We start from the raw sequence: 53,020 nt of genomic DNA, 5'->3' as shown, positions 1-53,020 counted from the left end.
TGGCTGATGCTTTGATCGAGGTGTTCCCTTGTCCACCAGACTTGTTCGGGGTCGATCTCTATCCCGCGGTTTCCGGTCAGTGCTTGCATCGCGTCAGGGGCATTACCCCCTTGGCCGATGCCCTGATCGAGGGCGTGGCCGAGGTTGTCGTTGGGGTGGTTCATCTTGGCGTAGGCGTCCTCGAGCACGCTGGGCCACACAGGGGCGCGCGGTGCGCCGTTGTCGAGCCAGCTCGCGCCGTGGTGGTCGATGTTGGTCTGAATGTCTTGTTGCGTCACTGAAATCTTTTGCCATTCATGGCCATTCCAGAGGGTGACGTCGAAGTTGGTGGTCTGTTCGTTGTAGTGGATGCGGTCTTTGATCCACTGCGGGTTGGCGTGTGCGACAGCGCCCATCGTCGCGGCGAGGTAGCAGTCTCCGAGGCCGTCCTGGTGGATGTCCGCGGCGGAGGGGTCGTGCGGGTAGAGCTCTTTGTCGGTCCAGCGCGGAATTTCCTTGATTTCGTCGAACGGCCGCAATGGGACTGGTGCATGGTTCTTGTCGAAATCGGCCGCTTGAATGTGGCCGTCGGGGTCCTTTGGGGCATCACCGTCACCGAAGTTCAGCGCGTCGTATGCGCCGGCGCCATCAGCGTCGGTGGTGGTGTACACATCGGCGTGTTCGGTGAACCGTTGCGCGTAGGTGGTGAAATCGTCGATCTTTCCCTGCAGTGGCCCCTCAGCTTTCGCCAAGCCCGCGACTACGCCGACAGCGACCGGATAGCCCATCACGCCATGTGTTCCGGCGATCTGCTGCACCTCCGAGACGGCCTGCGGCGAGATGAGCGCCGCGCTGGCGGCCAACTGTGTGTAGGCGTCAGCGACCCCCAACAGGTCGACCGGATTGACGTTCAGTTCCGCCACGCTTGCCTCCCACCAGTTGCGCAAGCCTGATTGTCACCCACAACGACGACACCACGAGCAATGTCTTTGTGGTGGTCGCCGTGGTCGAGCTCAAGCAACTGCTCACGCCGGCAACCCGGCATCGCCCAACGCATGATGACCCATCGTGTCCGACCCAACGGGCATGATCGGACCCAGAGCACACCCCCGAGCCCACGAAGGGACGCGATCGATGGCCGGAGCGTACTGCCGCTACTGCGAGCACCGCTGCTTCGTGTACCGCGAAGTGATCGTCGCCGGCGAGCTCATCTGGTCCGGGCACATGGCAACCTGCGCCAAGGGTGCCGCCCACGACAAACGCAGCCTCGGCGTCGACTTCCGCCAAGCCCACAACCCACATGCCCCGGAGACCGCCTCATGACCACCGCCACCGTTCGCCGGCACCCCACCAACGCCCAACTCAAGGCGCTGGCGATCGCCGCCGCCGGCCGCGCCCAATACGGCAGCGAATACCCAGCCAGGGACCGTCACGCCGCCGCCCGCGGCCGCCACACCGCACTCAAGACCTTCCTCGTCGACGGCCACGACATCTACGGCGCCGAACACGCCACCTGGCAATCCCTGGAGGAGCGCGGCTGGATCACCGTCCGCCACGACCTACTTCCCACCACCACGGTGCCCGCCAAAACCGTTGAGCGCACAAGCATCACCGGCGAGAAAACCACCTACATCCTCCCCGAGCACCTCGAACCCACCGACCCCGGTTGGCGCGCCGTCGTCGAGATCACCCCCGCCGGCGCCGAACTTCTCGCCCGCCACACCCCACCCGCGACCCGATGAACCAGCCCGACCTGCCCCACACCTGGGACCCCGCCCCGCTGGCCGCCGCCCTCAATCTCCTCGCCGGCGACACCAGGTCCGCCGGCGACATCGTCTTCGACTTCGGGCCTGCCGGAACCGTCAACGTCACCCTGGACCTGGACGCCACCGCACTCCCCCGCGACGTCCTCGACGGACTGCTAGCCCAACTCGCAGAACTGTCGCTGCTGGCCGCCCGCACCCGGACCGCACCATCCCGCACCTGACCGCCACACCCGCCAACCAGCAACTGGCACAAGGAGAACCCCGGGCGATGACGCTCCATGAAGCCACAGCGGCCGACGCGCTGGCGCGGCTCCGAGCCGAAATCGAAAGCCTCGCCGGCGCCGCCGCCGCTGCCACCATCTGCACCACACCCCTGCGGGTCGAGATTTCAGGTCGAGCACCCAACGAATACAGCACCGAAATCTGGTACGAGGACGCAACATTCAGGGTGATCACGTGCGATGGATGTGTCGGCCTGTCCGGCGGAGCAGGCCGGACGCTGGACTGGTGGCCAGACTTCACGCTGATCGACACCGAACAGATTCGGGCGATCGTCTCGGCGCTGCTGTCTGCACACGGATGGGTTATCCGACACAAACCCGCCTGACCACAAGTCGGTCGATCACAGCGATACGTGGGGCAACGTCGGCAGCGCGCGGCGGCTGCCCTTCGACTGCGGCGCACAGCGCCTGCACTCACTCCGGCGGCAGCATCTCAGGCTTTGGTGACCCACCAGCTGTAGAGCTGCTCCAACGTCTTGCCGTGCACGATGGCCAGCAGGTGCTTGTCGGTGTCGGTCCACGCCAGCACCGGCCCGCCGGCTGGGGTAGCGCACACCAGGGTGCCGCGCACCGGTTGAGTGAGACCGCCGCGGCGCCATGGCCCCGGCGACTGTATCCGGCCCGGGCACAGCACCACTCCGCCGCCGGCGGTCACCGTCCCGATCGACGCTCCCAGGGCCCGCTGGTCGGGGATCAGCGCGAACGATGCCGTCACGTCGTCAACTCGGTCGCACGCCACGGTCGCGGTCGCCCAGGCCACCGGCCCGGGCGCCGGGTGGCAGTTCTGGTCGCTGTACCCGCGTGGCAGCACCTGCCGCAGGGCCGCGGCCGCGGCTGCATCCACAGTCGGACCCGCTGCCTCCGGCGCCCGGTCACGTGACGGCGAACCGGACCGCAGCACCACGAACCCCACCACGCCGGCGATCACCAGGGCGACCGCGGCGACCGCCCCCACCAACCTCACCGACGGCCGGGGCCAGGCACGCCGGCGCCGCTGCACCAAGCGAGGAGTCACCAGCGGAGGTGGCGGCACACTCCACCCGTCGTCCTCGTCGTCAGGCATCTGCACGGCGCTCACGGTAGGCGACCCACACGAGCACGCCACGCAACCGGCAGTGTGTTATTCGTCAAGTACCACAACAGGAATCACCGATCACCCGTCAATGTCGCCTCAACCCCCGGAACGTGTTTCGGCTACCAATCCCACGGCGCCGGCACAGGCCCCACGGTGGGATCGTTTGCCTCCAGTCGCTCACCGGCCACCCGCATCAAGTCGCGCTGATGAGGAAAGACACCGGGCCTGCGCCACGTGTGTTCGAGCGTTCCTAACGGCACGCGCCGCCGACCTTTCAAGTCGGGATGGCCAGGCGGAAACATCACGTACGTCCGGGCGTCCTCGTCGAAAACAAGCTGGGTCCCATCAGCTTGTTGATAGAGAAACTGGAACGGAAACCAGCGGCCCAGCCAACGGAAATCCTCGTCAACATAGCCGCGCTCCCGAGCCTTGGGTGGCGTCCGCAAATACCCGTCCCGCCCGTACTGCGGACTGCTGTCGGTCCACAGATAATCGCACGCCAATGTCTCGATGACCTGGCGCGCACACGGCAATTCAGCATCGCCGAGCACCTTCACCGACGCGACCTTCACCGGCCCGTGGAATCGCACACCGAGCGTCGGAAAATCCGTATCGGCCTCGACCTGCAATGCACCGGGCTTGACCTCGCACACTGCCCGCCCACCACTGAGCACACTGAACGCCGCAGCCACCTCCCACGACGGGCTCGCATACACGTATTCGCGGCACTCCGGCGGCACCCCGGGCCTGATCGGCAAGCCAAGCATCTCCGCAGTTTCGATCTCCTGCACCGCCAGCGGGTCTGGGCATCGACCCAGCCCGTGCCAGTACTGCATCCACCGCCGCGGACTCTTCTTCGCCTTTTTCTTCACCACAGGCCACCTCCTCCCACACGCCGTTCACACGCCGCCGCGAAGGCCTCCGGGTCGAGCACCGGCGCCGGCGCCAGCTCGCCGGTGGGCCGATTGTGTCGATGCTCGGCGGTGCGCGCGTGCCGCCAGAACCGGTACCGACCGACGAGCTCGCTGACCCAACTAGGCCACCCACGGCGCCCCTGGTGCAGGGTCGCGTCGCAGAACGTGCACCGCATCGCCCGGTACGGCCGGGAAAACTCAATCCGGATTCTCACGGCGTCACCGCCGGGGCTTCGGTGAGGTCGCCAGGCAACGGCCGGCCATGCGAGGCCACCGCATCAAGGTAGGCATCGTGGTACAGCTGCATCGACATCCGCTCGGTGGTGAACTTCTCGAGGATGCTGGTCACCACCGGCCGGCCGGCCATCGCCGACGCCACCCGATCGTGCATCCAGTGCCCGAAACTCATCATGTCCACCCCCAGCGCCTGGCGCGGGTTTTCCCGGGCCTCGGTGATGTCGTTGCGGACCGCTTCGAGTTCGGTCTCCAACCGACGCAGCGACGAGCTCATATTGCGCAGATGCCGATCGCGTTGCTCCTCAAGCACTCTCACGCACTCGGTCCATGTCGGAACATCCGCTGCCGGGAAGTAGATGTGCCCGGCCCGGCCGCGGACTGCCTGCGGCAGCAGCCCGTCGCCGGCCATCAGTTTCAGGATGTCCGCCGGGATGCCACAGGCCTGCGCGGCGTCCGACAGCTTCACCATGTCCGGGTCGGCCACAGAATCCCCCTCCTGGTCTCTACTGCAGGGTCCCACGCCCCAGCGACACGAGCCAGCATTCACAGCCACCGCACCACCCGACAGCACCCGAGAACTCGACGACGCCAGTGGCTTCTCTTGGTCAGCTGCGCCGGTACCCAGCGGTGATGGTGGCGACCTCACTGTGTAATCGGTCCATTTCCTGAGCCAACGCGATCACCGCAGCCGGATCATCCACCGCCGCATACCCGACGACCAGCCGGTCCACCTTGCCTCCGATAGCACTCAGCAGGACACGATCGACCTCAGCAAGATCTACCCGAGAGAGCAACCCGCGCACCGATTCCCGGAACGGCGCAACAACCCTTTCCGCGTTCATGACCCAGATCGTCGCAGCCGCCGTCATGGTTTCGCTGCACCCCAAAACAGAAACTGTCCCGAGAACGGCTCACCGTCCGTAGCGCACATAGACGAGTGTGCTTGCGGGCGTGGCGATGTCGCGATTCGGTTCGGCAGCGGACGCGGACTTGACCGTGAATCTGGGAGGTCACCGTCCACGTGGCGTCGTCAGTTCTGCCAGGGCGGCCGTCCGTGAGCGATGTTGTTAAATGCGTTCCCCGCTGTGTTGACGACGTTCTGAACGACCTGTTCGGCGCCGTTGACAGCGGTGTCGGCGAGGTTCTGAAGGGTGTCGGAGCCGTCGTTGATCCCCTGCACCGCAGGTTGTACGAGGCCGTCAATCAAAGGTTGGGGAAGGCCGACCATGTGGCCGATCGTGTTGCCGGCGACGTCGAAGACCGCGCTGACGGCTCCCCCGAAGGCGCTGATCGGATGCTGGATGACGTAGAAGAAGACCACTGATGGGTCGGACGGGGCTGTTTTGGCGGCTTGTTGTATGGCCTGCGCCCATACGTCGATCAGGACTCCGAAGGCCGAGACGACCGGGATATGGCTGCTTTCAAGGCCTCCTGCGATCAGTTCTGATGTATCGAACAGTGCGCCGCGGTAGTCGCCTCGGTAGAGGTCGTCGTAGATGTTGGCCAGGTGCAGTGCTGGGCCGATCACCCCGAGATGCAGGTCGTCCGCGATGGTGCCGAGCGAATCGATCCAGGCGTGGGCAATATCGTTGCCGGAGGACGTTCCACCCGTTCCCGAACCCGTGCCGGTTCCCGTTCCCGAACCCGTGCCGGTTCCCGTTCCCGAACCCGTGCCGGTTCCCGTTCCCGAACCCGTGCCGGTGCCTGTTCCGGTGTAACCGGTGCTGATCACCGACACCGTGCCGTTGCCGCCGCTGCCGCGGTTCACGACGTAGGCGGTGGTGCCGTTGGGGCTGAACGCCACATTCTGTGGGCCTTGGCCGACCGCGATGGTGGTGGTCACGGTGTTGGTGGCGGTATTGATCACCGACACCGTGTTGCTGCCGTAGTTGGTCACGTAGGCGGTGGCGCCATCGGGGCTGACGGCGACCTCATTCCACGGGCCTTGGCCGACCGCGATGGTGGTGGTCACCGTGTTGGTGGCGGTGCTGATCACCGACACCGTGCCGCCGTTCACGTTGGTGACATACGCCGTGGTGCCGCTGGGGCTGACCGCCACCCCGTATGCCCCGGCGGCGGGGATGGTGGTGGTGACGGCGTTGGTGGCAGTGCTGATCACCGACACCGTGTCGCTGTTTGTGTTAGTCACGTAGGCGGTGCTGCCATCGGGGCTGAACGCCACGCCGAAGGGGGCTTGGCCCACGGGGATGGTGGTGGTGACGGCGTTGGTGGAGGTATTGATCACCGAGACCGTGCCGTCGTAGGTGTTGGCCACGTAGGCGGTCGCGCCGTTGGGGCTGAACGCCACATTCTGCGGGCCGTTGCCGACGGGGATGGTGGTGGTCACGGTGTTGGTGGCGGTGCTGATCACCGACACCGTGCCGCTGTGTGTGTTAGTCACATAGGCGGTGCTGCCGCTGGGGCTGACCGCCACCGCGTACGCGCCGTAGCCGACCGGGATGGTAGCCGTGACGTCGTTGGTGGAGGTATCGATCACCGACACCGTCCCGCCGCCGACGTTGGTGACGTAGGCAGTGCTGCCGTTGGGGCTGACCGCCACCCCATACGCGCCTTGACCGACGGGAATGGTGGTGGTGACAGTCGGGGCAGCTGCCGCGGTCGTCGCCGATACGGGTGCCGCACCAGTCCCGCTTGCCGTTTGACCGCTGGTGGTTACGGCCAATGCCGTTGTGGCGGTGGGTGTTTGGCGCGTAGCGCCAGCAGTCACAGTGGCCAGTAGTGCCACAGCCTCGGTAGGCGCCGGCGGAACGCCTGTGCCCGGTTGAACTGATACCGCGGACACGACGGCCGGCGCGGACGATGCCGATGGGGTAGAGACATTGGCTGTAACAGCTTTGCCGGCCGCCGGTGGGGATGACTGTGGCGTCACAACAGCAGCCGTGGCTATCGGGACAGTCTTGACGCTTTGCGCCGGCGGTCTCACATCAGCGCGTGGTGGTGAAACTGGGGCCGCCGCAGTGTGAACGCTCGACGGGGAATTCGTAACCGTCGACGCCTCAGGCAACTTGGGAGCCTGGATGGCGGTCGCAGATGCGTTTTTGTGAATGCTCGCCGTCGACTTAGGTTTCGGGGTACGCACTGACACCACGTCCGGCACAGCGGTCGTCGTTGAGGGTGTCGTCGACCTGGTCGATGAGTTGGTGGCGGCCCGAGCGGTTGTCGAACTCGGGCCGGTTGTCGAAGGGCTGCTCGGAGATGGTGAACCGGTCGAGGTCGAACTGGTGTGAGGTGCGGCCGTCGCCGACGCCCCGTCAGCATGGGCGACGGCTGCGCCTGATGCCATCGCCGCACCCATACCTACGGTGATCGCGCCAACCCCGAGCCATCCATACGGCTGGCGTCGTGGGCGCCTGGAGCGGTGACGACCCACCCCGCGTCCGGAACCTTGAGAAGTGCGATGACTAGCCATGATTGCCCCCGCCCGCCTACTCTCGCCGAAGGATGCCAACACCGCCTGGCCGTCCCGCTACGGCGCTAAGACTAGCGATCCGACCCTGGTCGCGGCGCAAAAAGCTGTCGGCCGAACGGAGTATTTCCCAGCCGGCGTACAAGGCGTTGTCTCGTGCTGTTCCCGGGTGAATACCTCGACGCGCACGAAACCATATCGACAATCGGACGCCCAGCCAGCTCGGAGCTTCTAGTGTTTGGTGGCCTTGCCCATCACCACATCAGAAAGCGCTGCCGCCGCGCTGGACGGGTTCGGCGAGCACATCCTCGCCGTCACCGACACGTTGTCCTCAACGTGGTAGTCCTGCACGCATTTCCACGGCGTGCCGCCGTTGTCCTCGGCCGCGAGGGTGGTCGTGAACCCGATCCGGTGATCACCACGGCGAATGTCGCTGGTCGTCCACTTGGTGTCCGGGTTCGGCGCCACACCCAGCAGCGTGAATGCCCCGCACCCCGCAACCGCGGCGGCCAGCCGGTCCAGCGACGCCTGCGCCGCCTCGCTCGTAGGCCAGAACGCCAGCCCGGCCCACGCCATGGTGCTGCTGCCGTGTGGGTCCGTGAACTGCTGCCCGGCAAGCTGACTCGCGCCGCCCCACATCGTCTGCGTCGTCGACGACGCCGCCAGCGAGCACGCCGGCGGGTTCGTGGGATGGTCGGGCCCCGACGTCGTCCGCGGGGTGCCGTTCGGGGTGAGCTCCATCAGCGTGGCCGTCTTGACCTCATCGGCGGTCGGCAGCGCATCGGCCGGGTCAGCGAGCATGTAGAACGGCCTGGCCGGCGCCGCGTTGGAGGGAAGCGAGCTCGGGACGGCGGTCTTGAACTCCGAGGTCCGGATACTCGACACAGTGGCCGACTGGCGGGTGACCACCACGATGGCGACCACGATCGCGACGATCACGACCGCCACGGCCCCGGCGATCAGCAGCCCTCGGCTGCCCCGCCGCCGCGCCGGCGGCGGCGCCCCTGGCCCCCACGGGCCACCACCAGGTGGCGCCCACTGAGGCGGCCCCGGCATTCCGGCCGGCGGCTGGCCCCCGCCGGTGGGATACGGGCCGAAGCTGTCGTTTCCGGTCACGAATACTCCACTCGCTATTGATGTTTGGTGGCGTTGGCGGCGATCTGGTCCGTCAGTTTCGTCGGGCCGTCACCGGGATTAGACGTACACACAGTGCTGAAAGCCACCGCGTTGGCCAGCAGCCGGTACGACTTCGAGCACTTCCACTGGTCACGCACACCCGTCTGGGTGTCGGTCCATGTGATCCGGTCATCCTGGGACGCGATGTCACCCACCGCCCATGTCAGCGTGCCGCCACGAGGGTTCACGGTGAAGCCGGTGCAGCCATGAACCGAGTCACTGACCTTGGCCAGGCTGTCGGCCGCGGCCGCCGGGGTATCGAAGATGGCCACCGACGCTGCGCCGAAGTTGATCGACTTGTCGTAGTTCGGTCCGTCACCGAACTGCTGAAAAGCGACAGAAATCGCTGCCGCCCAAGCGGATTGGGTAGTCGCGTCGTTCGCCAGGGCACACTGGGCGGGCGTCGTCGGCGCATCGGCAACCACCTTGGTGCTCACGGCACCGGTGTACTTCACGTCGATCAACGTGGCTTGGCGCACCTGATCGACGGTGGGCAGCAACGTGGCCGGAACGACCTGCACGAGCGTCGGCGTTGACGACGTCGACGATGTGGAGCTCGCGGCCGGCCCGGTCGCTGACGACCCGCCCGAATTTCGGGTGGCGACCAGCACACCGGCCACGATGAGCGCCGTGGCGATGATGGCCACGGCGATGATCACCGGCCCCCGCACCGAGCGCCGCGGCCCCGGCGGCCCGTATCCATGCCCCGGTGGCCACGGCGGCGGATACGTCGAATTGTGTTGATACCCAGGCCCAGTCATCAAAAACTCACCCCTTGGTGGCCTTGGCGAGCACGAATTCCGTCATCGCGACCGGGCTGCCCGGGCGCGCCTTGTCGCTGCACACCACCGCACTGGCGGCCACATTGGCCACGACCCGATAGGAACGCCGGCACACCCACCCATTGCCGACCGTCGTGCTCCACGTGATGCGGTCATCACCCCGCTCAACATCGCCGACCGTCCACGTCGACGGCGCATTCTTCGGGTTCCAATCCGGCACCGTGAACGTCGTACACCCGCGCACCGAGTCCGCCACCACCGACAGCGACGACGCCGCATCGGCCGCCCCAGTGAACACCGCCAGCCCGACTCCGGCCGACGAGTTGTAGCTGTCGACCGTGCCCTCGACGAACCGCATCCCGGCCATGGCGCGCGCCGATTTCCAGGTGGTTTGTGAGGTCGAGTCGGAGGCGAACGCGCACGACGCCGGGGTGGTGTGGGCGTCGGGGCCCGGCGACACGACGGGGTCGCCGAGGTTGGAGAAAGTGATGCCGGTCAGGCGCGACACGTCGCCGGCCGACGGCAGGGTGCTCTGCGGCACCACCTGGTACACCGGCCCCGCCGCCGCCGCGCTGGTCGTGACTTGCGCCGACGTCGACGAGGACGCCGAGCTGCCGCCGGCGGCCGCCGGCGCAGTGGATGCACCACCGGGGTCCCTGGTCGCCACCAACGCCGTCGCCACGATCGCCGCGGCCACGATCAGCGCACCGCCGATGATCAGCGGCCCCCGATACCGCCCCGGCCCCAGCCCCGGCTGCCACGGCGGACCACCCGGATACTGCGCCGGATACTGGCCCGTGGGCGGCTGCTGCGGCGGGACCCATTGATTCCCAGACATATTCACTTCGCGTTGACGTTGGTGATCACCGCGTCGATGAGCTTGGACGGCCCCGCCGACGGATTCTGACTGCACAACACCGCCGTCACCAACAGGTTGGCCGCCGCCCGCACGGCGCGACCGCACTTCCATGGCGTTGTGTGCGTCGCATCGGGCTGCTGCGTGTTGAGCCAGGTGACCTGCTTGTCCTGCGTTTTCACCTCCGAGATGGTCCACGGCCTGGGCGGAGGATCGCCCGGCTTCGAGGCATCGGGGAACGTGTACGCCGTGGTGCACGCTTTCAGCGCATCGGCCACTTTCGACCACCCCGCGGCCGCCCCCGCGTCGGTGTCGAACACTGCCGCCGACACATAGGCCGAGTACCGGTAATCATCGCCCGGCTGGTCGGCGTACACCAGGCCCGCCATCGACACCGCCTGGCCCACCACCGACACATTGTCCGGGGACCCCGCAATCGAGCAGCTCGCCGGATCGACCTTGCTATCCGGATACACCCGGGTGTCGATGTCCCCGTGCTTGCTCAGCCCCAGCAGGGTCGCCTGCTGCACCTGCTGATCGGTGGGCAGCACCGACCCCGGCACCAGCCGCACCGTCGACGGCGACAACGCGGTCGTGGGCACCGGGGCCTCAGCCGGCCCTGACGGACCGGTGGCGTTGGAGTTCGAGGGCCAGGCGACATACGCGACAACCCCGCCGGCCACTGCCAGCACCGCCACACCCGCGATCGCGCCGATCACCAGCTTGCGACGAGACCGCCGCGGCCGCGGCGGCGTGAACGGACCCCACTGCGCACCCTGCAGTGACTGCTGCGGCGCTCCCGGAAAATGGCCGTAACCCGGCGCCGGCGGCGCCTGCGGCCCCGCCCCATACCCGGGCAGCGCAGGAACACCCGGCTGCCCTCCACCAGGAGCCGGGGTGTTCCCCGGGTTGTTGCCCCACCCCTGCTGCGGGTCCCAGCCCGCGTCCGGCCCACTCATGCGCTACCAACTCCCCCATAACTGCAGCGCTCCCCGCGCCGAATATCAGCAGGCTACAAGCAACCTTGGAAACCACCGAGCATCACTGTTGCTGCAGAAAACGCTACGAATCGATCCGCTCGATGTCAGGTCCGAGGCCGCGCCGATGCCAATGGCTCAGTCCAGCGAGCACACCCCGGATGGCCAGGTACCCGACACTGATGACGACAGCGGTCCGCATCGGGCCGGGACTGCCGGCAGTGAATACCCCTGCCGCAGTGGAGGCTTCCGACAACGCGAGCAGCACAACCACGCACGCCGCGACAATCAGCGCCAACTGACGGGGCCGTGCCGGCAGCCGGAATGTGGTGAACGCCTGCTCCGCCGCAGGATGCTCCGGATTTCCGTTCATGCCAGCATCATCCCCCACCACGGCGACACCATGGCCAATCGCTCCGGCAGCCAGGAATCTAGTCGCGGACCAGCCGCAGCCCCACCGGCTCCGGAACATCCGACATGACGGTGTGCCGAGGCTCCGCCGGCCGCTCCACGCCGATCAGCGAACCCGGCACTGGAAACATGACCGCCTCAAGGGCGCGCAGCGCATCCCGGGCCCGCGACAAATGAGCGTACGCCGTTGCCGCACCAAGAAACTCGGGCCGATCCTTGATCGGGGCGAACGCGAACTGCTGCCAATACTGGGACAACGCCCGCGCCGCGGCGAGCTCGGCAGCCTTGCTGGGCTGCGGTCCTGCCGGCGCCGGGTGCAGCAGGACCAGCGTGTCGAGAGGGCTGGCCATCCGCTCGACCAACTCGGCCACGATCCACGGCCCCAATCCGTTTCCGCGCAGCGGTTCGGCTACCTCCACCATCGTGACGATCAAGACCCGGTTGAAGGGCACATCGTCGAACTGCTCCTGCACCGCCAGGGCGACGTCCTCGCCCTCGAACAGGCTCGCGAAATGCGCGGTGTCCTGCGATAACGAGTCCAGCAGATCAGCGATCGGGTGCTGCGCGACGTTGATGATCAGGAACTCGGCATAGCCGCCGACCACATCAGCGGTGTCGCCCTCGTTGCCGTCCTCGTCGAGATAGCTCAGCTCCAGATCAGCGCGCCACGTCATCATCGCGTCGAACTGGGATTCGCCGGTGCTGGAGTACCGCAGTCTCGGTCCGATCAGCATCACGACGTCAGTCGGGGTGGCGGCGGTCATCCCAAACACTCTTCCCGATCGCTCACGCCGGCGCGAACAGCCACGCCGCCATCAACAACCGATGCGCCTCCGATCGCCGACAGCCCGATCGCCCCGCCATCAGCAGAAGTGACGTCGGGCGATGAACCAGCTCGCCGCCGGCGATACCTCCGCCGACCACGGCCGTATCCGGTTGCACTGCGCAACGAGAGTTCGCGCGGCCGCGCTGATTGTTTCTCCACCGCCCGGGGAGTCTATGTCGCATGTTGTTGATACAACGTGCGGTACAGCGGTTTTCAGCGGCTTGTGTTGGGAAAAGGTGCGGCATGGACTGGCTACAGCACGGCATTCAATCCGGACCCCAGCTGTTGTCGGTGACGCTCACCGTGAAGGTGCCGTTGCGCGGTGGATTGTCGGGATCGATCCCGAACACCTCGCACAGACAGTCATCGCCGCCCCACATCGAGCACAGTTCGGCTCTGCATTCGCCGACCACCAGGGCCCCTACGCCGATCGGCGCAACGCACTTTCTAGTGTCGACTGCCACCCGTCCGACCCGGCCCGCGCGACCGGCTCATCGACCGTGAAGCCGGTTGCTGCGATCGCCCGGTCGATGGTCACCCAATCGCTGTCGCTCGGATACCCACCACGGCCGTGCACCACTTGACGCTCCCGCAGCAGATTTTTGAGCGCATGAAGGATCATCCCGGCCTGCTCAAGATTGGTCATCCCCGTCGAGTCCGTCATGCCCACTGAGTCTAAGCAGCTTTGAATCTAAGGCAACACGCGCGCGTTAACAGCAAGTACCACAAAGAGTTTCGACCGCCCGCCCTGTTGCGCAGCCCGCGGGGCTGGACGGGCGGGAGCGTGCCGGCGGCCTACCGCGGGTAGTTCAGATTCGGTGGGTAGCTCTGGTTGGGATATCCGGGCGGTGGGTAGCTCTGGTGACTCTGCGGCGGATAGCCGGGGTAACTCTGCGGCGGATAGCCGGGGTAACTCTGCGGCGGATAGCCGGGGTACCCCTGCTGCGGCAGCATGGGGTATGTCGGCCCCTGCCCGCCGCCGTTCGGCCTGCTGTGGCGGCGCCACAGCGCCACCCCCATGATGACGACGCAGACCACCAACGCCGGAACCAGGACGATGTACTGCCAGGACCAGCCTTTCGGTGCGCTCACCCACATCTGATTCGCTCCTGGGCACCGCACAGTCACCGGACCGCGGTCGAGCGGCAACTCGCCGACAGCCCGGTACTCCTTTCCGCCCGATCGCCAGATGCGTTTGCGCGGGCCGAATCTCCTCTCGGGGTGCGAGCCAGTGAACGGCGTCAGCGACTGAGTCTGGCCGTCGGACGTCGTTGCGGTGCAACGAATGTTCGACTGTCCCTTTTCGAGGTAGACGACGTATCGGCCGTCGGCCGGAGTCACGACCTCACCGGACCGGATCAATACGCTCGGATCGTTCACCGAGCCGAACATCACCGACGCCAGTAGCGCCAACATTGCCAACCCGAACACCAGCCCCAGCACTCTGCCGACCGGGCTACGTCCCCCGACACTCCCCATCCCCCGATTCTCACATGGCGGCCGGCGGTTGTTCGGCACTAGTTCAGCCCACCAGCGGCTCGATCGAGTCAGTTGCGCGGCGAGATCGACGCCAACGACGTCGGCATCACCGACACCCAGCGACCTCGGATACCACCCTCTGTCGTGAATATGGCGCTACGATGACGACATGACTACGACAGAAGTGGGCTTGGCGCCACTACTGGCCCAGGTCAACGCCGCAACCCAGCTCCTCGCGGCCTCCCCGGAGGTGCCAGCCGAGGTCGCAGAACTCATCGACAGCCTCGATAACCGACTCACACCACAGCCGATCGACGCCGATGCTTACCTGACCAACACCCTCTGGCTGGCAGCCTTCCGCGCCGAAAAAGCCCTGCGCCACGACAACCCCGACGACGCCCGCCGGGACGTCCGCATCGCGCTCGAGCAAGTCCGTCAAGCTCTGCGCGACATCGTCGACCGCCGCCCGTACAGCGACGACGTCCCCATCCACGAAGTACTCGACGCCACGATGGCCATTCTCGATGCACCGCAGACCGCCGCCGCCGAGTTGTTCGGCGTATCGGTCCGCCAGCTGCAGCGCTGGCTCGCCCCCGGCGGCACACAGCCCGCCGGCCTGGACGCTGCCCGCGTCCGGATCGTCGCGCAGATCACCAACCAGCTGCGCCACACCTTCACCGGCCCCGGAGTCCTGGCGTGGTTCACCCGCGAACATCCCATGCTCGGCCGCGCCCCGATCGACATGCTCGGCGACCCGACCACCTACCCCGATGTCCTCGCCGCGGCCACCGCAGCGCGCGCCATGACGACGTGAAGCTGCAGGTCTTCCGGCACGCCGCCTACGACACCCCCTGGTGGGCGTTTCCCAGCTCCCGTCCTGGGCGCTTCCACCGCGCCCACCAGGACACCGTCCAGTACCTGTGCCTGCACCCGCTGGGCCCGGCCGCTGAGATGCTGCGCCACCAGATCGGCCCCGACGGCGACCCCGACCACCTGCTGCTCAACCTGTGGACCGCGATCGTCGACGTCCCCAACGTCGTGTCGATCGACTTCGCCAACTGCACCGACCACGGCATCACCCCCGACGAGCTCGTCGGCGAGGACTACGCCCCCACCCAACAACTGGCCACCAGCGTCCAACAGTCCGGCGCCCCGGCGATGATCGTGCCCTCGGCCGCACTCCCCGGAACCCACAACCTGATCGTGTTCGGCGCCCGCGTGGCCCACCCGTACCTGCAGCCAGCCCGCATGACCGAAGAGGTGCCGACCGGGCACCTGACCGATGGCGCCAGACCCGCAGCCGAAGTCGTTCCGTATGTACGGTGGCGCGGCGAACCACACAGCGCCGCAGAACAATTCAAATCGAACGGCAACTATCAGAGGTTCACCGATCCCCTTCCAACGCGATGGTGAACCGAACAGCGAGCGGATCATGACCGAAAACCACGACGCCCCCGACCCCGCCGGCGCGATCGACACGTCGGCCCGGCCGGCATGGCACCGCACCGGGCACAAGCACTTCCCGTACGCAGCCCATCAGTCCGGTGTCTGGTGGGTTCTCCGCCGCAATTTCGAGTTCCCCGAGATCGACATGTTCACCCTGTTCGTCGACGGCCTGGCCGCCGCCGACGTCACCGCCGGCCCCAACGATCCGGTGCCGCTGGTGGCGAGCATCGGCGCCCTCGACGCCGCCCGGCCCGAAGAGGCTATTCCGATGCTCGACGAGGACACCGCCGCCACCGTCGTGAGCACGGTGGCCGGCTACGCCGAATACGGAAGCGAACACGACAACCACGGCCAGTCCGATGATTGACAGTCTTGAGGTCGTCATCGCCGCGAGCGACGTGAAGTACTTGGCGTCAGTGCTACGCGGCGAGATCGACGCCGACGATGTCGACCTGACCGACATCCACGGCATCGAGATCGGGCTACAGCCAGCCCTGTTCAAACCCACAATCGACGACGGTGAAGTGCTCATCGAGGCACGCACACCGCACCACCAACTGATGGGCGGATGCTACGGCGCACTGGCTCGCCAGATCGCCGACTCTCTCGACGGCACAAGCGCCGTACAAGTGCCAGTGATGCTGTCCTACTGCACATCTGGCGAACCCGGAGCGGAAATGTTCGAGGTGGCGGTGTTCTTCGTCGCCGAACGCCGACCGCACCACCGACAACGAGAGCCCTGAAACCGCTATCCGCCCGAAAGGACACCGCCCCGCCATGACCGACAACACCAACGGCGCCCCGGACATCACCGACCCCAACGACCTTGCCTTCCTGGAGATGATGCGCACCGCTACGTTCGGCGGAAACGTCACCCTGCCCTCCGGGCTGACACTGACACCCGAGCAGATCCGCGAACTTACCGCGGACAGCTGAACGCCGACAGTGACCAGATTCTAGAATCTAGTCATCGAGCGGCGGCAGGAGAATTCCGCCAATTGACCGCTGCCGCAAACCTTTCCACGTTCCGTTCCGAAATCCCCGCCCCGTGTCCTCGCGATGGGCGACCTCACCCGCCTGATGGGCGGATGCGACCGGACACTGGCCGCCGCCGAATCGTCGGCCGGCACGAGCGGCGTGCAGGCGTCAGTAACGCTGGCCCCGAGGCGTTCGATGGTCCTACTTCTGTTTCGATTTCTTCGGCGCCGGCTGGCACTGGCCTGAATACCGGTTCAGGCCCTGTCCGTGGCTGTGTTGTTTGCTTTGTCCGACGGGCCCGCCTTTGGGAGCGCGGACCCAGTTGCCGGCCGCGTCCAGGCCGGGCATGTGCTCGCTCGAGGCCGCGCTGTAGCGGGTGGTTCCGTCGACGGTCAGAATCCCGTCTTGGACGTCGATGTGAGCGACTGTGGCCCAGTAGGAGTTCTTGTTGTTGCCGACGTAGACGAGGATTTCGTCGGCGTCGTGGCCGGGCAGTCCATCTGCGCCGGCACGCCCATAGCGGATCGCGCACCGTGGTCGGCCGAATTCGTTGATCGCACCGGAGCCATTGTCGACGCTCTGGTAGATGTTGACCAGCAGGTCGCCGTTTTCCTGGGGTAGCACGCGAACTTGCTCGACGGCCGGCCGATTGCCGGCGCCTGGTCCCATACTGTCGCCGTAGTGATGGACGAACGGCCACTGGTTGAGGTTTCCGTGGTGTCCCTGGTCGCCGCTGACCACGACGTATTCATTGGTGACCTCATTGCGGCAGAAGAAGTACACATCGAGATCGCCTTCTCCATAACGCATTACGCGGCCATGGGAGTCGTACTGCGCGTTACGCCCGTCCCATTCCAGACCGACGGTGAGCACCCAATTTGGGTCGCCATGGCTTTTTCGCAGGTCGATCTTCGCGGTCTTGTTCGCCGAGTCCTTGGTGAGCACCACCGCTACTTTGTTCATGTTTATCGGCGCTTGTGCCGGGGCAGGAGGCGCGGGCACGATCGGCGTGGCCGGTGCCGTCGGCGCTGGGCCCGCCGCTGACTCAGGTTCATCCACCGAGATACCAAAAGCCCGAGCGAATTCCGCCAGCCCGCCGTCGTAACCCTGTCCAATGGCGTCCAGCCGCCATCGCCCATTGCGTCGGTACATTGCGACCAGTTGCAGGACGGTCTCGGTGCTCAGCCCTGCCGGCAGAAACTGCATCGTCTCCTGCGGGCCGGTGATCTCGGCCGCGATCGCGCCGATATCACCGAACCGCAGGCCTTGGGCTTCAGTACTCGCCGCGATCACCACACGGTGCACATTGTCGGGGATGGCGTTGAGAGCCACCTGGATTGTCTGTGCACCGGTCAACGTGATTCCGGGGCGACGGGGATTGTTGAAGAACACGAAGTCGTCGTCGGAGGGGACCCGATGGTCGGCATCAACGGCGATCGCCATCAGATCGACCGACGCTGCAGAGGGCCCGGTCACTGCAACGGTGTAGGTGCTCCCCGCCAGATCGGTCTTGGAACCTTTCGCGATGTTCGCCATAACACACTCCCCCGATTCTTGATTGTCCATGCCTGCCAGCATCATTGGTGGTCGGCGGACCGACCGACCCACGAATGAAGCGCACCCACGATTCGTGGCGCCGGAACCATCGCCCGCGCGACGAGCGCATCTGCACAGGGCGGGTACGGCCTCGATGCGACGAAGTTCAGCGGTGTTGTTGGCTAGCCAATTGAGAGTTGATGACTCCGTTGAGGTGTTGCAGTCCGGTCATCGTCAATCCATGGAGCTGATTTTCGATGGTGCGGACCACCGCCGAGTCGCTGAGAACTTTCTCGCTCGATTGCACGAGAATGGTTCCGGCGCCGGTGAAGTCGAACTGTCGTTCCTCACCGGTATTGACACCGAATCGTGCCGCGCCCGCTGCAATCATGTTGGTCACCCAACCGTGGTCGTAGTGGTGGCTCGGTGCCGGGCAGTCGGCCCAGCCGACCAGGGCTTCGGGATCTACGCGCGCCGGTGGTTCGACGAACATCACCGGCCCGTTCGAGGACGCCAGGAACTTGCCGGTGCCCAGCAGGGTCACAAACCCCGGCACGATCGACTGGTTCATCGACAGCCCAGGCTCGAAGGCCAAGAGGTTGGCGGCGCGGATCGTGAGGTTGCCGTCGTCGAGATCGTAGGAGTTGATGTCGTACCCGCGATCGCCGATGATCAGCTTGCCCTGCCCCTCAGCGACTGTGTAGTCGCCGAAATACATTGGTGCCGAGAACTGTTGGGCCACCATGTGCAGTAGGCCACCGTGCAGTCCGTGGGTGAGTGCCCGGAAGTCGATCTGGCCGTAGTACGCGATCATCGCACCCTTGCGGATGAACCACGGCGACGTCAGGTTGATACAGAACGCGTAGTGATTGTCCGGCACGTTGTCGTCGTTCGGCAACGTCACCGGGTTGAGCACCTGGCTCACAGCTTCTCCTCCGAGGCCTGCACGAATACGATTCCCTGTCCGACACAATGCAATTGCATGGCCTCACCAGCCCCGCGGCCGACGGCATCACGCCAACTCAGCGCGGACTTGAGCTCGGTCTGCACGTTGCCGTACGCGGCGACGAACGCCTGCGGATCGACCACCACCGGCGACGGGCCGCCGACCTGCATCTCGATCACCCCGCCGTGGGCGAGCAGGACAGCGCTGCCCTGCCCCGACAGCTGCGTGGTGAACATGCCCTGCCCGGTCAGCGCCCCGGATGCAGCGCCGCGCAGCATCCCCATCACGCCCCCGCCGCCGGACCCACCGCTGCTGGCCACCGACACCACCGAACTTTGCAGCCCCGCTGTGTTGGCCAGCAGCCGCGAAGCCTCCACCCGCAGAACGGCCCCGGCTGCGATGTCTACGGTGTGGACGTCAAGGCCGGCATAGCCGTAGTGCACTTCGCCGTTGCCTTGGGCGAGCATGGTGCGTTCGTGCTCGCCCTGCATCATGCGCCCGGCGAGCCGAACGATGCCGCCCATGCCGCCGAACTGGCCCGCGCCGGGAATCTGGTGCGGCGCGAACGCCACCTGGCCGGTGTAGAACAGCATCGCCCCGGCCCGGGCGACGACGCCACCGACCTGACCGACGTTGACCTTCACGACCTTTGAGTTGACTTTCGTGAACATCGTCGTGACTCCTATCGCTCGGCCGGCTGAATCGACACCAGGCCCGAACCCTCCCAGCGCAGCGAGAACGCTTCCCCGCTTCCTTGGCCGACCGCCGTACGCCACGACACGTCGGTCACGAACGACTGCTGCAGATTGCCTTTCGCGCAGACGAAAGCGTCCGGGTCCACGACAAGCGGATACTGGGGTGACACCTCCAGATGGATCAGCGGTCCGCCGGCCGAGAGCAAGGCGACCTGGCCCTGTCCGGACACCACGGTGGTGAACAGGCCCTGACCGGAAGTTGCCCCCCGTAGACCCGCGAACGTCACGTTGGTCTGCAGATTGCCGGCCATCGCCAGCAGTTGACGCGATTCCACCTTGAGCTGCTCGTTGTTGATGTCGATGATGGTGACGTGCTGAGCGTTAACAGCCAGCAGGACCCGCCCAACGCCTTGACATTCCATCAGCGACAGCGCTTCGCCGGTGGCACGCTGCTTGAGCCCGGCCATCAGGCCGGAGCCGCCGCCAAAGCCCGCCGACTTGAACGAGATGTTGCCCTCATAGGCGATCATCGAGCCGCTCAGCGCGCGAATCGACGTGTTGTTCACGTGCGCTTCAATGACTTTGCTCGACGTTTGATAGAGCTGCGCCATCAGTACCTTTCCCGGGGTGCTTGAACGTTGAGGGGGCTGCCGACCACATGCGCGACGTAAAGGGCGCTGCAAGCGACGCCGTGTCGTGCAGGCCCGAGCGTTCCGCTGCGGGTGTCCCGCTACTTGCGGCCCGCCTGCCATCGCATTCCCCAGCTGTAGGCGCGGTCGAGTTCGCTCTGGGATCCGTTGATGTAGTTGACTTCCCGCTGCACATGCAGGCCGCCATTGGCGTAGTACACCTGGGCGACAGCGCATATGCGGGCGCCGTTGACCGGTGAGTCAAGCCGCACCTCAATCGGCGGCCCCGACGTCGGGTACAGGGTGACCACCCCATCGACGGCTGCCCAATTCGCAGCCCCCTCGTAGATCATCGCGAAGATGAGAATCCGCCGGAACTGTTGGGGCTGAGCGAGATTGATGTGCATGTTCTCACCCCCGGCGGCCGCGCCGCTGCGGTCGTCTCCGTCGAGGGCGATATAGGGCGGCCGGTCCCGGGCGCCGAAGCTGTTGCCCAACGCCTGGATCACGCCCTTGCTGCCGTCGGCGAGCTCGTAGAGGCAACCCAGGTCCAAATCGACGGCCGATTTGCGGCCGAAAAAGCCGCTCTTGCCGCCCGACCAGTTCAGGTTGACCCGCATGACTCCTTGGGACTCACCGGGTTTGGTGAGGTTCACCTGGGGCGCAGCCTTGGTCAGGCTGATCTTCGACAGGTTCACCCCCGGGGACGCCGCCGATCCCGCCGGCGCTGGTGCGGGATTGGCTGCGGGCCGCTTGTTGTAGTCGATTCCCATGGTTGTCTCAATTCGTCAGGACGGTGGGGGTGCTATCGGAACCGGACGCGGTGGCGCGCCGGTTACGAATGATGCTGGAGATGAACGCGGCCGCGATCAGAACGACCCCAATGAGGCCGGTGAGGATTTCGTTGACGTGTACTCCCAACGAGATCAACAGGATCACCGCCAGCGCGCCGATCGCCCAATGGGCGCCATGCTCGAGGTACACGTAATCCGACAGCGTGCCCTTACGGACCAGAAAGATCGTGATCGACCGGACAAACATCGCGCCGATGAAGCCAAGACCCAGCGCGATGATGATCGGATCGCTGGTAATGGCGAAGGCCCCGATGACGCCGTCGAACGAGAACGACGCGTCGAGCACCTCCAGGTACAGGAACAAAAAGAAAGCCGCTTTGCCGGAAGTCTTAGCCAGTTCCGACGGGCCTCCCGGCGCGGCCTCGTCGCCGTCTTCATCGACATCGAACATCGCGCCGAGCCCGTCGATGAGGATGTAACTGCCGAGCCCGAGCACGCCGGCGAACAGCACCGTCGGCACGTGCGCCTCGTCGACCAAGAACTCCGCGGAGGCCACCAATGCAGCCAGCGCCACCACCACGGCGAGCTGATCAAGTTTGCCGGCACGGCCTAGTGGGCGCTCAAGCCAACTGAGCCAAGTGATTTCGCGTTCGCTGAAAATGAAATTGAGGAACAGCATCATCAGAAACATGCCGCCGAACGCGGCGATCTGCGGGTGTGCAGCCGTTAGCGCCGTCTCATAGCTCGGCGAGCCATCCGGGAAGTATGCGGCGCCGTCGTTCGGCGGGTTCAGGGCGATGTGGATGGCGCGCACCGGATCGAGGCCGGCGGTGATCCACACGACGGCCAGCGGAAAGACCAGCCGCATCCCGAAGACCGCAATCAGGATGCCGACGGTCAGGAACATCTTCTGCCAGAACGCGTTCATCCGTTGCAGCACCGTGGCGTTGATGACGGCGTTGTCGAATGACAGGGACACCTCGAAGATGCCCAGTACCGCCGCCAGGATCAACGCCTGCGGCCCCCCGTAGATGAACGCGACGACCAACGCCACCGCGCTGACCAGAAATGAGATGCCGAAGACGCGTCCCACCATATGACTACTCCCCCCATTCAATTCGACGACAGCGACGTCCGCCGGCAGCACCGGCGGACGTCGATCGCGCCATCGCTAGACGTTGACGCCGTAATCGCGCGCAATGCCGGCCAGCCCGGACGCGTAGCCCTGGCCGATGGCGCGGAACTTCCACTCAGCGCCGTTGCGGTACAGCTCACCGAACACCATCGCGGTCTCAGTGGAGGCGTCCTCGGACAGGTCGTAGCGCGCAAGCTCCTTGCCGTTGGAGCGGTCGACGACACGGATGAACGCGTTCTGCACCTGGCCGAAACTCTGCGAGCGCCCATCGGCGTCGTAAATCGACACCGGGAAGAAGATGTTGGTGATGCTCGGCGGGGTGGCCGCGAGATCAACGTTGATGACCTCGTCATCCCCCTCACCCTCGCCGGTCAGGTTGTCACCGGTGTGCTCGATCGAGCCTTCCGGGGACTTCAAGTTGTTGAAGAAAACGAAATGCTTGTCGCTGAGCACCTTCTTATCCGGCCCCGTGGCAATGGCACTGGCATCCAGATCGAAATCCGCCCCGGTGGTGGTACGGATGTCCCAGCCCAGACCCACCGCCACCGCAGTGAGGTTCGGAGCCTCCTTGGTCAGCGAAACATTTCCGCCCTTGGTCAGACTGACGCCCATGCGATTACCTTCCTGAAACTGTGAGTTTGAGATTCGGCTAACAAGCCGCTACTTGCCGGAACAGCTCGCCGGCGGAAGATGCGCGCGCGTCATCCCCATGTCGCAACATTGGGGCCCCCGAGAGACGTTTCAGCAAATATTGACATCACGTTAACTGTAGAAACCCTGGGTGTCTAGCTGTAATCTCGCTGTGTGTCCAACCGCTGGGGGAGGCGGTCACGCAGCATGCGAGACGACACCCGCCCCAACCTTCCCGCTGAACTAACCAGCACATTCCTCGACATGGAGGGACGACTGGACGTCGCTCAGCACGCGGTCGAAATCGCCATCGCAGGGCACGCCCACAGTTCGCTCACAGCCGAATGGGTCACCGCACGAGACCGCGCCTACGCCGCAACCACACAATATTTGGCCATCGCTTCACCCGAATCCGCCACCGGCCCCACCCCCTCGTTAGCCGATGTCCAGCGCGCCATCGACAACGCCCGCGCGGGCCTCGACACCTTCTATGACCGACACCGGCGCGTCCTGGACTCGGCTGTCGGTGCCGCGGCCGCAGCGACCGCCGAAGCCGAAGCGTCCGTGGCACTGGCGAACGCGACGCTGCAGCGATGGGCTGCCCTGGACCCGCAGCTCGCCGCATACCGCTCGGTGCAGTCAGCCCACGAACTCGTCGAATCGTGCCGTGATGAGACTCAGTCGGCCCTCGTCCGCGGCGACATCACCGCCACCCGCAGCGCCGCCGAACGATTGCGTGCCGCGGTCACCGGCCTGGACGCCGCTGTGGACACCGCCCCGCAGATCGACGAAAAGGCCCACCGCACATTCGCTTCCGTGCAGACCCGCCTTGCAGCCACCCGCCACCGCGCAGACACCGCCCCGGCCACCTTCTCGTCGTTGCTCAAAGAATTTCACGCTGACTCATCGGCGGACTTGTGCGACAACGAGCGACAGGGCCGAACCCACATCGCCGCCGCCGAAGCGCTCCTCGACCAGGCAGCAACGGCTCTCACCGAACACCGACCTGAAGACGCCGCCGCCTTGGCCGGACAAGCGCGAGACCAGTTAGCCGCTGCCGCCGCGCTCATTGATGCGATAACCGACCGCCTCGCTACCCTGCGCGCCCTGCGCGCCGACCCCACCAAACCAGAACGCGCCGCCCGCTTTCAAGTCCGCGACGCCCAGCGCCTCGCCGTCGACCGCGGCGCGGTCGCCGAATGGGGCACCGTCCTCGACGCGCAGGTGCCCCGCATCGACCGTATCGTCGCGGCCCTCACCGGCCGCCACCCCGACTATTGGAAATATCATCTTGCCCTGGAAGAGGTTACGCAGTACGTGAGCACCATCGTCGCCCGCATTCGACATCAGGCGTCAGCGCAATGACCGCCGCTGGGGCTATCGGTCAACAAGCCGCCGTACACCACTTCCACCACCTCAACGAAGCCGACCGCCACCGACTGTTCTTCCGCAACCCGGAAGAACTCTTCACCGACGCGGACCGCGACGTGCTGGCCACCGCACTCGGAGCCACCCTCTACATTCCCGCCGACCGCGCCGATCTGGCCACCACGGTGACCCGGCGGGCGGCAGAGGGCATCTGCTCAATGGTCCTCGACCTCGAAGACGCCATCGACGAACACGCCACCACCACCGCCCGAGCCAACGTCATAGCCACCCTCGACACCCTGGCCACCGCACCACAGGCGCTGCGGGCCATGATCTTCGTCCGCGTACGCACCCGCGACTGCATCGAACAGATCACCACCAACCTCGGCGCCGGCGCCGAGGTCCTGCGCGGATTCGTCATACCGAAATTCGAGGCCGCAACAGGAGAACACTTCCTCACCCAAACCGCCACCGCAGCAACCACACTGGGCCGGCCGCTCTACTGCATGCCGGTACTGGAATCCCCACGAATCGTCTACCACGAATCCCGCGTCGACGAATTACGCGGCATTTCCGAAGTCCTTGCCCGCCACAGCGACTCGGTTCTCGCCGTCCGGATCGGGGCCACCGACCTGTGCGGCACGTTCGGCATCCGCCGCAACCGCGACCACACGATCTACGACGTCCACGTCATCGCCGCCGTCATCGCCGATATCGTCAACCAACTCGGCCGCGCCGACGGCACCGGCTTCATCGTCACCGCCCCCGTATGGGAGTACTTCGCCGACCACGAACGCCTCTTCCGCACCCTGCTACGCACCACTCCCTTCCGAGAGCACGACGCCGCGGGCTTCCGCGACGGCCTGGTCCGCCGAGACCTCGACGGCCTCCTGCGCGAGATAAGCCTCGACCGGACCAACGGCCTGATCGGCAAAACCATCATTCACCCCACACACGCACCCGCCGTGCACGCGCTGTCGGTGGTCAGCCACGAGGAATACCGCGACGCCCTCGACGTCCTTGCCGCCGAATCCGGCGGGGTGCGCCGATCCGAATACCGCAACAAGATGAACGAAGCAGGGCCGCACCGCATCTGGGCCCAACAGGTGCTGCGCCGAGCCCGGGTATTTGGTGTCGCCAACCGCGGCGTCACCTTCGTCGATTTCCTGACCGGGCTGGCCAACACGTGACCACCTCTCCCCACGCCTGGGCCACCGCGCAATTCGGGCTCCGGCTGCACGACGGTACCGGCACACGCGGCAATCACCGGCTGAGCGGACTGGTCCAGCCGGGGCTGCGACGCAATCCCCGCCGCGCCCACCTCCTGGTATCCACGGTGTTGGGCAAGCACATCGCCGTGCCCCCGACCATCGTTCGCGACGCCGGCCGCCGACTCGGTGCCGCCGTCGAAGCCCTGCAGCCCGGCGACGTCGACGTTCTCGGGATGGCCGAGACCGCCACCGGCCTAGGCCACTGCGTCGCCGACCACCTCGACGCGAACGTCTATCTCCACAGCACCCGCCGGCCCGCTCCAACCGCACACATCTACGCAGAATTTCAAGAGGGCCACTCGCACGCCACCGACCATCTCCTGCAACCCGCCGGGCCCGCCATCTTCGGCCACCTACGCCCACTGGTGATCGTCGACGACGAAATCTCCACCGGCAATACCGCTTTGGCGACCATCGAGGCCCTGCACCACCGACAACCCCGCCCCCGATACATCGTGGCGTCACTGGTCGATGTCCGCACCGACACCCACCGCCAGCACGTCAACGACACCGCCCGGGCACTGCAGACGGCCATCGACTTCGTCAGCCTCGCCGACGGCCAGGTGAGCATCCCCAGCACCCTCACCCAGCAGGTGTGCGCGCTACCCGCTCCCCGGCTCAACCCCGTTCACCCCGGCGGCCCAGGCGCCGCACGCACGGTGGACCTGCCCTGGCCGGCGGACGTTCCCGACGGCGGCCGACACGGATTCCTGCGGTCGAACAGGCCGGTGTTCGACACTGCCGTCGCCGCCGCCACAGCCCGCCTCGCAGGCCTCCTGGACCCTGACCGCCCAGTGCTGGTCATCGGCCACGAGGAGCTGATGTACCTGCCGCTGCGGATCGCCGACCACCTCACCGCCTACGGATTCACAACCCGGTTCCAATCCAGCACGCGATCCCCGGCCTACGTCGTCGACGATCCGGGCTACCCGCTCCGCACCGGATTCGAGTTCCCTGCAGGCGAATCCGGTGAAACCGGCTCCCGCTACTTGTACAACGGCTGGCCTACTGGCCCCACCGCAGAACGCACCCAGGCCGTCGTCGTGATGGACACCGCAGCAGCCGCCGGAGCAACGGGCCTGACCGAAGTCCTGACCGCGGCCGGCTACGACGTTCTCGTCGCCGTCGTCGACGGACCCGGATACGACGCCTTGGCAGCATCACGGGGACACTCGTGAACACGCCCCTGACCGGCCCCGACTTCGGTAGCTACGCCGCCGACGAAGTCAGCTGGCTGCTGACCGACCTGTCGGCGGCCACCTTGGAAGCCGACGCCGCCACACGCGAACGCGAAATCCAGTCCGGCCGCGCCCATTACGCCGAATCATTGCCCATCGAATACCAACCAGACCCGGCCTACCGGACCCTATTCCACGAGGTACTCACCGACACCGCAGCCAGGCTGGCCACCGCCGTGGGCACGGTCACCGAACTCGTCCTCGCCGAACGCGGCACAGACATCACCCTGGTGTCCCTCGCCCGCGCCGGCACTCCGATCGGCATCCTGATGCGCCGCTGGGCCGCCCACCACCACAGGCTACGGCTGCCCCACTACGCCGTATCGATCGTGCGAGACCGCGGAATCGACACCGCAGCACTCGATTACCTCCATGCCCACCACGACCCGACGAACGTGGTGTTCGTCGACGGCTGGACCGGCAAAGGCGCCATCACCCGCGAGCTCACCGCCGCGCTGGAAAACTACGCCGCCGACACCGGCATCCACTTCAACCCCGACCTCGCCGTGCTGGCCGATCCCGGCCACTGCGTGCGCACCTACGGCACCCGCGACGATTTCCTCATCGCCTCCGCGTGCCTGAACTCCACTGTCTCCGGGCTCATATCACGCACCGTACTCAACCGCCGCCTACTTGAACCCGATGACTTCCACGGCGCCAAGTTCTACCGCGACCTCATCACCGACGACCACTCCGGAATCTTCCTCGACACCGTCAGCGCCCGCTTCGACGACATCGCCGACACAGCACGGGCTCGGGCGACGGCGATAGCGGCCGCCGACCGCACCCCCACCTGGGCCGGCATGGCAACCGTAGAACGCATCCGCCACGACTACGACATCGCCACAACCAATTTCGTCAAACCCGGCATCGGGGAAACCACCCGGGTTCTGCTGCGCCGCCTACCCTGGCGCGTCATCGTGCGAGACCCGCACGCCCCCGAGCACCGGCACATCCGCCTGCTCGCCGCCGACCGCGGCGTCCCGGTTACCCACGACCCCGACCTGGCCTACGCCTGCGTCGGGCTGATCAAAGATGTGACCCCATGACCGCGCTCATCGCCAGCGACCTCGATCGCACCCTGATCTACTCGCGCCGGTTCTTCGACACCCCGCCGCCGACAAACCAGTGCGTCGAGATCTACCGCAACGAACCGATTTCCTACATGACCCCCACAGCAGCAGACCTATTGCGGCAGTTGAGCTCCCACCATCTCATTGTCCCCACCACCACCCGCACCACCGCGCAATACACGCGCCTCACCCTGCCCGGCGCGCCCTACCGCTACGCCATCACCAGCAACGGCGGCACCCTCCTAATCGACGGCGCACCCGATCCGCAGTGGACCCGCACCGTCGCCGCCCAAATCCGCGCCGGCGGCCCACCGCTGCCACATATCCTCGCCGAATTGCGGACCCGCATCGATGACACCTGGGTGCACAACCTGCGCACCGCAGAGAACCTGTTCTGCTATCTCGTCGTCGACGAGGCCACTCTTCCCCCCGACTTCCTCACCCAGTGGCAACAATGGTGCACACCGCGCGGATGGACCGTGTCCCAGCAGGGCCGCAAGATATACACCGTCCCACAGTCCTTATGCAAAGCCAAAGCCGTTGCCGCCCTGCATCACCGACTCATCGACGCAGGCGACCTGCCACCCCAATCCCCGATTCTCGCTGCCGGTGACGGCGCCCTCGATGCCGCGATGCTCGAGCTCGCCGCGGCGGCGATCCGCCCGGCCCACGGGGAATTGCACTCCCTCGACTGGCAGCGCCCCCACCTCACGGTCAGCGACGTCACCGGCGCGCGCGCCGCCGAGGACATTCTCACCTGGTTCGCCGCCCAGATACCCACAGCCACACCCCAGCCCGTTCAGCACAGTATCGCCCACCCGGGTGAGAGAAAGGACTACCGTTGACAACGCACCTGAGCAAAGGCCAGAACGGACCGCTCAATGCCAGCGACCTGGTCATTTCTGTTGAGCTGTACGCCCCGGCCGACCTGTCAGCCCTGCTGGTCACCGCCGACGGCAAAGTCCGGACCGACGCAGACTTCGTCTTCTTCAACCAGCCCACCGGCCCCGGGGTCCGGCTGCAGCCCGGCGCACCCGGTCAGCCCGCCAGCCTGGCCGTCACCCTGGCGGCGGTGCCCGCCGACATCGCCAGGGTCCGCGCGGTGATCACCCTCGACAACCCGAACACGACCTTCGGACAGTCAGCCCCGCCGATCGCCCGCATCAGCGACACCGCCGGGAACCTGCTGTACGAGTACCGAATCGACGGCCTGTCCACCGAATCCATCGTCATCGCGGCCGAAATCTACCGCCGAGACAGCGCCTGGAAAGTCCGCGCCGTCGGCCAGGGCTATGCCGGCGGATTCGCCGCCCTTGTCACCGACCACGGGGTCAGCGTCGATGACGCCCCGCCCCCCGTCGTGCCCCCGGTGACACCCCCACCCCCGCCGCCGGCCCCGCCCCGGCCGGCCACACCGCCACCACCCCCACCGCCGGCACCACACCCCGTAGCACCCCCACCGGCACCACACCCCGTAACACCCCCACCGGCACCCAACTCCGGAGAAGTCAGCCTGGTCAAAGGCCGGACCGTGAACCTCACAAAGGGACAACGGGTTTCGCTACGCAAAGACGGCGGTGTCGCACTCACCCAAATCCGGATGGGCCTGGGCTGGGACCCCATCAAGAAAGGCCTGTTCGGCAACCGAACGCCCGACGTCGACCTGGACGCCTCCGCGGTGCTATTCGCCGAACACCAGCCCGTCGACACCTGCTACTTCGGCCAACTCGCCTCCAAAGACGGGTCCATCCGGCACCAGGGCGACAACCTCACCGGTGAAGGCGACGGCGACGACGAGGTCATCAACGTCGATCTCACCCGCATCCCGGCCTACGTCACCACGGTGATCTTCATCGTCACCTCCTACCGCGGACACACCTTCGACCAGCTGTCGAACGCATTCTGCCGACTCGTCGACTCCACCACCGGCGCCGAACTGGCCCGCTACACACTCCAAGGCGCCGGCCTACGCTGCACCGGCATGGTGATGGCCAAGTTCATGCGCGTCGGACAAGAATGGAAGATGCAGGCCATCGGCGAGCCCATGACCGCCAAGCACGCCGGCGAAGCTCTCCCGCAGCTCCCCCGGTTCCTCTGACCAATGTCCGAACAGCGGCTCACCGCCGGACAGAACGCCGAACTCAACTCGGCTGCACTGGTATTCACGGTGCAGCCGACTCAGGCGGAAGTGGCGGCGCTGGCCCTCGACGACCAGCGCCGCGCCCTGGACCTGCCCGGCGCCGGCTACGTCGACGCGCGCCGCCCATCGCATTGCCCGGGGATCAGCGCCGACCCCGGCCGATTGTCCGTGCGGCTCGACGCGCTCCCGGCGGCGGTGGCGCGGGTGCTGTGCCTGGCCCTGACCCCACAGCCCCACAGCGGGGCACTGACCTGCACCCTCGCCGACGCCGACGGCCACACCACCGTGTTCGTGGTCCCCGCCGTGGACGTCCACCCGGCGGTCATCTGTATCGAGCTCTACCGCCGCGGACCCCGCTGGAAGATGCGCGCCGTCGGTCAGGGCTACGCCAGTGGCCTGGCGGAAATGGCACGCGCACACCGCATCCCAGAACCGCACCGTCCACCGGTCGCGCCCGTCCCCGCCGCGGATGTCTTGCCAAACGCGGCGCAGATCATCCCACTCGGCGACCAGGACCCGCTGGAGCGGATCACCATGATCTACGAGGACGCGGCCCGCAGCACCGCTGCCTTGAACACGGCGTACGGCTTCGCCGAGAACCGCCGCGACACCGAGATGACGGCCGCGATCGCCGACCCGGCCAACCGCAACACCGTCGCCGGCCAGCAGGCTCTGACCGAAGCGCAGCGCCGCTACGACGAGGTGATCGCCACCGCCACAGCCGACTATCAGCGCGACGCCGCACACCTCATCGCCGAGCTAGCCGCCCTCGACCATGAACTACCGGCCGCCCTCGCACCCTTCACCGCAACTACCTGGCAGCAGCGGCCGCGGCCCTGCCATGGTATTCGGCTGGGCACCCTCAGCGTTCCCGCCGCCGGTCCGCTGTCGATCCCGCTGTGCCTACCCCTGCCGCTCCGCCGCCCCCTGTGGATCGACACCCAGAACGCCGCGGCCGCCACACCGGTCGCCTCCGCCCTGCTGGCGCGCCTGCTGGCCGCCGCCCCGCAGACCAGTGTGGATGTCATCGACCTGGCGGCCACGCTGGCACCACTGACCAAACAGCTGTCGCCCTGCATGCCCCGGCCCGCCGTGACCTCTCACACCGACGTGGCCGAACGCCTACACGCTTTGGTCTGCCAGTCCGATCTCACTGCCCTGCAAAAGGATTCAGCACCGCCCGCCCGTGTCACTGGCATCACGGTGATCACCGACCCCGGCTACGGATTCCCGCCAGAAGCCTGCTCGGCCATAGTGCAGCTACTCAACAGCGGAACCGGCCACGCCCTCGTCCTCATCGGAGACCACCGCGACAGCGCATCATCCCCACAACCGCTGCTACGCGAGATCGCCGACTACAGCCACCGCATCCCGCTGGACGCCGACGATGCGGCAGTCGCCGACCCATGGACCGGAACCCCCTGGCGGTTCGTCCCCGACACGATGGCAACCGGCCGACGGCTCGCCGACATCATCACGCTCGCGTCCGGGCGCGACCCGGCCGGCGAGCAATCGCCGTGGTGACCCCCGGCATCCATCTTCCCGAAGGAGAACCCCCATGGGCTTCGGCATGAGCTTCAAACTGGCCCCGGGCGTTCGGATCCGGGTATCCAACCGCGGCGTCCGCACCAGCGTTGGCCCCCGCGCAGCCCGCATCCACATCGGTGGCGGCCGGACCGCAATCTCAAGCGGCGTCGGCCCTTTCACCGTCTACAACACGCTCGGGTCGACAGCCCAAGCACGCCCGGCGGCGCCGCGCGGAAGCGGGCCCACGCGCGCCAGCCTCGCCGAACTCCAGCGGCAAGCAGCCGCCGCCGAACGCGAGGAGTCGATCCGATCGGTGATGGCCCTGGAGCGGTCCCTACTCACCTTGCACCTGCAGGAATTCACCCCCGCAACACGGCCCCAGCTACCCCAACCGGCCCCGCCAGACCCAGCCCCGTTCATCGCCGCCCGCGAACAGCAAGCCCTCGCAGGCCTTTCCATTTTCGATCGGGCGAAACGACGCGATGCCCAGCGATGGGCGCGCGAAGCCGGCCAGCACGACGCCGACGCCCAATGGGAACAACAACGCCGCGCACACCTCGAGCACCAACTCGCCGCCATCCAGTGGTGGGACAAACTGCTCGCGCACGACGAAACCACCGTCCACGAAGCGCTGGAGGACGCGTTCGAGGACAACCAGTCCCCTGCCGCGTGCATCGACGTCGGCAAGGACCTGTCCACGCCCGCCGGAATCCGATACGCCACCGTGCTGATCATCTACGGCCCGGTCGATCTAGTTCCCGAAAAGCAGCCCGACACCACCCCCGCCGGCCGGCCGACCTTACGCAAACGCACTCAGTCCGCCCGCAACGACTTCTACGTCCAAGCCCTGGGTTCCACCGTATTGGCCACTGTCCGAGAAGGGTTGGCGGTCGCCCCCAGCGTGGCCGAACTGCGCGTCGTGGTGCTGCGCCGCGACCCCGGAGCCGCCGACCCAGCGTCCTACCTTGAATGGATTTACGCCGGCCGCTTCCCGCGTGCCTGGGTCACGTCGATCCCGTGGGCCACCGTCGACCCCGCGGAAGCCCTGCTGCAGGCGCCCCAAGCGCGGATGCGGCGCCGCGGCGCCGCCGGACATGTCGTCGCCTTGCCCCTAGAAGACGAACCCGGGCTGACCCAGATCCTCACTGAGGTCCGCAGCACCCTGACTCGATAGACCGACCATGACCACTGGACAATGCACCGTGCACGCCGTGTCGGACCCCGCCGCTACCGTGCCGCTCATGACTTCGCCGAAGCGCCACCAGCACGATCCCACCGTGCCTGCGGTCCGCGTCGGTCTGCGCTGCGGATCGCTCGCCGCCCTGGCCGCGGTGGCGATGCTGACCGGCTGCAGCCCGACCAACCCACCGCACATGGTTAGTACGACCGTGACTGCGCACGCCCCGACTCATACCGCCCCTAACGCCGGCGTGAGCAATACTGCGCCCCAACCGATATCCACCCCGCCGCAAATCCCGGCTGCTGCATCTGGTCTGCTCGCCGACCTCCCGCAGGTGCCAAAGCGCAAGAGCCTGGGCGATTACCGCCGCGCAGCCTTCGGCGATGCTTGGACTGACGACCAGGACGCCCCCGGAGGGCACAACGGCTGCGACACGCGCAACGACATACTCGACCGAGACCTCATCAACAAGACCTACACCTCAATCTCCAGGTGCCCCAAGGCCGTAGCTACCGGAACGTTGCACGACCCATACACCGGGATGGACATCGCCTTCACCCGCGGTAACCAGGTCGGCGCGGCAGTGCAGATCGACCACATCGTCCCCCTGGCCTATGCCTGGGATATGGGCGCCCGTGAATGGACTCCCGAGATTCGGACTCGGTTCGCCAACGATCCCGCCAATCTGCTTGCCGTAGAAGGAAAAAGCAACCAGGGAAAGAGTGACAAAGAACCCGCGAAATGGATGCCTGCCAACACCGCCTACCACTGCGAGTACCTCGGACGTTTCACGGCGGTGCTACGGGCGTACGGGCTGCCGATCGATGTTCCCTCGTCGAAGGTCATTGCCAAGGCTGCACCGACCTGCCCCACTTCGTAAGATTCTAGAATCTAGTCATCGAGCGGCGGCACAGAAATCCCGTCAATTGCCCGCTGCCGCAACCCTTTCCACGTCCCATGCCGCAAACCCCGCCCCGTGTACTCACGGTAGGCAACCTCACCCACATACACCGGCTCCACCCACCGCCACGGGCCATCCTCTGGCGCGGCGGCCGCCGCCGGTGAGGACCGAGGAACCTCGACCAGCAGCCGATACAGACGTCGCCGCTCCGCGCCACTGAAACCGGTCCCGACCTCACTGACGACCACCAACTGCCCGGCCGCATCGTGGCCGGCCAGCAACAGCGAGCCGACCTGGCGACCACCAGACCACCCCACGATCACCAGCTCGCACGTCCGCCGAATCGGCCTCTTGATCCACGCCCGCGATCGCCCCGGCACATACAGCGAATCCAGGCGCTTGGCGACCACACCCTCCAGGCCATGCTCCTCAGCCGTCGCGAGCACCTCACGCGGATCAACATCCGTCCACGCCGACGGCACAACGAACACCGACGATCCCGCCGCCGCGGCGCCGAGCTCCTCGAGCACCTCCCGCCGCCGCGAATACGCCAGCCCAGTCAAGTCCCCACCATCAAGGCCAACCACATCGAAGGCGTAGAAACGCACCGGCACCTGGCGGAGCAACGCAGCCGCGGGCCGGCGCCGCATCGGCCACCGCTGCTGCAATCGGCTGAACGACGGCCGCCCCAACCCGTCGAGCGCGACCAGTTCACCATCGAGAACCGCCTGCCGGCCCCCGAGCGCATCGCGAATCCCCGCCAGCTCCGGGAACGTCGACGACGCATTCGCGCCGCCGCGGGTGTACACATCCACACCCGCCTGATCAGCAGAAACACTGAGCCTGAAGCCATCCCACTTGATTTCAGTCGAGTACCCGGGACCGGCCGGCAACTCCCCGAGCATCGCCAACATCGGCTTCGGAGGAATCACACGCCTCGGGCTCACCTCCACCGTCGACTCACCCGCCGCCCGATCGCATCGGTGAGCACATCAAGTTCGGCCAGCACATCAGTAGCGGCCCAAATACGATTCCGCGACCCCTCCGACAACACCTCGACGACACCAGCATCCGCCAACCGCCCCAACGCCCGGTAAGTGCTGGTATCGGTTGTGCCCGTGAGGGTTTGAGCTGTCTCAGCGTCGAAAATCGGTGTCTGCAACAGCGCATCGATCAGCAACTCATCAGCCGACCCCGCCCGCGGCCGCACCGCCTCCCGCCACCGCGCCGGCAGCTCAGCCAACCGCCGAGCAGACTCCTGAGCCGCCGCACTGGCATGCAGCGCAGCCGACGCCACATACCCGACCAGCGCATCAACATCACCACGCCGATAGTCACCCAGCCGAGCGAAATACGTCTCGGTATCGGCGAGCATGACCGACGCCAACGGCACCGTCACCGTCTGCGTCAGACCCCGCCGACGCAACACCGCCGACAACAACGCCCGCCCGATGCGCCCGTTGCCGTCGACGAACGGGTGAATGGACTCGAACTGGGCGTGCACGATCGCCGCCTGCGCCACGATCGGCAAGTCCACCCGATCAGCGAACGCAAGCAGGTCCGCCATCAACTCCGGCACCCGATCGGCCGGTGGCGGCACGAAACTGGCGCCCAGCGGCGAAAAGTCGCTGCCCCCAATCCAGTTCTGCACACTGCGCAGACAGCCAGGCTCGTCGGCATACGGATCCGGTGCCATCAACTGCTGATGCGCGTGCAGAATCGCCGGCAACACGAGCGGGCCGGTATCGGCCGCCCCGACCAACTCGTGCAACGCATCCACCGCGGCCAGCTGCGACTTCGCGGCCTCACTGGCCCGACCACCAGCGACAGCCTTACCAAACGCTCGCCACCCCGCATCGACCCGCTCGATCCGCGACGACGCCACCGACTCACTGCGCAGCAAGAATTCACGCACAGGGACAAGAAACTGGCCCCACCCCGCCTCCAGGCGCGCAACCTCGATCAGCGCGGACTCATGCGCCCGCGCGACCTCCCCGACCACCTCGTAGCCCAACCCCGCGATGGCCGGCGGCACGGCGACCTCAAATTCCCGCAGGGTGCGGTCCTCCCGGCTGCCCTGCCGGCCGCGCGGAACCCAAGGAACGGTCTCATAGCGATGCGCGGGCCAGCCCATACCGAAGGTTAACACCAAAAACGACGATACAGCCATCTATGCCGCACGTTGCCGCGTAAACATGCGGCACAGCGGTCGCCGCTGAACGGAACTAAGCTACCGCCGCCGCAGGCTCCAACGGCGCACCCGCCAACCGCGTCGAGTACAGCAGGTCCGCGCACCCCTCAGCGGTCGAGTGATTCCGCAGGCACAGCACCACCTCCGCAGCCCGAGCCGACGCCAACGCCCGAGCAGGCTCCGCGCCACCCTGGCCTGCAGACTTGACCGCCATCTCGTACTCGATCAACGACATGAACCGTGCCCGCTCGACGTCACGCCACAGCTTCTCGTCGATCGGCTGGCCCAGCTCAAACAAATCCATGATCTCTTCGGCGGCACCGCTGGACAGATGCCCCGCGCTAGCCGCCATGTGCATATGCCGCTGCGCGACCCGCATCCGATCATTGGCATCAAATGCGTTGGCCTGCCGCCATTCCCACGGCATCGCCACAGCGCAGCGGTGCGCCATCGCCATATCCGCAGCGGTGACCGGCGCCACCGACTTCGGATCCACGGACACCGGCCGCGCACCCACCTCGCTGGCCCAGTCCATCACCTGATGGATCGGCAGCGACGACGCGATCGCCAGCACCCGGCCACCCGGGGCCGCCATCTCGCGAGCCTGCGCCTGCCGCACAACAACCTCAAGCGGGTTCGCACCACCGGACGCCGCAGAGGCCTCCCACAACTGGTGCCCGACGATCGGGTCGTTGATCGACATCTGCACATCACGCGGTACCCGCACGCCCATCGGGATATACGACGCGCCCTCGCTGGTGGCCATCCACGCCGACACCATGCCGCCCCGCTCGTACACCAACGCCACCGCGTAGTGGATCGAGATGTACCCGGTGCCGATCGTCTGCGCAACCATCGCCGACACCACGTCCTGCCCGGCCGTCATCGCCTGACTGAACAGCGCGTCGCCGCTGGCGCCGTCAGCCCCGATGCCCCGCACTCCGCGAGGCTGATCAATCGGGACCGGGGCGAACTGCGAACCCGCCGCCGACTGTGGCGTCGCGCCACCAATACTCGAGGTAGGTGTCTGCGCGGCCGCCGGCGTCGACCCGGGACCGCCATTCACCGACGGCGTACCGCCACTTGGAGTACTCGTCACCGGGGTCACCGTCGACGAACCGCCGCCGCCGACCGGGCCGCCACCGCCGGCCATCATCATCGGCCCGCCACCACCCGGGGTGGCCGCTGCCGGCATCGTCGTGCCAGCCGGAGACGACGCCGGCGCAACCTGACCGGCCGCATGCGAAATCGCGTTCTGGGCAACGTTGGAGCCCACATTCGCCGCACCCGACGCGACGTTCGACGCCGTGTTCACCGCCCCGGACGCCAGCCGCGCGGACGACTCCGCGATCCCAGACCCAAGACCGGCCAGCCCGGACCCGCGACCAGCCGCACCCGCACCGGACGCGGCCGCGGCGTTCGCACCACCCGGAACCGCCCCGGCAGCATTCGGTGTCGGCTTCGCATTACCCAGCTGACTCGACTGCGCCGCATTCGCCGGACTCGCACCACTACCGGCGCTCGACGACGCCGGCGACGACGACGAGGCCGGCGACGAGCTGCCCGACGACGCCGGCCGCATCATGTGCGAAATCCCCGACGCCGGATTACTACCCGAGCCGGAGCTTCCACCAGTGCTCGCCGGCGAAGACGGAGCCGAAGACGCAGGCGACGGATTCGACGGCTTCGCCTGCGTCGCAGCCTCTTTCGCCGCATCATCAGAACGCAGACCCGTCTGCTGAACAGTCTTCTCGCTGTGCTGCTGCGGTGTTTGATTCGACGACTGCTCTGCCTGTGGTTGGCGATCAAGCGGCGAGTCGTTGAACATCTTGACGGGCTGCACGTTATTGCCGCCCCGCTCCATGCCCTTGGCGGGCGGACTGAACTGGGGCGCTGCCGGCGCTGCAGGTGCCCCCATTGCTGGCGCTCCTGCCCCGTCTGGCATCTTGCTATTGATGTAAGGCTCAGACCATTGAGCGATGTCGTTCGACAGCGCGGTAACGGTGGTGGCCCCCTGCAGGTCTCGTGCGTGCGCCTGCGCTTTCGCGGCCGCCACGGCGGCTTGCTCGCAGGCCTTCACGAAGGCATCGATCGCCGGCGCGGCCGTGGGCATCGCGGCCTTCTGCGCCTCACCAAGCTCTCGCAGCTGCTTGATGTTCTCCTCGGTCGTATTGACGATGTCCGCCAATTCAGTTTTGGTGGACTGCAATTCGCTCGCGGCCAGATGCGCCTTCTTCGAGATGTGCCGGTACGCCTCGATGCGGTTCTGCAGCGTCGTCTCTCGCCCGCGCGCCAGCTGCTGCAGCGTGTCGATCAGGTAGCCATCCATTCCGACCATCGACGTCTTGATGTCCATCTGGACATCAAGCTGAGTGAACAGTGCGTTGGCAGCTTGCGACCACGCCATCGAATAACCCGACCAAGCCATCACACTCTGAGATGGCCACGCCCCCGCCAGAATCTCCGCCGAGTGCTCAGTCATCGGCATCGAGACCTCACCAAACCCCAAGGCCCACAGCCCCTTTCATTACGGCGCCAAGCGCTGGCACATGTCGTCCACCGCATTGGACGCCGCCTTAGCGATGTCATGCGCATTGCCGCTTGCGGCATTGAAGCTGGTGTACGCAGTGCCGAGCGCATGCAGTGCACTAGCCGCGGTGGTAACGGCTTGTGCAAGAGCAGGCGTCGTCCCTGGAGCCACCTTGAGAACGTCGCCGGCTTGGGTATAGAGACTGCCGGCCCGAAGCACTCCAGCTGTCCATGCCGGATTTGATCGCACGGCGGGGTCCAAAATGGTCATCCCCTGCGGGATCACTCCCTGTGCCTCTGACGCCGCGGAGATCAAGCGAGATGCATCTTCCCTCGGACCGCAGGTCTGGCGGTCAGCCTGCTCGGCAGACAGCGGAACTGGTGGCGCCGGAGTCGGGGCCGCGACAGTGACCGTCGTCGGTGCAGGTAGCCCCTGCACCGTGGTGTCCCGAGCCTGTGTCGTAATCGCGAATGCCGCTACGGCGGAGACAACCGCGCCGACGATTGCAGCACCGACGAGCACTGGCCACCGCCGACTACCGCCAGCCGGAGGGCCGGGCGGCAGCGGCGGATACCCCGGCATCTGAGGCGGCGGTGGCGGCGGGAATGCCGTATCCACACCAAAAGTGTTGTGAGTCATCGGCACAGCCAGTCCATCGCCTTTTGGCTCGCCTGATACACCGAAACCGCACGCCCGTTCTCGGGTGCGAACGCTTTGTACGACTCACTCAGCGTGCGCAAGGACCCTACGGTGGTCTGTGCAACCCCGGCCAGCATCGGGCTGGTGCCAGGAGCAATCTGCGACTCCAAGGAATTCGCAGCCTGGCCGTAGATCTCGCTGGCCCGCATTACGCCGGCCTTCCACGTCGGGTTGGTCTGTACCTCAGGGCTGGTGATCGTCATGCCCTGCGGGATGACGCTCTGGGCGACCGCAGCCGCAGTGAACATCGTGTCGGTGGTGCCCCAGGCGTGGCAGGTCTGCGCGTCAGCCTGAGCTGCCGGCAGCGGCGCCGGGGGTGCCGGCGGGGCGGCCGTCACCGTCACGGTCTCCACTGCGGGGGCCGCGTTCTTCGGGTTCGCCGGGGAGGTGACCGACAGGGTGATGGCGGTGGTGATGACTCCGGCGACGAGCGCGCCGGCACCCGCGGCCGCGGCGGCAGCGGGCCACAGCCGGCGCTTGGTGGGTGCCGGGTACGGCGGGTACTGCTGCGGGGGCCACGTCGGGTAGGCCGGTGGCGGCGCGATCGACATGTGCTCTCCTCAGGTCCTGTCGGGTGTGGTCGACGCTAGGTCGTGAAAACCTTCGTGGTGTCGTGCGGGCCGATCGTCGGGTGGACACCCGGCATCGGGAACTGCGCGGAGCGCTGGATATCGGCGGCGCCCTGGACGTCCTGCTGCTGCAGGGCCGGCGGGCCCGCGGTCAGCCGCTCGGACTGGCGGGTCGCCCACGTGATGTCGTTGGTGTCGACCTTGGTGCCGAGGGCTTCGGAGCTGGTGGAGACCAGGACCAGGGCGGCGTCGAGCTGCGAGACGGCGGTAGGCGGTGGAGGCGGGATCGGCTTTGGCGCGCTAGCAGCCAGCGTCGCCGAGGCCTTGCCGGCCGCGGCGTGCAGTACGTCAGTCTCGATGTCCAGTTTCGATTTCGCCCCCATGCTGCCATTGTCCCAGGAACCTCGGACATTGACCACTGGTTACCGGGATAAATGACGCTCTCGGTGATACAGAACCGAGTAGCTGCCGACTCACCTGCGGGCGCGTGCGGCGCGCCACCCGCCAGCTCTGCGTGCCCCGGAGGAGCTTCACTAGCGACTCGCCTGTGCGCGCGTGGGGCGCGCACTAGCTGACCAGCGGCAATGCGTGCTGATCGGCGTGTTTTAGGTGACCAGTCGATTGCTCGGCTGGGGTGGCCACACCAGTTTCTTGGCGTGGTCTTCCCGTTTCATCGGCACCTCGGCGGCGTCCCACAGATGTGGGGGCTGCCTCGGTGCCTCGACGGGCGTTTTGCGTCTCCCCGGTGTCGGAGGCGACGGCAACCGCATGGGCGGCGATGTTCACCGCTGCGTGCACGTCTCGGTCGATCGGGCCGTAGCCGCACGTTAGGCAGGTGAACACGCGCTGTTTGAGCGGGAGCTTGGTTCTCGCTCCGCATTGGCAGCACGTCTGGCTGGAGGGGAACCACCGGTCGCACTGCGAGGGTGGAGCCATACCAGTGGGTCTTGTAGGTGAGCTGGCGGCGCAACTCGCCGGGTGAGGCGTCGAGGATGGCGCGGCTAAGTCCGGCTTTGGCGCGCACGTTGGTACCGGGGTTGTCGACGGTGCCGCGTGCGGAGCGGGTCATGCCGGCGACGTTGAGGTCCTCGATAGCGACGGTGGCCCAGCGTGTGGCGAGCTGTTTGGTGAGGGTGTGCAGCGTGGTGGCGCGGCGCTGGGCGATTTCGTGATGGCGGCGGCCGACGCGGGCGGCAGCTCGCCGGCGCCGGCCAGAGCCTTTCTCGGTGCGGGACAGTGCGCGCTGGGCCTTGGTGAGTCGTTTGTGGCCGGCCGCCAGGTGGCGGGGGTTGTCGATGACCTCGCCGGTGGATAGGGCGGCGAGGTGATGCACGCCCACGTCGACGCCGACGGTGCCGGCCTGGCGCTGACGCTTGGTCGGGAAGGCGGGGGTGGCGGGTGCTTTGGTGAGGATGCTGGCGTACCAGCGATGTCCGCCGCGGCTGATGGTGACGGACTGGATGACGACGCCACGGTCGAGGGCGCGTTTGAGGCGTTTGGTGGAGTCGTGGACCCGCAGTGATCCGAGGCGGGGCACGGTGATTCGCCGGTACCCGTCGTCAGGGCGAATGGTTGGGTTGTTGACGTCGTGGTGGATGCGGAACGAATCGCGGGAGCGGTGTTTGGATTTGAAGCGCGGTGCGCCGAGCTTGCGGCCGGCGCGGCCACCGGTGAGTGACGCCAGCCAGTTCTTCCACGCGTTGTCAGCGTCGATCATGGCCGATTGGAAGGCGTAGGTGGAGACAGTGTGCCACCACGGGCACTCTCCTTCGACGCCGGACCGGTCGTCACCCTTGGTGGCGTTCAACGCTTTCTGGATCGCCGGTTTCGTCGGGACCTTCGGGGCCTGGGCCGCAGCGGTTTTCGGGTCCACACCCTGCTCCACCAACCCCGCGATCACCGCTTTGCGTTCGTCGAGTGCCGCGAACTTAGCGGCGAGCGCGTGGTTGTAGGCCCAGCGGGCGGCGCCGGCGTGCTGACGCAACATCGTGAGTTGGGCAGGGGTGACGTCGAGCGCGAACCGGTACGCGCGGAGCTCGACGTCAGTGGTCATGGTGTGGACCCTAAACGCTGGGTGCGACACGATGGCTTATCCCAAGGTGGAGCAGTCGCAGGGGCGACCCGGGAGGAAGGTTGAGCCGTAGTGCTTTCGTGGTGGCTTGAGGGTTTTGATCGCACGACGGAGCGGCTTGTGCAGGAGACACATCTGCCCCGTCTAACGGTGGCCGCGATTCGCGCAATTCTCAACGTCGATGACGCTATTCCTGTTGAACCCTTTGATTTCGATATTCCGAACCTCGAAGCAGCGCGAGCTCTAGCGGCGTACGCAGATGCGCCCGTGGCGATCGATGAAGCGCTGATCTATCAGCTGGGTTGCTACGAAGTCCCATGAAGTCTCCGCTCCCCGATATGGCGTTGACACCATATGGTTTGAGCGCCATACTTGCTAGGTGGATGTTGACGGACCAGAGGAGTTCTTCAACTGGCTGGACCGCACCGAAGCCAAGGCCAAGGCGGGTGACGAGCACTCCAGGCGCCTGCTTGCCCGCGCCGCGGACGCGCTGAACCAACTTCGCGGGCTAGAGAAGCCGCCGGTGGAGGACAAGCCCGATCTCAAGCGGGTTCGGCAGTCGAAGGAGTACCTGGTGTGGCGCACCGCGCACCCGTTCGATCCCGAGATCGCGTTCCGCCTGATCTGCTGGTTCCCACCGGGTGGTTCGACGGTGGTCGTCGCGCTATTCGCAGCCGACAAAGCCCGAATGGGTGATGTGTTTTACAACAGTGTCGGGTCTCGTGCTGATGTGGCAATTCGACGGTGGCTCAATGAAACTCAGGAGGATGACCATGAGCGATAAGACGTTCCGGAGGATGAATGACCGGATCGACGAGCTGGTTGAGAGTCCGCTGATCGCGGACGATGTTCGCCGCTTCGCGCAGGAGCGCGAACGCGTCAACCAGGTCTATGCGCGGGGGTTGGCCGATATCCGCAAGGCCGGGAATCTGACGCAGCAGCAGTTGGCGGCCGCGTTGAGCACGGACCAGGGGACGGTGTCGCGGATTGAGCGGCGCCAGGACTTGTTGCTGTCGACGTTGCGGGAGTACCTCGCGGCGACTGGCGCAGAGCATTCGCGGATTGTCGTCGAGCGCGATGGTGTTGAAATCAGCCTCGATCTGGATGCTTTCGTGAGCGAGGGCAGCGCCTCGTAACAACGCTCAGGATGATGCCGCGAACGCGTGCGCGTGCGTGTGGGTGAGGCCCATCGCGAACAGGATGGCGTCGAGGTCTGGCGACGATACGGTGGCGTCTGCGACAGCCTGGAGAGCGGGTTTGGCGTTGAATGCGATGCCCAGCCCGGCGGTGGTGAGCATGTCGATGTCGTTGGCGCCGTCGCCGACCGCGACGGTTTGGGTGATGGGTACGCCGGCTTGTGCGGCGAACTCGAGCAGTGCTGTCGCTTTGGCGGCCCGGTCGATGATGGGGCCGGTGACTCTGCCGGTGAGCTTGCCGTCGACGATTTCGAGGTTGTTGGCCTGCACGTAGTCGAGTTCGAGTTCGCGGGTGAGGTTTTCGATGACTTGGGTGAAGCCGCCGGTGACGACGCCGCAGTGGTAGCCGTGCCGGCGCAGGGTTCGGATGGTGGTGCGAGCGCCCGGTGTCAGTTGCAGGGTGTCGGCGACGTCGTTCAGTGCGCGGGCGTCGAGTCCGGCGAGGGTAGCGACGCGCTGCGTGAGCGATTGGGTGAAGTCGATGTCGCCGCGCATTGCGGCGTCGGTGATGCTCCGGACGGTGGTTTCGGTGCCGGCTTTGGCGGCGAGCATGTCGATGACTTCGCCTTGGACGAGTGTGGAGTCGACGTCGAACATGACCACGCCGGTGGGTGTGGTGGCGGTGTTCGTTGCTGCGGTGGCGTCCACCGTAGGTCTCCTGACTCGCGGGTTCATTTCTAGGGTGCGGTGGCTGTCCACCGAATTTTGTTGCAGGTCTGAGGTTATGGCAGAGGTCGGACACGATGGCCAATCACTGCGGGCGCAGGCACGACGCCGGCGTGAAAAGGTGAAGCGTCAGGATTGCGTGTTCTCGGGGTGCTCGGCGAGGTAGTCGGCCATCGTGTACGACTTGCCGGCGGCGCGGCGGCGCTCGGCTTCCTCGAATGCCTTCTGGGTTTCTGCGTGTCCCGCGTGAATGCGCAGGTGTAGGAACAACTCTCGGTCCAAGGCGTAGACGCCGGGAATCGGGTGTGTGAGGTGTCGAATGAGCAGATCGTGGGGTGGTTCGGCGTCAGGTTCGCCGGCGTCGAGGCGGCGGAGCGCCTCCGTGGAGATCGCGTCCGCGGCGGCCTGTTCGCTGTCGGCAGTCACATGCCAGTGGACGCCGGGGTATTGGGCACGCCATGTGTGGTCGTCGGTCTCGGTGATGAGCGGTCGGATGTGGGTGGCGTACTGCTCGTACAGGGCCGTGAGCTCAGCGTCGGTGTCGTCGGGGTTGGACATGGTGGACTCCGTTAGTCGGGGAAATCGGGCCAGTAACCGGAGAGGTCGGCGGGGCTGAGCCAGTGGTAAACCATGCCGCCAGGCAGGAATTCTGAGCAGCGGAAGCCGCCGAGCATGGGTTTACAGATGACGCGGCCGACCGGCAGCGGGGGCAGCTTGCCTTCGGTGTAGTCGAGGAGGTCAGCCGGCGCGACGTAGGTCTTCGCCGCGTCGCGGTCCTGGTTGCGGTAGGCGGCGGCGTGCTCGGTGAAGCGTTGGCTGTGCTGGCCGAATTGAGCGGATTTGGCGTCGAGGGCGGCTTGTTGGCGGGCCAGGTTGGTGACGATGCCGACGGCGACGGGATAGCCCATTGGGCCGTGGGTGGCGCTGATGCGCTGGACCTCGACGGCGGCCTGGGGGCTGATGGTGGCGGCGCGGGCGTGCAGCTCGGCGTAGTCGGCGGCGACGCGGAGGAGGTCGGCAGGGTTGACGTTCAGCTGGCCCATGGCATGTGTCCTGGTGGTTCAGGGGTGTGGGAAGACGGCTTCGATGCGGGGGCCTTCGGTGGACCAGAAGACCTTGTACGGGGGGTGTCCGATGACGGGCAGCCGCATTCGGATGCCGTCGGTCGTGGTGATGGCGGTCGACAGGGCCTGTGCCTGCGAGGGTAGCCGGAAGATGAGCTCGATGGTGTCCAGGATGGCGTTGTACAGCGCACTGTCGGAGCCGCGTTCGAGTTCGTCGAGCTGGGCATCGGCGACCGCGGAGTAGTCGCCCTCGGCGCTCACGTTCGGCGGACTCGTGTCCGGCGGACGGTCGGTGATGCTGTCGCGCGGGCGAGAAGGTCGCGCAACTCAGGGTCGGTGTCGTATTCGTGCTGGGCTTCGGTGACGATGCGGGCTGGCTGCAGAAGCAGGCTGCCGTCGGGGTTTTCGCGCAAGACGAAGCGTTCGTTGGGGCGGCCTGGAAGGACGGCGCGGCTGCGGGCGTCGGTTTCCACGAGGTTGAGATCGGACATAAATCCACCGTAGCCCATTTTCCCACAATGGGCATTGGGTGGGGGTTTGCTTGCGTGCCATGGCCTTTCTTTAGGCGATGCTTGTGTGCCGCTTCATGTGTCTCACAGGGTGATGACGTTGAGCAGGGGCTGTAGGCCGTCGAAGTCGGTGGTGTTGCGTGTGGCGAGGGCCGCTCCGTCGCCGATGGCGATCGCGGCGATCATGAGGTCGACGCGGCGCTTGCCGCCGGGGGTTCGGCCGGCGGCAGCAACGACGCTGCAGAGCTCGCGGTAGATGTCGGCTTCGCGTTGGGTGAACGGCAGTCCGTCGCCGTAGTGCGATCGGTGCTGGATGAGCTCGATGGCGGCGTCCGCGGCGATGGCGGGGTCGGAATGTGCTGTGCCTTCGCTGAATTCGGCGAACGCGATCGCGGAGACGAGGAATTCGTGATCGCCGCCGGGTAGGAGCTCCCAGCGTGGCGTTTGGATCAGCAGGTTGGTGTCGAGGTGGATTCTCACCGGTCGAGGTCCCCGATGCGGCCGGCGGCGTCGCGGCCGCGCTCGACCATCTCCAGCATGGCCTCCTGATAGCCCGGTGACGTGGGCCGGGCGTAGAGGCCGGCCTGCTTGATTTGAGCGAGGGTGATGCCGCGGCGGCGTTCGGCCGGCGGTGTTGCGGGCTGTTTGGTGATGACGACGCCGGTGTCTTTCCCGCGGACGGTGACGTGGAATTCCTGGCCGGCTTCGGCGGCGCTGATGATGTCTGCGGTGTTGGTGCGCAGCTCGCGGATGCCGACGGATTCGCTCATCCACCCAATGTATCACTTATGTGTCACATCAGTGATACATTCGGTGTGTACCTGGACACAGCACACAGCACACGGCGGCTTTGACGTCCTCTCCTGGCTGAAGGCCGGGAGATTCCAACCCAACATCCACTACCTATGCAGCAGGAGAATCGAGTTGAGGTTCACGGTTCACAGACCGGCTGTTGCCGAGGTCTCCCCGTGCGGTCACCGCCCGTCCGGCGGCGATATTGCGTGCAGCGTTCACGTCGGCGTTGCACGGGCCCGCCGTGCAGGCCACGCACGCGAAAACCGCTTGGCTCTTGCGGTTCTCGGATGCGATATGCCCGCACGCGGAGCATCGTTGCGACGTGTACGCGGCAGGGACCTGCTCAACCCGGCCAAATCCTTTGTGCTGCAGCCTGGCCGCCAGCAGGCCCCAGCCGCTGCGGCTGATCGACCGGTTCAACCCACGCTTCTGCGCAACATTGCTTCCCGGCCGGTCGACCGTTCCTTTGGCGCTGCGGGTCATGGCCCGCACGTCGAGGGCCTCGATCCGGATCGTCTCGAAGCGGCGGGCGATAGTGGTGCTGGCCTTTTCCACCCAATCTTTGCGACGGTCAGTCTCGCGGGCCCGCAGCCTAGCGATCGCCAGCTTCGTTCTCGCGCGCCGGTTCGAGCCCCGTTGCGCGCGGGCAAGCCTGCGTTGCAACACTTTCAACCGCATGGCCTCACCACCGGTCAAGCCCGGAGCATGCAGGAGCTCGCCGGTGGACAGGGCCGCCGACACGGCCACACCCCGATCGATACCGACCACGCTGCCGTCTTGTGGGCCGGTGATCGGGTCGGGCACGTGGGCGAACGCGATGTGCCAGCGGCCGGCCCGATCCCGGGTGATCCGGTAGGACTTCACCCCCTCGGGGACCGGGCGGCTCAGCCGGAACCGCACCCAACCAACCTTGGGCACCTGGACCTGCCCGTAGCGGCGGTTGAGCCGCACAACATGATGCGGTCTGACCGCCACCTGCCGGAATCCCTCATGCACACCGGCTTTGCGCCACGTCGGGCGCCGGTGAGTACCTGCAAAGAAGTTCCGCATCGCCTGAGCGAAATCCCGCAGCGCTTGCTGTTGCACGGTCTGCGACCCGGCCGCCAACCACGCGAAGGCGGCGCGAGCCTCGGTCAGCTGCGCAGCTTGTTCGTTGTAGCCAGGCGCTTTGCGGCCCGGCCGCCAATACCCCTGTTGCTCCACCGCCAGATTCCACACGAACCGGGCCTGCCGACAATGCTCGGCCAACGCCACCACCTGCTCAGCAGTGGGCAACAACCGGTAACGCGACACTCCCGAACGATAACCACACCCACCGACACGTCATTGAAAGGAGAGGTGGCGTTTCCTCCCGCAGCTAAAGCAGCGGGATTCCACGCCACAACAATCCGATGAACACACCGCCGGACTGCATCAACTTCCTGTCCGATGAGGAGATGACAACTCGTCTGATGGCCGAGGCCGCCGAGGCCGATCGCAAGACCATCCACGCCTGGCCGAGCGGGGCGACCAACCAGGCGGCGGCGTACATCGACGAACACCGCCCGTACTGACAGGGAGCACGCCAGGTGGCCGATCGCGAGGCACTGCCGGCCGCGCTCACGTGGCACCCGTCCGACCCGCTGACGGTGGTGATCGCTGAGGCTGATGTCGCCGAGCTCGCCGAGAAACTCGTCAGTGACCAGTGGTGGCGTGTCGATAATCTCCTGTCAGTGAACGGGATTCGCGTGAGCATGCGGGCGGATCAGTTCTGGAATGCACATCCGTTGGAGGCTCGCCCGGGCCCGGGCGAGGGAACAGCGTGGGTGGGACTTCACTTCCCCGGTTACATCTTGACCTGCAGCTTGCGGCGGGATGCTGCGCGTGACGTCGCTGCTGGGCTGACCGGGGAGTCCCCGGTCCGGGTGCCGGTGTTGTTCAGCTGCGAGCCGGATGACCAGGCCTGGCCGGACCCGGTGGTCGTGTACTTCAAGGCGCGCGGACGCTAGCCACCACCAGTCAGCTGGCCAGCGCAATGGACGGGTGCGCTATTCCAGTGGGATCGAGGTGCTCGGTCAACGAATCGCCGGGCTCGCTGCCATGGATGACTCCGCGCAGTCGGTCGCGGCTCGATGAGCGGGTTGACCGATAGGCGACTGGCGTCGGAGCCTGATGAGAATCGCGTCTTGCCCAGTGTCGTAATTTACGACATGATCGATGTGATGCGGGAACAGGCATGAGGCCACATCCCGCCCCTTGGAGGGAGAGTCATACGCATGGGTGCAATGACCGCAGCCGAAGTCCGAGCGATCCGAGAGGGGCTAGGCGTGACGGCCGAATGGCTGGCCGACTACGTCGATGTCCAAACCCGAACTGTGCAACGGTGGGAGTCCGGGCAGAACGAGATCAAGCCGTTCGCTGCCGAGGCAATTGCGATGCTCGAGGCGGATGCCCAGCGGCAAGTCGAAGCCCATGTAGAGGCGATGAGAGCCTTCCCGCCGAGCGGGTCGCCGGTGATGGTGATCGAGGACACCGGTCAGAGTGGCGATTGGCCGGCCGGTTGGCAGCGCATGATTGCGTTCCGTGTCCGTCAGCAGATTCCCACGCTACGGATCGTTGACACGAACAGCTATGACGGCCCTGCGTCTGAAGTTGTTCCGCTGAATGCGACGCAGCTGCGTCAGATCGGCGAGGCCTTGATCGACGCGAGTGACTTGCTGGCACGTAAATCGCTGGACGTGGAGTCGGCCGACGAAGAGGTCGCCGACCAGATCCGGCGCGAAGGCTTAGCTATTGGCCGGCGCGCCATCAACTACACCGAGGCTGCGTGGAAGGCGGACGGATGGGGCGCGTAGCGGTACTGCCGAATTGAGCCTCCGGCGGGACTCGAACCCGCACCGGTCGCGAGGTAGAAGCTCGCCGCTCTGTCCGTTTGAGCTACGGAGGCGGTGGAAGGTGGCGGAGGACAATGGAATTGAACCATCAGGCTGTTAGACCTGGCACGGGTTTCGAAGCCGCTTTGCACGCCGTGGCGCTGCCCTCCCTGACAGTGGTGGCATGTTGGGGAGCCGAATGCAGGACTCGAACCCGCACAATTCCTATTTACGAGATAGGCGCTCTGCCTGTTGAGCTAATCCGGCAGTGGTGAATCATGTGGTACCCCTGGAGAGAATCGAACTCCCATCCTCAGCTTCGTAAACTGGCGCTCTTTCCGTTGAGCTACAGGGGCATTCGGCGTTGGTTGTGCCCTTGGCAGGATTCGAACCTGCACCTTCTGGTTCCGGAAACCAGTGCTCTATCCGTTGCGCTACAAGGGCGTTGACACGGTTGGGGTGACGGGCGGGGTTTGAACCCGCAACGGCCGGGATCACAGCCCGGTGCTCTGCCATTTGAGCTACCGCCACAGCGGAAGTGAGGGGGCTCGAACCCCTAAGCGCGGTGGTGCCGCGCCGACGGCTTAGCAAGCCGCTGCATTACCGTTCTGCCACACTTCCCGATCGTTGGCTTGGTGGAGTACCGAGGACTTGAACCCCGCCATCCTGCGTGCAAGGCAGGCGCTCTGCCAGATGAGCTAGTACCCCGTGGCGACCCTGACGGGGCTTGAACCCGCGACCTCCACCGTGACAAGGTGGCGAGCTTCCGACTGCTCTACAGGGCCAAATGTGGTTGCCTGGAAGGGACTTGAACCCTCTACCTCCGCCTTATCAGAGCGGCGCTCTCACCAGGTGAGCTACCAGGCACGAGTGCCCCGTGCGGGACTCGAACCCGCTGCCCCGCTGTGAAAGAGCGGGAGACTAACCCATATCCGAACGGGGCGTAGGTGGTTGGTGCCGTTGGCACGGATCGAACGTGCTACCTCCCGGGCTTCACTCGGGTGCTCTCCCCTTTGAGCTACAACGGCGCGGGGGTGGTCCGTAGGAGGGTTGAACTCCTGCCGTCTGGTTGAGAACCAGGTGTGCTGCCGACTACACCAACGGACCGTGGGGTTGACCCCGTTTGGTGGACATCCTGAACGCTCGGCTGTGGCTGGGCAGGGAAGGATGGCACCTGATGGGTGCGAAGAGGAAGTCGTATACCCCGGCCTATCGGCGGGAGGCGGCGCATCTGGTGATCGATACCGGGCGCACGATCGCTGAGGTGGCCCGGGAGATCGGCGTGGGTGAACAGCTACTGGGCCGGTGGGTCGCGATCGAACGGGCGCAGATGACTGACCCGCCCACGGCGATCGATGCTGATGAGCGGGCCGAATTGGAGCGGCTACGTCGTGAGGTGGCCGAGTTGCGGATGGATCGGGAGTTCCTGAAAAAAGCCGCGGCCTTCTTCGCTGCGGAGAACTCGAACCCGCCGAGGCGTTCGAATTGATCCACGCGCAGAAGGCCACTGCAGGGATGCCGACCATCGCCCGGATGTGCACGTTGCTGGGGGTATCGCGGTCGGGCTACTACAAGTGGGTCACCGCGCTGCTGGCCCGCGCCGGCGGGCTGCTCAGTGGCCGGGCGGCGCGCCATGCCGATCTGGTGGTCAAGATCCGGGTCGCCCATGATGCCTGCGACCAGGTCAACGGTGCACCGCGGATCACTGCCGATCTACGGGCCGCCGGCGAAGTCGTTTCCCGCAAGACGGTCGCAAAATTGATGCGCCAGAATGGGATTCGCGGTATCAGTCCGCGACCGTGGACGCCGCCGACGACCATTAGCGGTGACGGGCCATGCACTGTTCCGGATCTGGTGGCACGCCGGTTCGATCGTGGCGAGCTAAACAAGGTATGGACTTCCGACATCACCTACCTGGCCACCGCAGAAGGCTGGCTGTACCTGTGTGCGGTCCGTGACGGCTGCTCACGCCGGGTCCTGGGATACGCGTTCTCTGACAGTCTGCACACCGATGTGGTCGAGCAGGCGTTGCGGCGGGCGGCGCTGTTCCGCACCCCTTCATTGGTCTCAGATGGGCCTGTCGAGGACCGGGTGATCTTTCATGCCGACCGTGGCTGCCAGTACACCTCGGCGCAGCTGGCCGGCGTCGCCACCGAGGTCGGGGTCCGGTTATCGGTCGGGCGCACCGGCATCTGCTACGACAACGCGCAACAGGAATCGTTCTGGTCAACCCTGAAAACCGAGTTTTACCAACGGTATACGTTTGACACCCGCCGCGAGGCGATCCTGGCGGTCAGCAACTGGATCGAGAACACCTACAACCGGTCACGTCGACACAGCAGCCTGGGCATGATCAGTCCGATAACCTTCGAGCGACAGCTCGCCACAACGGCCAACCAGGCCGCTTAACCGATGTCTACCAAACGGGGTGAACCCCAACCGGTGGTTGACCCGCCAGGATTCGAACCTGAACTAGCTGAACCAAAATCAGCGGTGCTGCCGGTTACACCACGGGTCAGTGTTGCGTTGCCCACCCAGGATTCGAACCTGAACTAGCTGAGCCAGAGTCAGCTGTGCTGCCGGTTACACCAGCGGGCATTGGTGCGTGCGGAGGGATTCGAACCCCCTGAGCCTGAGGGCAACTGGGTTACGGCCAGCCGCGACACTCCCGCGTCGCCGCGCACGCGTGGCTACCCCGGCAGGAGTCGAACCTGCAACCTACTCCTTAACGGGGAGCTGCTCTGCCAGTTGAGCTACGGGGCAATGGTGGGGTTGGGCGGGGCGGACGAGGTGATGAGGGTCGTCCGCCCCGCTGGCGGTGGGGTTGGTTCAGGCCATCGCGGGAACGCGGTAGCGGTCCCGCTCGCGGGGCTCGTAGGGCTCCCAGAGCAGCCGCATGCCGGCCTCGGCCGGGGTGCGGTTGTCCTTGTGGCCGTTGCACGGTCCGCAGGCGGCGACCAGGTTCAGCCAGGTGTTCTGGCCGCCCCGGGATTCGGGGAGCACGTGGTCGAGGGTGTCGCCGTAGCCGCCGCAGTAGGCGCAGGTGTAGCCGTCGCGCTGCAGTACTCCCTCGCGGGTGACTCGGTTGGTGGGCCGGTGCGGGACGTGGACGTATTCACGCAGGGCGACCGAGATGGGCAGCTCGATGCTGGTCGAGGGGCTGTGTATGTGTACGGCCGGGCTGTGGCGTTCGATCACGTAGACCGAGCCCCGCAGCAGCAGTCGGATGGCCTCCTGCCAGGTCACGTGGGTCAGCACGCGGTAGTCGGCGTTGTACACCGCGACGGTCTGCCGGCGGTGGTTGCGTTGGCGGAGCTGTCTCATGCCGCGTGCCTCCTCTCTGGTTGTTGTCGCGGACGAAATGTGGTTGCACGGGCAGGATTCGAACCTGCGACCTCTCGGGTTATGAGCCCGGCGGGCTGACCGAACTGCCCTACCGTGCAAGGTTTTTGGGCGTGCCCCTGGAGAGAATTGAACTCCCGGCATCCTGCTTGTAAGGCAGGCGCTCTCCCACTGAGCTACAGGGGCGAATGGTCGTCGGGAAGGCCGGATTTGAACCGACAACAACCCGCTCCCGAAGCGGGTGCTCTCCCAAGTTGAGCTACATCCCGTTTGGTCCTGCCTGACGCTGCGTGCCCGCTGTGCGCCCTGTCCACCCGCGGTTGGCGGGCGACTTGCTTGCGGTCCGGTGTGCACTCCGGAGTCGCTTGTGCAGGGTTTCGGCATCGCCGTCGCGATGCCTGGCACGGATGACAGGACTTGAACCTGCAGCCGGCGGTTTTGGAGACCGCTGCTCTACCAGTTGAGCTACATCCGTATGGAGCGGCCGGCGGGATTTGAACCCGCGTTGGCGGCTTTGCAGACCGCTGCCTAGCCTCTCGGCCACAGCCGCATCGGAGCCGTTGACGGGGCTCGAACCCGTTCTGTCAGTTTGGAAGACTGATGTGCAAACCTGTTACACCTCAACGGCATTGAAACATTTTTCGGTACGCCGTGAGGGTTTCGATCCCCCGTCCCCAGATTAAGAATCTGGTGCTATCCCAGCTCAGCTAACGGCGCATGGGTGGGTCGCCCGGGGCTCGAACCCGGAACTCATGGGTAAAAGCCAAGAGTGATACGCGATTTCACTGAACCGCCCCGAGTTTGATGCACACCGGTTTATTGGTGCGCAGCCTCTGATTGGGCTGTGCTCGTAGCGTAGTAGA

The 53,020-nt window shown here is 66.1% G+C and carries 64 protein-coding genes, 23 tRNA genes and 1 pseudogene (1 of these 88 cut by a window edge); 26 read left to right on the top strand and 62 right to left on the bottom strand.

Translation table 11 applies throughout. The features are described 5' to 3' along the window. On the bottom strand, positions 1-902 hold the 5' portion of the coding sequence (locus ACJH6I_RS27755) for a C2 family cysteine protease (RefSeq protein ID WP_406784910.1). It extends 280 nt beyond the left edge of the window; 902 of the gene's 1,182 nt are visible here — the first part of the coding sequence; the start codon lies at positions 900-902; its stop codon lies off the left edge, out of view. A 211-nt stretch (positions 903-1,113) separates the two neighbouring features. Between ACJH6I_RS27755 and ACJH6I_RS27750 the strand changes: the two genes are divergently transcribed. From ACJH6I_RS27750 to ACJH6I_RS27735, 4 genes are read left to right on the top strand one after another with little or no spacing between them, the layout of a single operon-like run. Then, positions 1,114-1,302: a hypothetical protein gene (locus ACJH6I_RS27750; protein WP_406784909.1), complete on the top strand. Its 189-nt coding sequence runs from the start codon at positions 1,114-1,116 to the stop codon at positions 1,300-1,302. After that, entirely contained in the window at positions 1,299-1,721 is a 423-nt protein-coding gene (locus tag ACJH6I_RS27745) for a hypothetical protein (RefSeq protein ID WP_406784908.1), read from the top strand. The genes ACJH6I_RS27750 and ACJH6I_RS27745 overlap by 4 nt, the downstream gene beginning before the upstream one ends. Continuing rightward, entirely contained in the window at positions 1,718-1,966 is a 249-nt protein-coding gene (locus ACJH6I_RS27740) for a hypothetical protein (protein ID WP_406784907.1), read from the top strand. The genes ACJH6I_RS27745 and ACJH6I_RS27740 overlap by 4 nt, the downstream gene beginning before the upstream one ends. Before the next feature lie 47 nt (positions 1,967-2,013). Next, positions 2,014-2,352 carry a hypothetical protein gene (locus ACJH6I_RS27735; protein ID WP_406784906.1) on the top strand — a complete coding sequence of 113 codons (339 nt, stop codon included), beginning with the start codon at positions 2,014-2,016 and terminating at the stop codon, positions 2,350-2,352. Positions 2,353-2,459: 107 nt separating this feature from the next. On the opposite strand, the gene ACJH6I_RS27730 is transcribed toward ACJH6I_RS27735, so the two are convergent. The 6 genes from ACJH6I_RS27730 to ACJH6I_RS27705 form a co-directional block, all read right to left on the bottom strand. Beyond that, on the bottom strand, positions 2,460-3,095 hold the full coding sequence (locus ACJH6I_RS27730; RefSeq protein WP_406784905.1) for a hypothetical protein: 636 nt from the start codon (positions 3,093-3,095) through the stop codon (positions 2,460-2,462). A gap of 125 nt (positions 3,096-3,220) precedes the next feature. Further along, positions 3,221-3,973 carry a hypothetical protein gene (locus tag ACJH6I_RS27725; RefSeq protein WP_406784904.1) on the bottom strand — a complete coding sequence of 251 codons (753 nt, stop codon included), beginning with the start codon at positions 3,971-3,973 and terminating at the stop codon, positions 3,221-3,223. Then, entirely contained in the window at positions 3,970-4,230 is a 261-nt protein-coding gene (locus ACJH6I_RS27720) for a hypothetical protein (RefSeq protein WP_406784903.1), read from the bottom strand. The genes ACJH6I_RS27725 and ACJH6I_RS27720 overlap by 4 nt, the downstream gene beginning before the upstream one ends. Next, positions 4,227-4,736, bottom strand: coding sequence for a DNA-binding protein (locus ACJH6I_RS27715; protein ID WP_406784902.1), 510 nt, complete (start codon positions 4,734-4,736; stop codon positions 4,227-4,229). The genes ACJH6I_RS27720 and ACJH6I_RS27715 overlap by 4 nt, the downstream gene beginning before the upstream one ends. Before the next feature lie 121 nt (positions 4,737-4,857). Continuing rightward, positions 4,858-5,121, bottom strand: a complete 264-nt coding sequence (locus ACJH6I_RS27710; protein WP_406784901.1) for a hypothetical protein — start codon at positions 5,119-5,121, stop codon at positions 4,858-4,860. Between the two features lie 161 nt (positions 5,122-5,282). Beyond that, entirely contained in the window at positions 5,283-6,812 is a 1,530-nt protein-coding gene (locus tag ACJH6I_RS27705) for a beta-propeller fold lactonase family protein (protein WP_406784900.1), read from the bottom strand. A 505-nt stretch (positions 6,813-7,317) separates the two neighbouring features. Here ACJH6I_RS27705 and ACJH6I_RS27700 point away from each other — a divergent pair. Continuing rightward, positions 7,318-7,500 carry a hypothetical protein gene (locus tag ACJH6I_RS27700; protein ID WP_406784899.1) on the top strand — a complete coding sequence of 61 codons (183 nt, stop codon included), beginning with the start codon at positions 7,318-7,320 and terminating at the stop codon, positions 7,498-7,500. Positions 7,501-7,910: 410 nt separating this feature from the next. Here ACJH6I_RS27700 and ACJH6I_RS27695 read toward each other — a convergent pair whose 3' ends face one another. The 9 genes from ACJH6I_RS27695 to ACJH6I_RS27655 form a co-directional block, all read right to left on the bottom strand. Beyond that, on the bottom strand, positions 7,911-8,795 hold the full coding sequence (locus tag ACJH6I_RS27695) for a sensor domain-containing protein (RefSeq protein ID WP_406784898.1): 885 nt from the start codon (positions 8,793-8,795) through the stop codon (positions 7,911-7,913). A 14-nt stretch (positions 8,796-8,809) separates the two neighbouring features. Then, on the bottom strand, positions 8,810-9,616 hold the full coding sequence (locus ACJH6I_RS27690; RefSeq protein WP_406784897.1) for a sensor domain-containing protein: 807 nt from the start codon (positions 9,614-9,616) through the stop codon (positions 8,810-8,812). A gap of 7 nt (positions 9,617-9,623) precedes the next feature. Beyond that, entirely contained in the window at positions 9,624-10,475 is an 852-nt protein-coding gene (locus ACJH6I_RS27685; RefSeq protein ID WP_406784896.1) for a sensor domain-containing protein, read from the bottom strand. Positions 10,476-10,477: 2 nt separating this feature from the next. Continuing rightward, the gene (locus ACJH6I_RS27680) at positions 10,478-11,452 is read right to left on the bottom strand and encodes a sensor domain-containing protein (protein ID WP_406784895.1); all 975 of its coding nucleotides are present in this window, start codon (positions 11,450-11,452) and stop codon (positions 10,478-10,480) included. A 103-nt stretch (positions 11,453-11,555) separates the two neighbouring features. After that, positions 11,556-11,843 (bottom strand): hypothetical protein, encoded by a 288-nt coding sequence (locus ACJH6I_RS27675; protein ID WP_406784894.1) that lies wholly within the window; start codon positions 11,841-11,843, stop codon positions 11,556-11,558. Between the two features lie 58 nt (positions 11,844-11,901). Further along, positions 11,902-12,645, bottom strand: coding sequence for a hypothetical protein (locus ACJH6I_RS27670; protein WP_406784893.1), 744 nt, complete (start codon positions 12,643-12,645; stop codon positions 11,902-11,904). Positions 12,646-12,973: 328 nt separating this feature from the next. Further along, on the bottom strand, positions 12,974-13,120 hold the full coding sequence (locus tag ACJH6I_RS27665) for a hypothetical protein (protein WP_406784892.1): 147 nt from the start codon (positions 13,118-13,120) through the stop codon (positions 12,974-12,976). An 8-nt stretch (positions 13,121-13,128) separates the two neighbouring features. After that, on the bottom strand, positions 13,129-13,371 hold the full coding sequence (locus ACJH6I_RS27660) for a hypothetical protein (protein ID WP_406784891.1): 243 nt from the start codon (positions 13,369-13,371) through the stop codon (positions 13,129-13,131). Positions 13,372-13,502: 131 nt separating this feature from the next. Then, positions 13,503-14,186, bottom strand: coding sequence for a hypothetical protein (locus ACJH6I_RS27655; RefSeq protein ID WP_406784890.1), 684 nt, complete (start codon positions 14,184-14,186; stop codon positions 13,503-13,505). 169 nt (positions 14,187-14,355) lie between these two features. On the opposite strand from ACJH6I_RS27655, the gene ACJH6I_RS27650 reads away from it, so the two are divergent. The 5 genes from ACJH6I_RS27650 to ACJH6I_RS27630 are packed head-to-tail and all read left to right on the top strand — an operon-like array spanning position 14,356 to position 16,568. Beyond that, positions 14,356-15,000: a hypothetical protein gene (locus ACJH6I_RS27650; protein WP_406784889.1), complete on the top strand. Its 645-nt coding sequence runs from the start codon at positions 14,356-14,358 to the stop codon at positions 14,998-15,000. Next, a complete protein-coding gene (locus ACJH6I_RS27645; protein ID WP_406784888.1) occupies positions 14,997-15,599 on the top strand; it encodes an RES family NAD+ phosphorylase in 603 nt (200 codons plus the stop codon). The genes ACJH6I_RS27650 and ACJH6I_RS27645 overlap by 4 nt, the downstream gene beginning before the upstream one ends. A gap of 19 nt (positions 15,600-15,618) precedes the next feature. Further along, positions 15,619-15,999, top strand: a complete 381-nt coding sequence (locus ACJH6I_RS27640; RefSeq protein WP_406784887.1) for a hypothetical protein — start codon at positions 15,619-15,621, stop codon at positions 15,997-15,999. Beyond that, positions 15,992-16,375, top strand: a complete 384-nt coding sequence (locus ACJH6I_RS27635) for a hypothetical protein (protein ID WP_406784886.1) — start codon at positions 15,992-15,994, stop codon at positions 16,373-16,375. Before ACJH6I_RS27640 ends, ACJH6I_RS27635 begins: the two co-directional genes overlap by 8 nt. 34 nt (positions 16,376-16,409) lie before the next feature. Further along, a complete protein-coding gene (locus ACJH6I_RS27630; RefSeq protein ID WP_406784885.1) occupies positions 16,410-16,568 on the top strand; it encodes a hypothetical protein in 159 nt (52 codons plus the stop codon). 243 nt (positions 16,569-16,811) lie between these two features. Here the strand turns inward: ACJH6I_RS27630 and ACJH6I_RS27625 are convergent, their stop codons facing one another. From ACJH6I_RS27625 to ACJH6I_RS27595, 7 genes are all read right to left on the bottom strand, one after another. Then, positions 16,812-18,191 (bottom strand): TerD family protein, encoded by a 1,380-nt coding sequence (locus ACJH6I_RS27625; protein ID WP_406784884.1) that lies wholly within the window; start codon positions 18,189-18,191, stop codon positions 16,812-16,814. Positions 18,192-18,312: 121 nt separating this feature from the next. After that, positions 18,313-19,071, bottom strand: a complete 759-nt coding sequence (locus ACJH6I_RS27620) for an AIM24 family protein (protein WP_406784883.1) — start codon at positions 19,069-19,071, stop codon at positions 18,313-18,315. Further along, entirely contained in the window at positions 19,068-19,763 is a 696-nt protein-coding gene (locus ACJH6I_RS27615) for an AIM24 family protein (protein ID WP_406784882.1), read from the bottom strand. The genes ACJH6I_RS27620 and ACJH6I_RS27615 overlap by 4 nt, the downstream gene beginning before the upstream one ends. An 11-nt stretch (positions 19,764-19,774) precedes the next feature. Beyond that, complete coding sequence (locus tag ACJH6I_RS27610) at positions 19,775-20,398, bottom strand: AIM24 family protein (protein ID WP_406784881.1); 624 nt, start codon at positions 20,396-20,398, stop codon at positions 19,775-19,777. A gap of 119 nt (positions 20,399-20,517) precedes the next feature. Next, positions 20,518-21,189 carry a Tellurium resistance gene (locus ACJH6I_RS27605; RefSeq protein WP_406784880.1) on the bottom strand — a complete coding sequence of 224 codons (672 nt, stop codon included), beginning with the start codon at positions 21,187-21,189 and terminating at the stop codon, positions 20,518-20,520. 7 nt (positions 21,190-21,196) lie between these two features. Next, on the bottom strand, positions 21,197-22,306 hold the full coding sequence (locus tag ACJH6I_RS27600; RefSeq protein WP_406784879.1) for a DUF475 domain-containing protein: 1,110 nt from the start codon (positions 22,304-22,306) through the stop codon (positions 21,197-21,199). A gap of 75 nt (positions 22,307-22,381) precedes the next feature. Beyond that, entirely contained in the window at positions 22,382-22,957 is a 576-nt protein-coding gene (locus ACJH6I_RS27595; RefSeq protein WP_406784878.1) for a TerD family protein, read from the bottom strand. A gap of 282 nt (positions 22,958-23,239) precedes the next feature. On the opposite strand from ACJH6I_RS27595, the gene ACJH6I_RS27590 reads away from it, so the two are divergent. The 9 genes from ACJH6I_RS27590 to ACJH6I_RS27550 all read left to right on the top strand — a co-directional run bounded on the left by ACJH6I_RS27590 (position 23,240) and on the right by ACJH6I_RS27550 (position 33,652). Next, positions 23,240-24,340 (top strand): hypothetical protein, encoded by a 1,101-nt coding sequence (locus tag ACJH6I_RS27590; protein ID WP_406784877.1) that lies wholly within the window; start codon positions 23,240-23,242, stop codon positions 24,338-24,340. After that, positions 24,337-25,533: an HpcH/HpaI aldolase/citrate lyase family protein gene (locus ACJH6I_RS27585; protein ID WP_406784876.1), complete on the top strand. Its 1,197-nt coding sequence runs from the start codon at positions 24,337-24,339 to the stop codon at positions 25,531-25,533. The genes ACJH6I_RS27590 and ACJH6I_RS27585 overlap by 4 nt, the downstream gene beginning before the upstream one ends. After that, the gene (locus ACJH6I_RS27580) at positions 25,530-26,792 is read left to right on the top strand and encodes a phosphoribosyltransferase domain-containing protein (protein WP_406784875.1); all 1,263 of its coding nucleotides are present in this window, start codon (positions 25,530-25,532) and stop codon (positions 26,790-26,792) included. Before ACJH6I_RS27585 ends, ACJH6I_RS27580 begins: the two co-directional genes overlap by 4 nt. Next, positions 26,789-27,901, top strand: a complete 1,113-nt coding sequence (locus ACJH6I_RS27575; protein ID WP_406784874.1) for a cysteine protease StiP family protein — start codon at positions 26,789-26,791, stop codon at positions 27,899-27,901. The genes ACJH6I_RS27580 and ACJH6I_RS27575 overlap by 4 nt, the downstream gene beginning before the upstream one ends. Continuing rightward, positions 27,898-28,770 (top strand): HAD family hydrolase, encoded by an 873-nt coding sequence (locus ACJH6I_RS27570; RefSeq protein WP_406784873.1) that lies wholly within the window; start codon positions 27,898-27,900, stop codon positions 28,768-28,770. Before ACJH6I_RS27575 ends, ACJH6I_RS27570 begins: the two co-directional genes overlap by 4 nt. After that, entirely contained in the window at positions 28,767-30,023 is a 1,257-nt protein-coding gene (locus ACJH6I_RS27565; protein ID WP_406784872.1) for a TerD family protein, read from the top strand. Before ACJH6I_RS27570 ends, ACJH6I_RS27565 begins: the two co-directional genes overlap by 4 nt. Before the next feature lie 3 nt (positions 30,024-30,026). Further along, positions 30,027-31,589: a TerD family protein gene (locus ACJH6I_RS27560; RefSeq protein WP_406784871.1), complete on the top strand. Its 1,563-nt coding sequence runs from the start codon at positions 30,027-30,029 to the stop codon at positions 31,587-31,589. A gap of 34 nt (positions 31,590-31,623) precedes the next feature. Beyond that, on the top strand, positions 31,624-32,766 hold the full coding sequence (locus ACJH6I_RS27555) for a DUF4236 domain-containing protein (protein WP_406784870.1): 1,143 nt from the start codon (positions 31,624-31,626) through the stop codon (positions 32,764-32,766). Between the two features lie 199 nt (positions 32,767-32,965). Further along, entirely contained in the window at positions 32,966-33,652 is a 687-nt protein-coding gene (locus tag ACJH6I_RS27550; protein WP_406784919.1) for an HNH endonuclease family protein, read from the top strand. An 11-nt stretch (positions 33,653-33,663) separates the two neighbouring features. Here ACJH6I_RS27550 and ACJH6I_RS27545 read toward each other — a convergent pair whose 3' ends face one another. The 7 genes and pseudogenes from ACJH6I_RS27545 to ACJH6I_RS27515 all read right to left on the bottom strand — a co-directional run. Further along, positions 33,664-34,605 (bottom strand): ATP-dependent DNA ligase, encoded by a 942-nt coding sequence (locus ACJH6I_RS27545; protein ID WP_406784869.1) that lies wholly within the window; start codon positions 34,603-34,605, stop codon positions 33,664-33,666. An 11-nt stretch (positions 34,606-34,616) separates the two neighbouring features. Continuing rightward, on the bottom strand, positions 34,617-35,807 hold the full coding sequence (locus ACJH6I_RS27540; RefSeq protein ID WP_406784918.1) for a Fic family protein: 1,191 nt from the start codon (positions 35,805-35,807) through the stop codon (positions 34,617-34,619). A gap of 91 nt (positions 35,808-35,898) precedes the next feature. Continuing rightward, positions 35,899-38,271, bottom strand: a complete 2,373-nt coding sequence (locus ACJH6I_RS27535) for a hypothetical protein (RefSeq protein WP_406784868.1) — start codon at positions 38,269-38,271, stop codon at positions 35,899-35,901. Between the two features lie 758 nt (positions 38,272-39,029). Continuing rightward, positions 39,030-39,644 carry a hypothetical protein gene (locus ACJH6I_RS27530; protein WP_406784867.1) on the bottom strand — a complete coding sequence of 205 codons (615 nt, stop codon included), beginning with the start codon at positions 39,642-39,644 and terminating at the stop codon, positions 39,030-39,032. Positions 39,645-39,679: 35 nt separating this feature from the next. Beyond that, the gene (locus ACJH6I_RS27525; protein WP_406784866.1) at positions 39,680-40,045 is read right to left on the bottom strand and encodes a hypothetical protein; all 366 of its coding nucleotides are present in this window, start codon (positions 40,043-40,045) and stop codon (positions 39,680-39,682) included. Positions 40,046-40,229: 184 nt separating this feature from the next. Beyond that, on the bottom strand, positions 40,230-40,598 hold the full coding sequence (locus ACJH6I_RS27520) for a zinc ribbon domain-containing protein (RefSeq protein ID WP_406784917.1): 369 nt from the start codon (positions 40,596-40,598) through the stop codon (positions 40,230-40,232). A 46-nt stretch (positions 40,599-40,644) separates the two neighbouring features. After that, positions 40,645-41,649, bottom strand: a pseudogene (locus tag ACJH6I_RS27515) (RNA-guided endonuclease InsQ/TnpB family protein); the annotation flags it as partial. Positions 41,650-41,805: 156 nt separating this feature from the next. Here ACJH6I_RS27515 and ACJH6I_RS27510 point away from each other — a divergent pair. Genes ACJH6I_RS27510 through ACJH6I_RS27500 form a run of 3 tightly spaced genes read left to right on the top strand, consistent with a single transcriptional unit; the run spans position 41,806 to position 42,869 of the window. Next, the gene (locus tag ACJH6I_RS27510) at positions 41,806-42,054 is read left to right on the top strand and encodes a hypothetical protein (RefSeq protein WP_406784865.1); all 249 of its coding nucleotides are present in this window, start codon (positions 41,806-41,808) and stop codon (positions 42,052-42,054) included. Between the two features lie 58 nt (positions 42,055-42,112). Then, entirely contained in the window at positions 42,113-42,517 is a 405-nt protein-coding gene (locus tag ACJH6I_RS27505) for a hypothetical protein (RefSeq protein WP_406784864.1), read from the top strand. Continuing rightward, entirely contained in the window at positions 42,507-42,869 is a 363-nt protein-coding gene (locus ACJH6I_RS27500; RefSeq protein ID WP_406784863.1) for a helix-turn-helix domain-containing protein, read from the top strand. Before ACJH6I_RS27505 ends, ACJH6I_RS27500 begins: the two co-directional genes overlap by 11 nt. Positions 42,870-42,875: 6 nt before the next feature. Here the strand turns inward: ACJH6I_RS27500 and serB are convergent, their stop codons facing one another. From serB to ACJH6I_RS27460, 8 genes are all read right to left on the bottom strand, one after another. After that, positions 42,876-43,604, bottom strand: a complete 729-nt coding sequence (gene serB / locus ACJH6I_RS27495) for a phosphoserine phosphatase SerB (RefSeq protein ID WP_406784862.1) — start codon at positions 43,602-43,604, stop codon at positions 42,876-42,878. Positions 43,605-43,724: 120 nt separating this feature from the next. Beyond that, on the bottom strand, positions 43,725-44,153 hold the full coding sequence (locus ACJH6I_RS27490) for a hypothetical protein (protein ID WP_406784861.1): 429 nt from the start codon (positions 44,151-44,153) through the stop codon (positions 43,725-43,727). A gap of 11 nt (positions 44,154-44,164) precedes the next feature. Further along, positions 44,165-44,638, bottom strand: coding sequence for a hypothetical protein (locus ACJH6I_RS27485; RefSeq protein WP_406784860.1), 474 nt, complete (start codon positions 44,636-44,638; stop codon positions 44,165-44,167). An 18-nt stretch (positions 44,639-44,656) separates the two neighbouring features. Further along, a complete protein-coding gene (locus ACJH6I_RS27480; RefSeq protein ID WP_406784859.1) occupies positions 44,657-44,920 on the bottom strand; it encodes a hypothetical protein in 264 nt (87 codons plus the stop codon). Continuing rightward, positions 44,917-45,150 (bottom strand): hypothetical protein, encoded by a 234-nt coding sequence (locus tag ACJH6I_RS27475; RefSeq protein ID WP_406784858.1) that lies wholly within the window; start codon positions 45,148-45,150, stop codon positions 44,917-44,919. Before ACJH6I_RS27475 ends, ACJH6I_RS27480 begins: the two co-directional genes overlap by 4 nt. A gap of 102 nt (positions 45,151-45,252) precedes the next feature. After that, the gene (locus ACJH6I_RS27470; protein ID WP_406784857.1) at positions 45,253-45,648 is read right to left on the bottom strand and encodes a hypothetical protein; all 396 of its coding nucleotides are present in this window, start codon (positions 45,646-45,648) and stop codon (positions 45,253-45,255) included. Further along, entirely contained in the window at positions 45,645-45,938 is a 294-nt protein-coding gene (locus tag ACJH6I_RS27465) for a type II toxin-antitoxin system Phd/YefM family antitoxin (protein ID WP_406784856.1), read from the bottom strand. The genes ACJH6I_RS27470 and ACJH6I_RS27465 overlap by 4 nt, the downstream gene beginning before the upstream one ends. 133 nt (positions 45,939-46,071) lie before the next feature. Continuing rightward, positions 46,072-47,256, bottom strand: a complete 1,185-nt coding sequence (locus ACJH6I_RS27460) for an RNA-guided endonuclease InsQ/TnpB family protein (RefSeq protein ID WP_406784855.1) — start codon at positions 47,254-47,256, stop codon at positions 46,072-46,074. A gap of 98 nt (positions 47,257-47,354) precedes the next feature. Here ACJH6I_RS27460 and ACJH6I_RS27455 point away from each other — a divergent pair, with 98 nt between their 5' ends. The 3 genes from ACJH6I_RS27455 to ACJH6I_RS27445 all read left to right on the top strand — a co-directional run bounded on the left by ACJH6I_RS27455 (position 47,355) and on the right by ACJH6I_RS27445 (position 48,797). Further along, positions 47,355-47,516: a hypothetical protein gene (locus ACJH6I_RS27455; protein ID WP_406784854.1), complete on the top strand. Its 162-nt coding sequence runs from the start codon at positions 47,355-47,357 to the stop codon at positions 47,514-47,516. A gap of 15 nt (positions 47,517-47,531) precedes the next feature. Next, positions 47,532-47,951: a hypothetical protein gene (locus ACJH6I_RS27450; protein WP_406784853.1), complete on the top strand. Its 420-nt coding sequence runs from the start codon at positions 47,532-47,534 to the stop codon at positions 47,949-47,951. Between the two features lie 267 nt (positions 47,952-48,218). After that, positions 48,219-48,797, top strand: a complete 579-nt coding sequence (locus tag ACJH6I_RS27445) for a helix-turn-helix domain-containing protein (protein WP_406784852.1) — start codon at positions 48,219-48,221, stop codon at positions 48,795-48,797. 16 nt (positions 48,798-48,813) lie between these two features. Here the strand turns inward: ACJH6I_RS27445 and ACJH6I_RS27440 are convergent. The 12 genes from ACJH6I_RS27440 to ACJH6I_RS27385 form a co-directional block, all read right to left on the bottom strand. Next, positions 48,814-48,889, bottom strand: a tRNA-Arg gene (locus tag ACJH6I_RS27440). A gap of 119 nt (positions 48,890-49,008) precedes the next feature. After that, positions 49,009-49,082: transfer RNA gene (locus ACJH6I_RS27435), tRNA-Thr, on the bottom strand. A 14-nt stretch (positions 49,083-49,096) separates the two neighbouring features. Beyond that, positions 49,097-49,171 (bottom strand) — tRNA-Arg (locus tag ACJH6I_RS27430). 15 nt (positions 49,172-49,186) lie between these two features. Continuing rightward, a tRNA-Arg gene (locus ACJH6I_RS27425) sits at positions 49,187-49,259 on the bottom strand. An 11-nt stretch (positions 49,260-49,270) separates the two neighbouring features. Continuing rightward, a tRNA-His gene (locus tag ACJH6I_RS27420) sits at positions 49,271-49,346 on the bottom strand. 2 nt (positions 49,347-49,348) lie between these two features. Then, positions 49,349-49,436: transfer RNA gene (locus ACJH6I_RS27415), tRNA-Ser, on the bottom strand. Between the two features lie 12 nt (positions 49,437-49,448). Next, positions 49,449-49,523, bottom strand: a tRNA-Ala gene (locus tag ACJH6I_RS27410). A gap of 1 nt (position 49,524) precedes the next feature. Further along, positions 49,525-49,600: transfer RNA gene (locus ACJH6I_RS27405), tRNA-Asp, on the bottom strand. Between the two features lie 5 nt (positions 49,601-49,605). Continuing rightward, positions 49,606-49,682 (bottom strand) — tRNA-Ile (locus tag ACJH6I_RS27400). A gap of 4 nt (positions 49,683-49,686) precedes the next feature. Next, positions 49,687-49,758: transfer RNA gene (locus ACJH6I_RS27395), tRNA-Glu, on the bottom strand. Positions 49,759-49,767: 9 nt separating this feature from the next. Then, a tRNA-Phe gene (locus ACJH6I_RS27390) sits at positions 49,768-49,843 on the bottom strand. Positions 49,844-49,850: 7 nt separating this feature from the next. Continuing rightward, positions 49,851-49,922: transfer RNA gene (locus ACJH6I_RS27385), tRNA-Glu, on the bottom strand. Between the two features lie 70 nt (positions 49,923-49,992). Between ACJH6I_RS27385 and ACJH6I_RS27380 the strand changes: the two genes are divergently transcribed. After that, positions 49,993-51,224 (top strand): IS3 family transposase gene (locus tag ACJH6I_RS27380; protein WP_406784851.1). Its coding sequence is split into 2 segments (ribosomal slippage): positions 49,993-50,245 and positions 50,245-51,224, totalling 1,233 coding nucleotides; the frame shifts between segments, so codons are not numbered across the junction. 34 nt (positions 51,225-51,258) lie between these two features. Here the strand turns inward: ACJH6I_RS27380 and ACJH6I_RS27375 are convergent. The 12 genes from ACJH6I_RS27375 to ACJH6I_RS27320 all read right to left on the bottom strand — a co-directional run bounded on the left by ACJH6I_RS27375 (position 51,259) and on the right by ACJH6I_RS27320 (position 52,874). Continuing rightward, positions 51,259-51,333: transfer RNA gene (locus tag ACJH6I_RS27375), tRNA-Gln, on the bottom strand. Positions 51,334-51,341: 8 nt separating this feature from the next. Continuing rightward, positions 51,342-51,413, bottom strand: a tRNA-Gln gene (locus tag ACJH6I_RS27370). Position 51,414: 1 nt separating this feature from the next. After that, a tRNA-Tyr gene (locus ACJH6I_RS27365) sits at positions 51,415-51,501 on the bottom strand. Position 51,502: 1 nt separating this feature from the next. Continuing rightward, positions 51,503-51,578 (bottom strand) — tRNA-Asn (locus tag ACJH6I_RS27360). Between the two features lie 66 nt (positions 51,579-51,644). Further along, positions 51,645-52,139, bottom strand: a complete 495-nt coding sequence (locus ACJH6I_RS27355; RefSeq protein WP_406784850.1) for an HNH endonuclease — start codon at positions 52,137-52,139, stop codon at positions 51,645-51,647. Between the two features lie 40 nt (positions 52,140-52,179). Further along, positions 52,180-52,258, bottom strand: a tRNA-Met gene (locus ACJH6I_RS27350). A 13-nt stretch (positions 52,259-52,271) separates the two neighbouring features. Continuing rightward, positions 52,272-52,343: transfer RNA gene (locus ACJH6I_RS27345), tRNA-Val, on the bottom strand. Between the two features lie 9 nt (positions 52,344-52,352). Continuing rightward, positions 52,353-52,426: transfer RNA gene (locus ACJH6I_RS27340), tRNA-Pro, on the bottom strand. 130 nt (positions 52,427-52,556) lie between these two features. Beyond that, positions 52,557-52,632: transfer RNA gene (locus ACJH6I_RS27335), tRNA-Trp, on the bottom strand. A 1-nt stretch (position 52,633) separates the two neighbouring features. Continuing rightward, positions 52,634-52,707 (bottom strand) — tRNA-Cys (locus tag ACJH6I_RS27330). Between the two features lie 5 nt (positions 52,708-52,712). Next, positions 52,713-52,785, bottom strand: a tRNA-Gly gene (locus tag ACJH6I_RS27325). Between the two features lie 17 nt (positions 52,786-52,802). Beyond that, positions 52,803-52,874, bottom strand: a tRNA-Lys gene (locus ACJH6I_RS27320). Positions 52,875-53,020 lie beyond the last annotated feature (146 nt).

This window comes from Mycobacterium sp. SMC-13 (genome assembly GCF_045311035.1).
In the GTDB taxonomy this organism is placed as follows: domain Bacteria; phylum Actinomycetota; class Actinomycetes; order Mycobacteriales; family Mycobacteriaceae; genus Mycobacterium.
The sequence above is the reverse complement of the archived record's forward strand: the minus strand, read 5'-3'. Positions and strand labels throughout refer to the sequence as shown.

Excerpts from the sequence above, each read along its gene's own strand:
- ACJH6I_RS27750 (WP_406784909.1), top strand. The coding sequence starts at position 1,114 with ATGGCCGGAGCGTACTGCCGCTACTGCGAGCACCGCTGCTTCGTGTAC.
- ACJH6I_RS27745 (WP_406784908.1), top strand. The coding sequence starts at position 1,299 with ATGACCACCGCCACCGTTCGCCGGCACCCCACCAACGCCCAACTCAAG.
- ACJH6I_RS27740 (WP_406784907.1), top strand. The coding sequence starts at position 1,718 with ATGAACCAGCCCGACCTGCCCCACACCTGGGACCCCGCCCCGCTGGCC.
- ACJH6I_RS27735 (WP_406784906.1), top strand. The coding sequence starts at position 2,014 with ATGACGCTCCATGAAGCCACAGCGGCCGACGCGCTGGCGCGGCTCCGA.
- ACJH6I_RS27710 (WP_406784901.1), bottom strand. The coding sequence starts at position 5,121 with ATGACGGCGGCTGCGACGATCTGGGTCATGAACGCGGAAAGGGTTGTT.
- ACJH6I_RS27700 (WP_406784899.1), top strand. The coding sequence starts at position 7,318 with ATGCTCGCCGTCGACTTAGGTTTCGGGGTACGCACTGACACCACGTCC.
- ACJH6I_RS27690 (WP_406784897.1), bottom strand. The coding sequence starts at position 9,616 with ATGACTGGGCCTGGGTATCAACACAATTCGACGTATCCGCCGCCGTGG.
- ACJH6I_RS27685 (WP_406784896.1), bottom strand. The coding sequence starts at position 10,475 with ATGTCTGGGAATCAATGGGTCCCGCCGCAGCAGCCGCCCACGGGCCAG.
- ACJH6I_RS27680 (WP_406784895.1), bottom strand. The coding sequence starts at position 11,452 with ATGAGTGGGCCGGACGCGGGCTGGGACCCGCAGCAGGGGTGGGGCAAC.
- ACJH6I_RS27675 (WP_406784894.1), bottom strand. The coding sequence starts at position 11,843 with ATGAACGGAAATCCGGAGCATCCTGCGGCGGAGCAGGCGTTCACCACA.
- ACJH6I_RS27670 (WP_406784893.1), bottom strand. The coding sequence starts at position 12,645 with ATGACCGCCGCCACCCCGACTGACGTCGTGATGCTGATCGGACCGAGA.
- ACJH6I_RS27660 (WP_406784891.1), bottom strand. The coding sequence starts at position 13,371 with ATGACGGACTCGACGGGGATGACCAATCTTGAGCAGGCCGGGATGATC.
- ACJH6I_RS27655 (WP_406784890.1), bottom strand. The coding sequence starts at position 14,186 with ATGGGGAGTGTCGGGGGACGTAGCCCGGTCGGCAGAGTGCTGGGGCTG.
- ACJH6I_RS27650 (WP_406784889.1), top strand. The coding sequence starts at position 14,356 with ATGACTACGACAGAAGTGGGCTTGGCGCCACTACTGGCCCAGGTCAAC.
- ACJH6I_RS27640 (WP_406784887.1), top strand. The coding sequence starts at position 15,619 with ATGACCGAAAACCACGACGCCCCCGACCCCGCCGGCGCGATCGACACG.
- ACJH6I_RS27635 (WP_406784886.1), top strand. The coding sequence starts at position 15,992 with ATGATTGACAGTCTTGAGGTCGTCATCGCCGCGAGCGACGTGAAGTAC.
- ACJH6I_RS27630 (WP_406784885.1), top strand. The coding sequence starts at position 16,410 with ATGACCGACAACACCAACGGCGCCCCGGACATCACCGACCCCAACGAC.
- ACJH6I_RS27625 (WP_406784884.1), bottom strand. The coding sequence starts at position 18,191 with ATGATGCTGGCAGGCATGGACAATCAAGAATCGGGGGAGTGTGTTATG.
- ACJH6I_RS27615 (WP_406784882.1), bottom strand. The coding sequence starts at position 19,763 with ATGTTCACGAAAGTCAACTCAAAGGTCGTGAAGGTCAACGTCGGTCAG.
- ACJH6I_RS27610 (WP_406784881.1), bottom strand. The coding sequence starts at position 20,398 with ATGGCGCAGCTCTATCAAACGTCGAGCAAAGTCATTGAAGCGCACGTG.
- ACJH6I_RS27605 (WP_406784880.1), bottom strand. The coding sequence starts at position 21,189 with ATGGGAATCGACTACAACAAGCGGCCCGCAGCCAATCCCGCACCAGCG.
- ACJH6I_RS27600 (WP_406784879.1), bottom strand. The coding sequence starts at position 22,306 with ATGGTGGGACGCGTCTTCGGCATCTCATTTCTGGTCAGCGCGGTGGCG.
- ACJH6I_RS27595 (WP_406784878.1), bottom strand. The coding sequence starts at position 22,957 with ATGGGCGTCAGTCTGACCAAGGGCGGAAATGTTTCGCTGACCAAGGAG.
- ACJH6I_RS27590 (WP_406784877.1), top strand. The coding sequence starts at position 23,240 with ATGGAGGGACGACTGGACGTCGCTCAGCACGCGGTCGAAATCGCCATC.
- ACJH6I_RS27585 (WP_406784876.1), top strand. The coding sequence starts at position 24,337 with ATGACCGCCGCTGGGGCTATCGGTCAACAAGCCGCCGTACACCACTTC.
- ACJH6I_RS27570 (WP_406784873.1), top strand. The coding sequence starts at position 27,898 with ATGACCGCGCTCATCGCCAGCGACCTCGATCGCACCCTGATCTACTCG.
- ACJH6I_RS27560 (WP_406784871.1), top strand. The coding sequence starts at position 30,027 with ATGTCCGAACAGCGGCTCACCGCCGGACAGAACGCCGAACTCAACTCG.
- ACJH6I_RS27555 (WP_406784870.1), top strand. The coding sequence starts at position 31,624 with ATGGGCTTCGGCATGAGCTTCAAACTGGCCCCGGGCGTTCGGATCCGG.
- ACJH6I_RS27550 (WP_406784919.1), top strand. The coding sequence starts at position 32,966 with ATGGTTAGTACGACCGTGACTGCGCACGCCCCGACTCATACCGCCCCT.
- ACJH6I_RS27540 (WP_406784918.1), bottom strand. The coding sequence starts at position 35,807 with ATGGGCTGGCCCGCGCATCGCTATGAGACCGTTCCTTGGGTTCCGCGC.
- ACJH6I_RS27535 (WP_406784868.1), bottom strand. The coding sequence starts at position 38,271 with ATGGCGTGGTCGCAAGCTGCCAACGCACTGTTCACTCAGCTTGATGTC.
- ACJH6I_RS27530 (WP_406784867.1), bottom strand. The coding sequence starts at position 39,644 with ATGTCGATCGCGCCGCCACCGGCCTACCCGACGTGGCCCCCGCAGCAG.
- ACJH6I_RS27525 (WP_406784866.1), bottom strand. The coding sequence starts at position 40,045 with ATGGGGGCGAAATCGAAACTGGACATCGAGACTGACGTACTGCACGCC.
- ACJH6I_RS27520 (WP_406784917.1), bottom strand. The coding sequence starts at position 40,598 with ATGGCTCCACCCTCGCAGTGCGACCGGTGGTTCCCCTCCAGCCAGACG.
- ACJH6I_RS27500 (WP_406784863.1), top strand. The coding sequence starts at position 42,507 with ATGAGCGATAAGACGTTCCGGAGGATGAATGACCGGATCGACGAGCTG.
- serB (WP_406784862.1), bottom strand. The coding sequence starts at position 43,604 with ATGAACCCGCGAGTCAGGAGACCTACGGTGGACGCCACCGCAGCAACG.
- ACJH6I_RS27490 (WP_406784861.1), bottom strand. The coding sequence starts at position 44,153 with ATGTCCAACCCCGACGACACCGACGCTGAGCTCACGGCCCTGTACGAG.
- ACJH6I_RS27485 (WP_406784860.1), bottom strand. The coding sequence starts at position 44,638 with ATGGGCCAGCTGAACGTCAACCCTGCCGACCTCCTCCGCGTCGCCGCC.
- ACJH6I_RS27475 (WP_406784858.1), bottom strand. The coding sequence starts at position 45,150 with ATGTCCGATCTCAACCTCGTGGAAACCGACGCCCGCAGCCGCGCCGTC.
- ACJH6I_RS27465 (WP_406784856.1), bottom strand. The coding sequence starts at position 45,938 with ATGAGCGAATCCGTCGGCATCCGCGAGCTGCGCACCAACACCGCAGAC.
- ACJH6I_RS27455 (WP_406784854.1), top strand. The coding sequence starts at position 47,355 with ATGAACACACCGCCGGACTGCATCAACTTCCTGTCCGATGAGGAGATG.
- ACJH6I_RS27445 (WP_406784852.1), top strand. The coding sequence starts at position 48,219 with ATGGGTGCAATGACCGCAGCCGAAGTCCGAGCGATCCGAGAGGGGCTA.
- ACJH6I_RS27355 (WP_406784850.1), bottom strand. The coding sequence starts at position 52,139 with ATGAGACAGCTCCGCCAACGCAACCACCGCCGGCAGACCGTCGCGGTG.